The 57157-nt window shown below is 57.4% G+C and carries 54 protein-coding genes (1 of these 54 cut by a window edge); 34 read left to right on the top strand and 20 right to left on the bottom strand.

Features of this window, described 5'->3' with window-relative positions:
- Together COA55_RS01550 and COA55_RS01545 are read left to right on the top strand one after the other, a co-directional pair.
- A protein-coding gene (locus COA55_RS01550) for a TetR/AcrR family transcriptional regulator (RefSeq protein ID WP_290500289.1) crosses the window boundary here: on the top strand, positions 1-26 show its 3' portion. The gene continues 610 nt to the left of window position 1, outside the view; 26 of the gene's 636 nt are visible here — the last part of the coding sequence; its start codon lies off the left edge, out of view; its stop codon occupies positions 24-26.
- Entirely contained in the window at positions 23-577 is a 555-nt protein-coding gene (locus COA55_RS01545) for a DUF1285 domain-containing protein (protein ID WP_063521374.1), read from the top strand. The genes COA55_RS01550 and COA55_RS01545 overlap by 4 nt, the downstream gene beginning before the upstream one ends.
- Positions 578-634: 57 nt before the next feature.
- Here the strand turns inward: COA55_RS01545 and COA55_RS01540 are convergent, their stop codons facing one another.
- The gene (locus COA55_RS01540; RefSeq protein ID WP_290500288.1) at positions 635-2341 is read right to left on the bottom strand and encodes a bifunctional protein-serine/threonine kinase/phosphatase; all 1707 of its coding nucleotides are present in this window, start codon (positions 2339-2341) and stop codon (positions 635-637) included.
- An 85-nt stretch (positions 2342-2426) separates the two neighbouring features.
- Positions 2427-3896 (bottom strand): NarK family nitrate/nitrite MFS transporter, encoded by a 1470-nt coding sequence (locus COA55_RS01535; protein WP_290500287.1) that lies wholly within the window; start codon positions 3894-3896, stop codon positions 2427-2429.
- 322 nt (positions 3897-4218) lie between these two features.
- Between COA55_RS01535 and nirB the strand changes: the two genes are divergently transcribed.
- The 5 genes from nirB to COA55_RS01510 all read left to right on the top strand — a co-directional run bounded on the left by nirB (position 4219) and on the right by COA55_RS01510 (position 11999).
- A complete protein-coding gene (nirB, locus tag COA55_RS01530; protein ID WP_290500285.1) occupies positions 4219-6750 on the top strand; it encodes a nitrite reductase large subunit NirB in 2532 nt (843 codons plus the stop codon).
- Positions 6751-6753: 3 nt separating this feature from the next.
- Positions 6754-7098: a nitrite reductase small subunit NirD gene (gene nirD / locus COA55_RS01525; protein WP_063519742.1), complete on the top strand. Its 345-nt coding sequence runs from the start codon at positions 6754-6756 to the stop codon at positions 7096-7098.
- A 25-nt stretch (positions 7099-7123) separates the two neighbouring features.
- A complete protein-coding gene (locus COA55_RS01520; protein ID WP_290500284.1) occupies positions 7124-8404 on the top strand; it encodes an FAD-dependent oxidoreductase in 1281 nt (426 codons plus the stop codon).
- Positions 8401-11061 carry a nitrate reductase gene (locus COA55_RS01515; protein ID WP_290500283.1) on the top strand — a complete coding sequence of 887 codons (2661 nt, stop codon included), beginning with the start codon at positions 8401-8403 and terminating at the stop codon, positions 11059-11061. The genes COA55_RS01520 and COA55_RS01515 overlap by 4 nt, the downstream gene beginning before the upstream one ends.
- 86 nt (positions 11062-11147) lie before the next feature.
- Positions 11148-11999 (top strand): peroxiredoxin family protein, encoded by an 852-nt coding sequence (locus COA55_RS01510; protein ID WP_290500281.1) that lies wholly within the window; start codon positions 11148-11150, stop codon positions 11997-11999.
- Between the two features lie 190 nt (positions 12000-12189).
- On the opposite strand, the gene COA55_RS01505 is transcribed toward COA55_RS01510, so the two are convergent.
- The gene (locus COA55_RS01505; protein ID WP_063521278.1) at positions 12190-13020 is read right to left on the bottom strand and encodes an ion transporter; all 831 of its coding nucleotides are present in this window, start codon (positions 13018-13020) and stop codon (positions 12190-12192) included.
- Positions 13021-13135: 115 nt separating this feature from the next.
- Between COA55_RS01505 and COA55_RS01500 the strand changes: the two genes are divergently transcribed.
- Positions 13136-14137 (top strand): alpha/beta hydrolase, encoded by a 1002-nt coding sequence (locus tag COA55_RS01500; protein ID WP_063521277.1) that lies wholly within the window; start codon positions 13136-13138, stop codon positions 14135-14137.
- Between the two features lie 198 nt (positions 14138-14335).
- Positions 14336-16663 carry a hypothetical protein gene (locus tag COA55_RS01495; protein WP_290500278.1) on the top strand — a complete coding sequence of 776 codons (2328 nt, stop codon included), beginning with the start codon at positions 14336-14338 and terminating at the stop codon, positions 16661-16663.
- Between the two features lie 276 nt (positions 16664-16939).
- On the opposite strand, the gene COA55_RS01490 is transcribed toward COA55_RS01495, so the two are convergent.
- Both COA55_RS01490 and cobB read right to left on the bottom strand, forming a co-directional pair.
- Entirely contained in the window at positions 16940-18013 is a 1074-nt protein-coding gene (locus COA55_RS01490; RefSeq protein WP_290500276.1) for a 3-deoxy-7-phosphoheptulonate synthase, read from the bottom strand.
- Positions 18014-18322: 309 nt separating this feature from the next.
- Entirely contained in the window at positions 18323-19039 is a 717-nt protein-coding gene (cobB, locus tag COA55_RS01485) for a Sir2 family NAD+-dependent deacetylase (RefSeq protein WP_290500274.1), read from the bottom strand.
- A 34-nt stretch (positions 19040-19073) separates the two neighbouring features.
- On the opposite strand from cobB, the gene COA55_RS01480 reads away from it, so the two are divergent.
- From COA55_RS01480 to COA55_RS01450, 7 genes are all read left to right on the top strand, one after another.
- Positions 19074-19448 (top strand): hypothetical protein, encoded by a 375-nt coding sequence (locus tag COA55_RS01480; RefSeq protein WP_290500272.1) that lies wholly within the window; start codon positions 19074-19076, stop codon positions 19446-19448.
- Between the two features lie 160 nt (positions 19449-19608).
- The gene (locus COA55_RS01475) at positions 19609-21141 is read left to right on the top strand and encodes a bifunctional GNAT family N-acetyltransferase/carbon-nitrogen hydrolase family protein (protein WP_290500270.1); all 1533 of its coding nucleotides are present in this window, start codon (positions 19609-19611) and stop codon (positions 21139-21141) included.
- 325 nt (positions 21142-21466) lie between these two features.
- Positions 21467-21775 carry a hypothetical protein gene (locus COA55_RS01470; protein ID WP_290500269.1) on the top strand — a complete coding sequence of 103 codons (309 nt, stop codon included), beginning with the start codon at positions 21467-21469 and terminating at the stop codon, positions 21773-21775.
- Positions 21776-21869: 94 nt separating this feature from the next.
- Positions 21870-22214, top strand: a complete 345-nt coding sequence (locus COA55_RS01465; protein ID WP_290500267.1) for a hypothetical protein — start codon at positions 21870-21872, stop codon at positions 22212-22214.
- A 110-nt stretch (positions 22215-22324) separates the two neighbouring features.
- Positions 22325-22735, top strand: coding sequence for a hypothetical protein (locus tag COA55_RS01460; RefSeq protein WP_290500266.1), 411 nt, complete (start codon positions 22325-22327; stop codon positions 22733-22735).
- A gap of 80 nt (positions 22736-22815) precedes the next feature.
- Positions 22816-23157: a hypothetical protein gene (locus COA55_RS01455; protein WP_290500265.1), complete on the top strand. Its 342-nt coding sequence runs from the start codon at positions 22816-22818 to the stop codon at positions 23155-23157.
- Between the two features lie 83 nt (positions 23158-23240).
- Complete coding sequence (locus tag COA55_RS01450; protein ID WP_290500263.1) at positions 23241-24338, top strand: DUF6236 family protein; 1098 nt, start codon at positions 23241-23243, stop codon at positions 24336-24338.
- A 248-nt stretch (positions 24339-24586) separates the two neighbouring features.
- Here the strand turns inward: COA55_RS01450 and COA55_RS01445 are convergent, their stop codons facing one another.
- Positions 24587-25453, bottom strand: a complete 867-nt coding sequence (locus COA55_RS01445) for a hypothetical protein (RefSeq protein WP_290500261.1) — start codon at positions 25451-25453, stop codon at positions 24587-24589.
- Positions 25454-25754: 301 nt separating this feature from the next.
- Between COA55_RS01445 and COA55_RS01440 the strand changes: the two genes are divergently transcribed.
- The 8 genes from COA55_RS01440 (at position 25755) to COA55_RS01405 (ending at position 32694) form a co-directional block, all read left to right on the top strand.
- The gene (locus COA55_RS01440) at positions 25755-26153 is read left to right on the top strand and encodes a hypothetical protein (protein WP_290500259.1); all 399 of its coding nucleotides are present in this window, start codon (positions 25755-25757) and stop codon (positions 26151-26153) included.
- A gap of 6 nt (positions 26154-26159) precedes the next feature.
- Complete coding sequence (locus tag COA55_RS01435) at positions 26160-26762, top strand: class I SAM-dependent methyltransferase (protein WP_290500257.1); 603 nt, start codon at positions 26160-26162, stop codon at positions 26760-26762.
- A 217-nt stretch (positions 26763-26979) separates the two neighbouring features.
- Positions 26980-27831: a metal-dependent hydrolase gene (locus tag COA55_RS01430; RefSeq protein ID WP_290500256.1), complete on the top strand. Its 852-nt coding sequence runs from the start codon at positions 26980-26982 to the stop codon at positions 27829-27831.
- A 13-nt stretch (positions 27832-27844) separates the two neighbouring features.
- Positions 27845-29359 carry an NAD(P)/FAD-dependent oxidoreductase gene (locus COA55_RS01425; protein WP_290500254.1) on the top strand — a complete coding sequence of 505 codons (1515 nt, stop codon included), beginning with the start codon at positions 27845-27847 and terminating at the stop codon, positions 29357-29359.
- 128 nt (positions 29360-29487) lie between these two features.
- On the top strand, positions 29488-29955 hold the full coding sequence (locus COA55_RS01420) for a DUF3465 domain-containing protein (protein ID WP_290500252.1): 468 nt from the start codon (positions 29488-29490) through the stop codon (positions 29953-29955).
- Between the two features lie 63 nt (positions 29956-30018).
- The gene (locus tag COA55_RS01415) at positions 30019-30615 is read left to right on the top strand and encodes a DUF1287 domain-containing protein (protein WP_290500250.1); all 597 of its coding nucleotides are present in this window, start codon (positions 30019-30021) and stop codon (positions 30613-30615) included.
- 15 nt (positions 30616-30630) lie between these two features.
- Positions 30631-31041 (top strand): GFA family protein, encoded by a 411-nt coding sequence (locus tag COA55_RS01410; protein WP_290500249.1) that lies wholly within the window; start codon positions 30631-30633, stop codon positions 31039-31041.
- A 189-nt stretch (positions 31042-31230) separates the two neighbouring features.
- Positions 31231-32694: a hypothetical protein gene (locus tag COA55_RS01405; RefSeq protein WP_290500247.1), complete on the top strand. Its 1464-nt coding sequence runs from the start codon at positions 31231-31233 to the stop codon at positions 32692-32694.
- 211 nt (positions 32695-32905) lie between these two features.
- On the opposite strand, the gene COA55_RS01400 is transcribed toward COA55_RS01405, so the two are convergent.
- Both COA55_RS01400 and COA55_RS01395 read right to left on the bottom strand, forming a co-directional pair.
- Complete coding sequence (locus tag COA55_RS01400; protein ID WP_290500246.1) at positions 32906-33067, bottom strand: hypothetical protein; 162 nt, start codon at positions 33065-33067, stop codon at positions 32906-32908.
- Positions 33064-34173 carry a PepSY domain-containing protein gene (locus COA55_RS01395; RefSeq protein ID WP_290500244.1) on the bottom strand — a complete coding sequence of 370 codons (1110 nt, stop codon included), beginning with the start codon at positions 34171-34173 and terminating at the stop codon, positions 33064-33066. Before COA55_RS01395 ends, COA55_RS01400 begins: the two co-directional genes overlap by 4 nt.
- Positions 34174-34337: 164 nt before the next feature.
- On the opposite strand from COA55_RS01395, the gene COA55_RS01390 reads away from it, so the two are divergent.
- Complete coding sequence (locus tag COA55_RS01390; RefSeq protein ID WP_290500429.1) at positions 34338-35063, top strand: 16S rRNA pseudouridine(516) synthase; 726 nt, start codon at positions 34338-34340, stop codon at positions 35061-35063.
- A gap of 36 nt (positions 35064-35099) precedes the next feature.
- Here the strand turns inward: COA55_RS01390 and COA55_RS01385 are convergent, their stop codons facing one another.
- Positions 35100-35984 (bottom strand): oxygenase MpaB family protein, encoded by an 885-nt coding sequence (locus tag COA55_RS01385; RefSeq protein ID WP_290500242.1) that lies wholly within the window; start codon positions 35982-35984, stop codon positions 35100-35102.
- Positions 35985-36113: 129 nt separating this feature from the next.
- Positions 36114-36998: a LysR substrate-binding domain-containing protein gene (locus COA55_RS01380; RefSeq protein WP_063538165.1), complete on the bottom strand. Its 885-nt coding sequence runs from the start codon at positions 36996-36998 to the stop codon at positions 36114-36116.
- A 129-nt stretch (positions 36999-37127) separates the two neighbouring features.
- Here COA55_RS01380 and COA55_RS01375 point away from each other — a divergent pair, with 129 nt between their 5' ends.
- The gene (locus COA55_RS01375; RefSeq protein ID WP_063521714.1) at positions 37128-37331 is read left to right on the top strand and encodes a hypothetical protein; all 204 of its coding nucleotides are present in this window, start codon (positions 37128-37130) and stop codon (positions 37329-37331) included.
- A gap of 101 nt (positions 37332-37432) precedes the next feature.
- Here COA55_RS01375 and COA55_RS01370 read toward each other — a convergent pair whose 3' ends face one another.
- Positions 37433-39088 carry an electron transfer flavoprotein-ubiquinone oxidoreductase gene (locus COA55_RS01370; protein ID WP_063519991.1) on the bottom strand — a complete coding sequence of 552 codons (1656 nt, stop codon included), beginning with the start codon at positions 39086-39088 and terminating at the stop codon, positions 37433-37435.
- Positions 39089-39553: 465 nt separating this feature from the next.
- Between COA55_RS01370 and COA55_RS01365 the strand changes: the two genes are divergently transcribed.
- The 3 genes from COA55_RS01365 to COA55_RS01355 all read left to right on the top strand — a co-directional run bounded on the left by COA55_RS01365 (position 39554) and on the right by COA55_RS01355 (position 42227).
- Positions 39554-40303 carry an electron transfer flavoprotein subunit beta/FixA family protein gene (locus COA55_RS01365; protein ID WP_290500239.1) on the top strand — a complete coding sequence of 250 codons (750 nt, stop codon included), beginning with the start codon at positions 39554-39556 and terminating at the stop codon, positions 40301-40303.
- Complete coding sequence (locus tag COA55_RS01360; RefSeq protein WP_290500237.1) at positions 40303-41232, top strand: FAD-binding protein; 930 nt, start codon at positions 40303-40305, stop codon at positions 41230-41232. Before COA55_RS01365 ends, COA55_RS01360 begins: the two co-directional genes overlap by 1 nt.
- A 218-nt stretch (positions 41233-41450) precedes the next feature.
- Positions 41451-42227, top strand: coding sequence for an SDR family oxidoreductase (locus COA55_RS01355; RefSeq protein WP_290500235.1), 777 nt, complete (start codon positions 41451-41453; stop codon positions 42225-42227).
- Between the two features lie 425 nt (positions 42228-42652).
- Here COA55_RS01355 and COA55_RS01350 read toward each other — a convergent pair whose 3' ends face one another.
- A complete protein-coding gene (locus COA55_RS01350) occupies positions 42653-44710 on the bottom strand; it encodes an LTA synthase family protein (RefSeq protein WP_063538163.1) in 2058 nt (685 codons plus the stop codon).
- A gap of 211 nt (positions 44711-44921) precedes the next feature.
- On the opposite strand from COA55_RS01350, the gene COA55_RS01345 reads away from it, so the two are divergent.
- The gene (locus COA55_RS01345; protein WP_063519500.1) at positions 44922-45707 is read left to right on the top strand and encodes a thioesterase family protein; all 786 of its coding nucleotides are present in this window, start codon (positions 44922-44924) and stop codon (positions 45705-45707) included.
- Positions 45704-46348 carry a 1-acyl-sn-glycerol-3-phosphate acyltransferase gene (locus tag COA55_RS01340; RefSeq protein WP_063519499.1) on the top strand — a complete coding sequence of 215 codons (645 nt, stop codon included), beginning with the start codon at positions 45704-45706 and terminating at the stop codon, positions 46346-46348. Before COA55_RS01345 ends, COA55_RS01340 begins: the two co-directional genes overlap by 4 nt.
- Before the next feature lie 18 nt (positions 46349-46366).
- Here COA55_RS01340 and COA55_RS01335 read toward each other — a convergent pair whose 3' ends face one another.
- Positions 46367-47593, bottom strand: coding sequence for a GAF domain-containing protein (locus COA55_RS01335; RefSeq protein ID WP_290500233.1), 1227 nt, complete (start codon positions 47591-47593; stop codon positions 46367-46369).
- A gap of 137 nt (positions 47594-47730) precedes the next feature.
- Here COA55_RS01335 and COA55_RS01330 point away from each other — a divergent pair, with 137 nt between their 5' ends.
- Entirely contained in the window at positions 47731-47997 is a 267-nt protein-coding gene (locus tag COA55_RS01330; RefSeq protein WP_063519497.1) for an acyl-CoA-binding protein, read from the top strand.
- 51 nt (positions 47998-48048) lie between these two features.
- Here COA55_RS01330 and COA55_RS01325 read toward each other — a convergent pair whose 3' ends face one another.
- The 3 genes from COA55_RS01325 to COA55_RS01315 form a co-directional block, all read right to left on the bottom strand.
- Complete coding sequence (locus COA55_RS01325) at positions 48049-49239, bottom strand: tetratricopeptide repeat protein (protein ID WP_290500231.1); 1191 nt, start codon at positions 49237-49239, stop codon at positions 48049-48051.
- Positions 49240-49405: 166 nt separating this feature from the next.
- A complete protein-coding gene (locus tag COA55_RS01320) occupies positions 49406-50020 on the bottom strand; it encodes a hypothetical protein (RefSeq protein ID WP_063519495.1) in 615 nt (204 codons plus the stop codon).
- An 11-nt stretch (positions 50021-50031) separates the two neighbouring features.
- Complete coding sequence (locus COA55_RS01315; protein ID WP_290500428.1) at positions 50032-50997, bottom strand: DMT family transporter; 966 nt, start codon at positions 50995-50997, stop codon at positions 50032-50034.
- Positions 50998-51131: 134 nt separating this feature from the next.
- On the opposite strand from COA55_RS01315, the gene COA55_RS01310 reads away from it, so the two are divergent.
- Positions 51132-51893, top strand: a complete 762-nt coding sequence (locus COA55_RS01310; protein WP_290500229.1) for a M90 family metallopeptidase — start codon at positions 51132-51134, stop codon at positions 51891-51893.
- On the top strand, positions 51893-52207 hold the full coding sequence (locus tag COA55_RS01305) for an antibiotic biosynthesis monooxygenase (protein WP_290500228.1): 315 nt from the start codon (positions 51893-51895) through the stop codon (positions 52205-52207). The genes COA55_RS01310 and COA55_RS01305 overlap by 1 nt, the downstream gene beginning before the upstream one ends.
- A gap of 9 nt (positions 52208-52216) precedes the next feature.
- Here the strand turns inward: COA55_RS01305 and COA55_RS01300 are convergent, their stop codons facing one another.
- The 4 genes from COA55_RS01300 to minC form a co-directional block, all read right to left on the bottom strand.
- A complete protein-coding gene (locus COA55_RS01300; protein ID WP_290500227.1) occupies positions 52217-54574 on the bottom strand; it encodes a hybrid sensor histidine kinase/response regulator in 2358 nt (785 codons plus the stop codon).
- A 337-nt stretch (positions 54575-54911) separates the two neighbouring features.
- A complete protein-coding gene (gene minE, locus COA55_RS01295) occupies positions 54912-55163 on the bottom strand; it encodes a cell division topological specificity factor MinE (RefSeq protein ID WP_063519356.1) in 252 nt (83 codons plus the stop codon).
- 3 nt (positions 55164-55166) lie between these two features.
- Entirely contained in the window at positions 55167-55982 is an 816-nt protein-coding gene (minD, locus tag COA55_RS01290; protein ID WP_290500226.1) for a septum site-determining protein MinD, read from the bottom strand.
- A gap of 33 nt (positions 55983-56015) precedes the next feature.
- Entirely contained in the window at positions 56016-56747 is a 732-nt protein-coding gene (gene minC, locus COA55_RS01285; protein ID WP_063519272.1) for a septum site-determining protein MinC, read from the bottom strand.
- Between the last annotated feature and the right edge of the window lie 410 nt (positions 56748-57157).

Below are 57157 nucleotides of genomic sequence, written 5' to 3'. Positions count from 1 at the left end.
ACAAGGGCCAGCGGGGGCCACGATGAAACAGGCCGAAGAGCTGCTGGCACTACTGGAAAAAGCCGCCGGAGATGAAACCGGCCTGCCTCCGGTGCATCAGTGGAAACCGGAACGGCATGCGGATATTGATATGCGCATTGCCCGCGACGGCACCTGGTTTTATCAGGAATCGCCCATTGAACGGGAAAGAATGGTGGCGTTGTTTTCCACCATCTTGTTGCGCGAAGACGATGATTATTTCCTGGTTACCCCGGTGGAGAAACTGCGCATTCAGGTGGACGATGCGCCCTTTGTGGCCACGGAAGTGCAGCAGGTGAAAGAAGGCGAAACCACCAAACTGGTATTCACCACCAATGTGGGCAGCCATGTGGTTGCCGGCGCGTCCCATCCCCTCTGGGTCAATACTGACAGCGAAACCGGTGAGCCTTCCCCGTACCTGTGTGTGCGGGATAATCTCAATGCCCTGATTGGGCGCTCAGCCTTTTATCAGCTGGTCGACTGGGCCGAGCAGCAGGGCGATACCCTGCAAGTTCACAGCAACGGTGAAACGTTCTCTCTGGGTAGCCTGACGGACTAACCGTATAGCGCTTGTCGGGTGCTTAACCCGGCAAGCTCAGCCTTCCCTGGTCGCTTGTCAGCGTAGCGTGACGCTGATCAACAGCAACAGCGCAAGAATGACCACCGCGCCTTTCCACATTCTCAATTGCCGAATGTTACTGTCGGCCACCGGTTTGTTACTGCGTACCGGGCGGCGTAATGCGTCACGGAATTCCGCCGCGTCGGTGAAGCGCATTTTTGGTTGCCGTTGCAGCGCCAGTTGCAGCACGTTGTTGATCCACAGGGGGATAAACGCATTGTGGCCCTGCAGGGGTGGCAGCGGGCGGTGCACGGCTTTTTCATAGCGTCCCTGCCAGGGCAGGGCACCGGTGAGCATTTCATGAATAATGACGGCGGTGGAGAACAGGTCGCTCTGCTCGCTGGGCGCTTCACCTTCCACCAGCTCCGGTGCACTGTAATGCCGAGTGCCCAGAGGAATGCTGGCAGTGTGTTGCTCCATGCCCCGGCAATGGCAGCTGCCAAAATCCACGATGCGAACCAGCCCCTCGGTATCCACCATGATGTTGTCCGGTTTCAGGTCGCCGTGAATCACATCGGCACGGTGCAGGGCGCGAATGCCATTAAGTAACTGGTCGGCCAGATAAAGTTTCTCTTCAACCGGTGCGTCCGGGTGTTCCTTTAGCCACTGCTTTAAGGTCACTCCGTCGATAAATTCCAGGTGTTGATACAGGCAGCTTGGTGCGTCGGGCATGGGCAGGGCATGGAGCAAGTGCGCATTGCGCAACCGATTGCCCACCCAGCCCTCCATCACAAACCGTTCCAGGGCATCGCGATCATCTTCCAGATTGACGGAGGGGGTCTTGAGTACGGACTGTTTGCCGTGTTGGTCTTCCACCAGGTACAAGTGGCTGCGCACGCTGGCATAGAGTTCGCGTTTTACGGTAAAGCCATCGAGACGAATGCCGGGTGTGAGTGGCGGGGGTAGCGGCAGACTGCCGCGCTGTTTCAGGGTTTCGTCGGCGCTGGCATCCGGCAGGCCTTCCACACGGAGCACCTGGCAGCTCAGGTTGTCGTCACTGCCGTTGGCCAGCGCGGCCTCCACCAGCGTACGGGCGGCCAGTTCCGGCTGGCTGGCACCACGCAGAATGCCCTGCATCCGTGAGCGTGTCAGGAAGCCGTGTACGCCATCGCTGGACAAAAGATAAATATCGCCCACCTGCAAATCGCTACTGCTGTAGTCCACGTCCAGTCGGGTATCCCCGCCCATGACCCGAGTCAGCACCTGCCGATTTGCACCGATCATGCGGCTGTGATCGCGGGTCAGGCATTCCAGCTTGTTATTGCGCATGCGCCAGACGCGGGAGTCGCCGACCTGAAAAATGTGCGCTGTCCGCGAGCGAAGGATGAGCAGGGACAGCGTGCACAAGTGGCTCTCACCGGCCAGGGTCTGGCGACAAAGCCAGCGGTTCAAGGCTTCCAGTACACGTTGGGCGGAGCGGGGCACGCTCCATAGGGCCGGGGTGGCGTAATAGTCGCTGATAAAGCCCAGAACGCAGGATTCCGCCGCTTCGCGGGCGGCGCCGGCGCTGGACAGCCCGTCAGCCAGAGCGGCGACAATGCCCTTGGTACGCATCAGTGAGCCTTCCGGTATCTGCATGGCCAGGGCGTCCTGGTTATGCAGCTTGGGGCCGCTGTCACTGAATTGGCCGATACGTACCCGGGGATGCAGGTCGGGTTCCATCGGGCTGAGGTCGTCGGTTGCCGAGGCGGTGGACACGTCCATCTTGATGCTCCTGTACCGTTAACGTGGCGGGTGCTTGTGGTCAACCGGGCTTGTTGTCCCTGCGCGCCCGGCGGTCACTTGAGGCTCAGCCCACTTCGATCAGTTGTACTTCGCCCTGGTCATCAATTTCCGCGATATGGCCCTTGGGTTCATCCAGGAATTGAACGGCGGCCAGTGCAACAGCGGCGCTGGCGGCAATCACCAGGAAGAAGGTTGATGGTTCTACAAAGGTCAGCACGGTGAGGAAGATCACGGCACCGGCATTACCATAGGCGCCGACCATGCCGGCAATTTGCCCGGTGAGGCGCCGCTTGATCAGTGGCACCGTAGCGAACACGGCGCCCTCGCCAGCCTGCACAAAGAAGGAACAGCACATGGTGGCAACCACCGCCAGGGCAATGGGCCAGCTACTGCCGATCTGGCTCATCAGGCCGTAACCCACCATCAGGCCGCAGAGCAGAATAGCCAATGATTTCTTGCGCCCGAACTTGTCGGAGACCCAGCCACCACCGGGACGAGCCACCAGATTCATGAAGGCGTAGCCGGAGGCCAGCAGGCCGCCAGTGACTGCCGTCAGCGCAAAAGTATCGGTAAAGAACAGGGGCAGCATGGACACCACCGCCAGCTCGGAACCGAAGGTCACCATATAGGCCAAATCCAGAATCGCCACCTGCTTGAAGCTGTAACGGTCGTGTTCGGGGACCCCTTCTTTCAGATGCTCGCGATTTACCCGCCAGGCCTGGCTCAGCTGAATACCGGCCAGACTGATGATCAGGGCCGCCAGAAATATTTGTGTGGCCTGGCCGAACAAATTCAGATTGGTAGGCCCCAGGCGCCAGACGATCACCAGCAATGCGATGTAAAGCGGCAGGCTCATGGCCAGGTAGAAGAACAGGTCTTTCTTGGTGCTGACTTCCAGGGCACTGGCTTTCTTCGGCTTGAAGTAGGAGGCGCCCTGGGGGGTATTGCGTGCCCGCCACAGAAAGAAAATGCCGTAGAGAAAGGCCACCGCGCCAGTGGTGGCAATGGCCCAGCGCCAGCCGTCATCACCACCGTAAAGCAGCGCCAGGGAGGGCAGGGTAATCGCCGCCGCTGCGGAACCGAAGTTACCCCAGCCGCCATAGACGCCTTCGGCCAGGCCGACTTCCCGGGCCGGGAACCATTCACTGATCAGGCGGATGCCCACCACAAAGCCGGCGCCCACAAAACCCATCAACAGGCGGGTCACTGCCAGCTGTTCATAGCTAGTGGAAAGGGCAAACGCCCAGCAGGGGAGTGCGGCCATCATCAGCAACGAGCCAAACACCAGGCGCGGGCCGAAGCGATCCACCAGGGAACCGATCACCACCCGGGCAGGAATGGTTAGCGCTACGTTGAGAATCAGCAACGCCTTTATCTGTTCGGGAGTAAGGTCGAAGGCGTCCCGTAGATGCCCCATTAATGGCGCATGGGAAAACCACACAACAAAGGTAATAAAAAACGCCAGCCAGCTCAGATGTAACAGGCGGATGCGTGGCGCGGACAGATTCAACAGATTCAGCTTTTGATCGCTCATGACTTCTCCATGCATGGGCGGTTAACGACAGGCTGAACAGAGCAACTCCTGTGCCATATTTCTAAGTGTCTGTTTTAAAAAGATTAAAAGGAGATGAATCGGGAGGAGGGCAATAACTGTGCGCAAATCGGGAGCGTTTCTGGTTCATGGCGGTGCACGAAAAAATGCATTTTTCTCGTGCACGAGCGCATTAAAAGAAAGCAGGGTTTCTGCATTTATTATCCGAAAAATGAAATAAGTTCATTAAAAACATTGGCTTACCAAGTTGGCATAGGGATTGCTGAGTGGTGGGTGTCAGTTACGCACCGCGAGGGTGAGCCTTATGGCAAAGCAACAACTTCTTTTGATCGGCCACGGGATGGTCGGACAACGTTATCTGGAGTCTCTGGTGGCCCAGGGTGGCCGGGAGCACTTTGATATTACGGTACTGTGTGCCGAGCCGCTGCCGGCCTATGACCGCGTAGGGCTGACCAGTTACTTTTCCGGCAAGACCGCCGACGACCTGTCGCTGGTGCCGGAAGGTTTTTTTGAAGAGCACGAGATTACGCTGAAACTGAATACCAAGGTGGACGCGATTGATCGGGCGGCTAAAACAGTCACCACCAACACCGGTGAGACCCTGCCTTATGACAAGGTGGTTCTGGCCACCGGTTCCTATCCGTTTGTGCCGCCGATCCCCGGTAACGATCGCGATAACTGTTTTGTGTACCGCACCATCGACGACCTGGATGCCATGATTGCCGCCAGTAAAACCGGCAAGGTGGGCACGGTTGTCGGCGGCGGCCTGCTGGGCCTGGAAGCGGCCAAGGCGCTTCACGATCTGGGCCTGGAGACCCATGTGGTGGAATTCGCCCCGCGCCTGATGGCCGTGCAGGTGGATGACTTTGGCGGCGGCCTGCTGAAAGACAAGATTCAGGAACTGGGCGTCACCGTGCACACCAGCACCGGTACCCAGGATATCGTGGATGGTGAACACTGCACTCACCGCATGAATTTCGGTGACGACAAACATCTGGAAACGGATGTGATCGTTTTCTCCGCGGGCATTCGTCCCCAGGACGAACTGGGCCGGGCCTGCGAGCTGGCCATTGGCGAACGCGGCGGCATCGTGGTCAACAATCACTGCGTTACCTCCGACGAAGATATCTATGCCATTGGTGAAGTGGCGCTGTGGGAAGGTCGCATCTTTGGCCTGGTGGCGCCGGGGTACCAGATGGCGGAGGTGGCCGCTGAACACCTGATGGGCAAGGCCGAACAGCAGTTTGCCGGTGCGGACATGAGCACCAAGCTGAAACTGATGGGCGTGGATGTGGCGTCCATTGGTGATGCCCACGGCAACACCCCCGGTTGTCGCAGCACCGTGTTCATGGACCAGACCGCCGGTATCTACAAGAAGGCGGTAATCAGTGAGTGCGGCAAGAAACTGCTGGGCGCGGTGCTGGTGGGCGATGCCGCGGATTACGGCAACCTGTTGCAGCTTTGCCTCAACGAAATGGACCTGCCCGGTGATCCGTCTGCGCTGGTGGCGCCCATGTCAGATGGTGCGCCGCTGCTGGGCGCCGATGCGCTGCCTGACACGGCGCAGATCTGTTCCTGTAATAACGTCTCCAAAGGCGATTTGTGTGCCGCCATCGACGGTGGCGCCCAGACCGTGGGTGACCTGAAAGCCTGCACCAAGGCATCGGCTACCTGTGGCGGTTGTTCTGCGCTGGTGAAGCAGGTGCTGGACAGCGAGCTGGAAAAACGTGGTGTGGAAGTGAACAACCACATTTGCGAACACTTCACGTATTCCCGCCAGGAAATCTACCACCTGGTACGCGTCGGGCAGATCACCACCTTTGACGAGCTGCTGGAAAAACACGGTAGCGGTGACGGCTGTGACATCTGTAAGCCGACCGTGGCCAACGTGCTGGCGTCCTGCTGGAACGACTGGGTACTCAACAAACCCCATGCCGGGCTGCAGGACACCAACGATTATTTCCTGGGCAACATGCAGCGCGACGGCACCTATTCCATCGTGCCGCGCGTGGCGGGGGGTGAAATCACCCCGGACAAACTGATCGTGCTGGGGGAAGTGGCCAAGCAATACGATCTTTATACCAAGATCACCGGCGGCCAGCGGGTGGATTTGTTTGGTGCCCGTGTCGAGCAGTTGCCGGAAATCTGGAAAATCCTGGTGGATGCCGGTTTTGAAACCGGGCACGCCTACGGTAAATCCCTGCGTACGGTGAAATCCTGTGTGGGCTCCACCTGGTGTCGCTACGGGGTGAAAGACTCCGTGGGCACCGCCATTCAGGTAGAGGATCGCTACAAGGGCTTGCGCAGCCCACACAAGATCAAGATGGCAGTGAGTGGTTGTACCCGCGAGTGCGCGGAAGCGCAAAGCAAGGACGTGGGCGTGATCGCCACCGAGAAAGGCTGGAACCTGTATGTGTGTGGTAACGGCGGCATGCGTCCGCGCCACGCGGATCTGTTCGCTTCGGATCTCACCGATGAGCAGCTGATCAAGACCATCGACCGTTTCCTGATGTTCTACATCAAAACGGCGGACCGCTTGCAGCGCACCAGCGTCTGGCTGGAAAACCTGGAAGGCGGGCTGGATTACCTGAAAGACGTGATCCTGAACGATTCGCTGGGCATGGGCGACGAACTTGAAGCGCAGATGCAGCACGTGATCGAGACGTATCAGTGTGAGTGGAAGTCCACCATCGAGGATCCGGAAGCGGTGAAACGCTTTAACCACTTCATCAATGAGACCGCCGAAGCGGATGACAACCTGGCCTACGTGCGTGAGCGCGGCCAGCGCCGTCCCGCCTATGAGCATGAACGCATCGAACTGGTCGAGGAGGCGTAAGCCATGAACAGCGCAGTGACCGTGGAATGGAAAGCAATCTGCAGCGTTGACGACGTATTGCCGGGCACTGGAGTGGGCGTGCGTCTGCCCTCCGGGCAGGCAGCACTGTTCCGCACCCGTGATGGCAATTTCTATGCGTTGGACAACATGGACCCGTTTAGCCACGCCAACGTGCTCAGCCGGGGGCTATTGGGCTCATTGGGTGACAAGCGCGTTGTAGCCTCACCGCTCTACAAACAGCACTTCGACCTGGAAACCGGGCAATGCATCGAAGACGACAGCGTCAAGCTGACCGTGTACCCGGTGCGGGTGCAGGGTGACGTGATCGAACTGGCCACCCCGGCCTGAAACAACTCCACAGGGCGACGTGCGAATGAAGCGACTGGTTGTAGTGGGTAATGGCATGGCGGCTTGCCGCCTGCTGGAAGAGCTGACCCGCCTGGCACCGGATCTGTATCAGATCACGGTGGTGGGGGATGAGCCCTTCGCCGGTTACAACCGCGTCATGTTGTCGCCGCTGTTGGGCGGTGGCACTGATGAGAAAACCATTACCACGCACCCCCACCAGTGGTATCGCGATCGCAATATTCGCTTGATTACCGGCACCCCGGTGGTGGCCATTCATCGCCGCCGGCGGCAGGTGGAAACCGCCGCCGGGCATCGGCTGGATTACGACCGGTTGTTGCTGGCCACGGGGGCCGCGCCGCGCCAGTTGCCGGTGGAAGGCGTCACCCTGGATGGTGTTGTCAGTTTTCGGGATCTCTACGACGTGCGCCGGTTGTTGTCGCTTTCGGCCGCCCGGGTGGTGGTCGTGGGCGGCGGCTTTTTGGGGCTGGAAGCGGCGGATGCGCTGGTGAAGCAGGGGCACGATGTGACTCTGGTCCACAGCCGCGGACACTTGCTCAACCAGCAGCTGGACGAAAGCGCAGGGCATCGCCTGCAACAGGATCTGGAAGCCCGTGGGCTCAAGTTTGTGATGCAGGCGCGCACCCAGTCCATCGAAGGCACTTGCTTGGAAGAAAGCCGGGAAGAAGGCGGCCGAGGCCGTGTGGCTGCGGTGCATCTTGCCGACGGCCAGCGGTTGCCAGCGGATTATGTGGTGCAGGCGGTGGGCATTGTGCCCCGTGCCGAGCTGGCCGCCAGTGCCGGGCTGACCGTGAATCAGGGGGTGCGGGTGGACGACACCCTGCAGACCTTTGATCCGGCCATCTATGCCATTGGTGAGTGTGTGGAGCACCGCGAGCGCACCTTTGGCCTGGTGGCGCCGCTGTATGAGCAAGCGGCGGTCTGTGCCAGCCACCTGGCAGAACTGGGACACCGCCGTTATCTGTATGCGGATTCCGCCACACGGTTGAAAATTTCCGGTATCGATCTGGTGTCCTGTGGCGATTTTCTCGGTGACCGGGATAAAGGAACAGAGCAGGGGGAAACCCTGCAGCTGAATCTGCCCGGCAGCTACCGGCGTGTGCAGATTCGGGATAACCGTGTGGTCGGCATGGTGCTGTACGGCGATGTGTCTGACGCCCCGTTTTTCGAAAAACTGTGGAAGGAAAACACCGATATCAGCGCGCTGCGTGAAACCCTGTTGCTGGGCGAGGCTTTCTGCAAACGCCCCGGCGACAGTGATCAGAATTCGGAGGAAATCGCTGCGTGAATGCTGAAGCGAGAGCTCAAAAAGCGGTGGCAACGAACGCCGGTACAGCCATCTGCACAACGTGCCCGTACTGCGGCGTGGGTTGTGGTATCCGCACCGACGGCGTCACCCTGAAAGGGGACACGCAGCACCCGGCCAATGCCGGGCGGCTCTGCGTCAAAGGTTCATCGGTACTGGAAACCCTGGGTGATCAGGATCGCCTGCTGAATCCGGAAGTGGATGGCGAGGTGGTGTCCTGGGATCAGGCGCTGGATGAAGTGGCAGGGCGGTTCCGCCGCATCGTCGACGAACACGGCCCGGATGCCGTGGCGTTCTACGTTTCCGGCCAGCTGCTGACAGAAGATTATTACGTGGCCAACAAGCTGATGAAGGGCTACATCGGCAGCGCCAATATCGATACCAATTCGCGCCTGTGCATGAGCAGCGCTGTGGTTGCCCACAAGCGGGCGTTCGGGGAAGACGTGGTGCCCGGTTGCTACGAAGACCTGGAGCTGGCGGATCTGGTTATCCTCACCGGGTCCAATACCGCCTGGGCACATCCCATCGTGTACCAGCGCATCGTGGCGGCCAAACAGGCGCGCCCGGACATGAAAGTGGTGGTCATCGACCCGCGCCGTACTGCCACTTGCGATCTGGCCGACCTGCACCTGGCTATTCGCCCGGGGCAGGACGTGCCGCTGTTCAATGGCCTGCTCACCTGGCTGGATGACAACCAGGCGCTGGACCAGGCCTACATCGACGCCCACACCGAAGGCTTTCAGGCGACCCTGGAAACCGCCCGCAGCCAGGGCAACGATTGGGAGGCACTGGCCGCAAAGATGGGCGTGAGCAAGGTGGACCTGACCACGTTTTACCACTGGTTCGCCGCCTGCGAGCGCACGGTTACCGTGTTTTCCCAGGGCGTGAACCAGGCCCGCAATGGGTCTGACCAGGGCAATGCCATTATCAATGCCCACCTGGCCACCGGCCGTGTCGGCAAGCCTGGTGCCAGCCCGTTTTCCATCACCGGGCAACCCAACGCCATGGGCGGCCGGGAAGTGGGGGGGCTGGCCAATCAGCTGGCGGTGCATCTGGATATCGACAACCCGGCGCACCACGCCGCCGTGGCGGACTTCTGGCAGGCGCCGGCGTTGGCCTCGAAAAATGGTCTTACAGCGGTTGAGCTGTTCGAGGCGGTTTCCAGCGGCGAGGTGAAAGCCGTGTGGATCATGGCCACCAACCCGGTGGACTCCCTCCCGGAAGCGGACAAGGTCCGCCAGGCACTGATGGCCTGCGACACCGTGGTGGTGTCCGACTGCGTAGCCAGCGGTGACACGCTCGCCTGCGCGGATATTCGCTTGCCGGCGCTGGGCTGGGGCGAGAAATCCGGCATGGTCACCAACTCCGAGCGATGCGTATCGCGCCAGCGGCCCTTTGTGCCTGCCCCGGGGCAAGCGAAAGCAGACTGGTGGATCATTACCGAAGTGGCGCAGCGCATGGGCTTTGCCGACGCCTTTCCCTACCAGCATGAGCACGACATTTTTGCCGAGTACTCGGCGCTCACCGCGGTGGCCGGCCAATTTGGCAAGCGGCTGGATTTGACCGGGGCTGCGGAGCTGAGCGCCGACCAATATGCCCAGTGGCAGCCACAGCAGTGGCCGCTTAACGGCGACCCTCGCTGCTATGCCGACGGCCAGTTTTCTACCCCCAGTGGCCGGGCCCGTTTTGTGAGCTGCGACAATCCGCCCGTGCGCCAGATCGGCGATGCCTTCCCGATTATTCTCAATAGCGGGCGGATTCGGGACCAGTGGCACACCATGACGCGCACCGGCCGTGCCGGGCGCCTGTTTGCCCACCTCAGCGAGCCTTTTGCGGCATTGCATCCCCAGGATATAGAGCGTTACCGGCTGCAGGAGGGCGGCTTCGTGCGCCTGACCAGCCGTGTCGGTGATGCGTTGGTGCGGGTCACCCGCGATACCGGGCAGCGCCCCGGCACCGCGTTCATGCCCATGCACTGGACCGATCAGTTTTCTCGCCGCGCCCGGGTGGATGCCCTGGTGCCGGCACGTCTGGATCCGCATTCCGGCCAGCCGGCGTTCAAGCATACGCCGGTCAATGTCAGCGACTGGCAACCCCGCTGGCATGGCTGGTTGTTCACGGCGGCATCCCCACCCGCCGTGGAGTACTGGGCCCGAGTTCCCGTCGATGCATTTTTGCAGGCGGGCCAGGTACAGCGCTATCGGCTGGCCGGCGATGCGGACCTAACCGAACAACAGCTCCACGACTGGTTGCCGCAGGCGGCCCAGTGGCTGGCGCTGAACGATCCCGCCACCGGGCATTACCGGCGCGCGGCGCTGGACAAGGACGGCCACTTGCTGGCCTGGCTGGCCATTGGTGAAACCTTGCCGGTGTGCGATGTGGATTGGTTGGCAGATTGTTTTGCTGACGATGCGGATATCCAGCACCTGGCGATCCTGGCCGGGCAACCGGCGGATGCTGGGCCAGACCTGGGGCCGGTGATTTGCAGCTGCTTCCAGGTCCGTCAGAAAACCATCGAGGCTGTGGTGGAAGAGGGCGCGGATTCCGTGGAAGCCATTGGCAAAGGCTGCCAGGCGGGCACCAACTGTGGCTCCTGTATTCCTGAGCTGCGGGGTTTGCTGGAAACCTGCACCAGCTGATTATCCGTTTCTCCGCCCGCGTTATTAAGGTTGTAACGCGGGTGCCCGTTTCGCATCTTATCCACTGATTCGAAACGGGAACGACGATGAAAAGCCTTAAATCACTGTTTATCTCCACGTTTATTTCCCTGGCGGTGTTCACCACCGGCATGGCGCTCTGGCAGCTGTTTACCGGTGACGGTTGGCCGTGGGCGGTATTGCTGCTGACCTGTGTCCCCTCGGTGGGATTCTTCAGTTATCTGTTCGTATTGAAACCGGCGCGCACCAGCGAGAACCTGCCAACGGTATTTTGGCCCACCTTGCTGGGGACGCTGGCGGTCATCAGCCTGGCATTGGCCGGGCAGGCCTGTGTGGTGATGGTTAGCCTGGCGCTTCTCAACCTGATCGGGGTGCACGCTTATATCCGCTGGTATAGCCGCTACGGCACTCGCGAGGCGAATGTGGCACTGGGTGAACCGTTGCCGGCCGTCACCTTCACGAACCTGGAGGACAAGCCGGTAACCGTGGCGGATTACGCGGGCCAGCCAATGGTGATGCTGTTCTTCCGCGGCAACTGGTGCCCGTTGTGTATGGCACAGATTCGTGAAGTGGCAGCGCAATATCAGTCGTTGCAGGATCAGGGTGTACGGGTGGCGTTGATCAGCCCGCAGTCCCACAGCCAATCTGCGGATCTGGCAAAGCAATTTCAGGTGGATTTTGAATACCTGCGCGATGATGACAATCAGGCGGCGCGTGCTTTAGGTATTGTCGATGCGGGTGGTACCCCGGCCGGGCTGGAGGCGCTGGGCTACGACAGTGACACCGTTATGCCAACGGTATTTATCGTGGATGGCGAAGGCCGGCTGGTGTATCAGCACCTGACAGACAATTACCGGGTTCGCCCAGAGCCTGATCTGTTTATTCAGGTGTTGCGAGAGAAAGGATTAATAGACGGTTAATAAAGGCAGGGGTGAGCTAAGAGCTACGCTCGCTTCGATAAAGAAAGGCGGAAAAGTTACTCGGCATCTGCTTTTCTACGAAGCCGCTGTAGGAGCACCGTTTAGGGTGCGAACCGGGTGCGAACCGAGCGAAGCGAGGACATCGTCCGCAGGACGATCCAAGCCAGAAGCTAAAACTCTGCCGCTTTCTTTAATCATCCGGGCCTTTCAGCGACAGCTTCGGTAATTCCTCACCGCATTGCAGGCAAAAGCGGGCATCGGGCTCGTGGGAATGGCGGTGGCATCCCGGGCATTCACGTTCATAGCGCATGCTCACGCGGGCGGCGGAAATTTCCGCGGTGACGATACCGGTGGGCACGGCAATAATCGCGTAGCCGGTAATCATGGCCAGCGAAGCAATCAGCTTGCCGAACGGCGTCTGCGGTGAAATGTCGCCATACCCTACGGTGGTAATGGTCACGATGGCCCAGTAAATACTTTGCGGAATACTGGAAAAACCGTTCTCCGGGCCTTCCACCACATACATGAGGCTGCCGAAGATAATAATCACCACGAATACGGAGAACATGAACACCGCGATCTTGCGGCGGGTGCGCACCAGGGCGATGCCAAGCTGGTTGGCTTCGCCCATGAACTTGGCCAGCTTCATGACCCGGAACACGCGCAGTACCCGTAGCGCCCGGATGGTAAGCAGGTAATTGGAACCGGGGATGAACAGGCTCAGATAGGTCGGGATGACGGAGAGTAAATCCACCACCCCGAAAAAGCTGCGTGCATAGCGCAGCGGTCGGTCGCTGACCCAAAGGCGAATGGCGTATTCCACCGTAAAAAGCAGAGTGAAAAACCACTCCGCCGCGTACAACAGCACGCCATACTCTTCACGGATGCTGGACACACTGTCGAGCATGACCGCAATCACGCTTCCCAGGATCGCCCCGATAAGCAGCACATCGAACAGCTGCCCGGCTGGGGTATCGGTACCAAAGATAATGTGGCGCCAGCGTTGCCGCAGGGTTTCCATATTTGCGCTGAATCCTTAACCATGGATGAACAAAGACGGGCTCATTGTGTCTTGTTCAGACAATGATGACCACTTAGGCTCAAACTCTCCACATTGCAGGCGGGTGGCCTGAGCCATGGCTGTTAACAACAAGAAATATTACCCGGCGTTGAGCTGGCAGGGAAAAATGATCAACCGGGCGATCAAGGGGGCGGTGAAACCGGTGATTAGCCGTATCCGTTTTACTCGCCGTTTCATGAAATTCTCGCAACTGGGTTTTGATACGGTGACCCTGGCGTTACCGGTCCCGTCATCAGTACATATCGCCCGGGCCCACATGGGCGGAGTGCCTGGAGAGTGGTTAATAGCTGGGCGCAATGTACGCAGTAATCGGGTGGTGCTGTACTTTCATGGCGGAGCCTATTTTTTCGGCTCGCCGCGTTCCCACCGGGCCGTCACCTGGCGTTTAAGCCGTGAATGCCGGGCCAAGGTGCTGGCGCTGGATTATCGTCAGCCACCCGACTGGGCGTACCCGGCGCCACTTGAAGATGCGGTGCGTGCCTACAAGGCATTGCTGGATACCGGGTACCGCCCGGAGCACATTGTGCTGGCAGGCGATTCCGCCGGCGGCAACCTTTCCCTGGTGACCTTGTTGCGCTTGCGCGAGCTGAATCTGCCATTGCCGGCGGCGGCGGTGCTGATCAGTCCCTGGGGTGACCTGACCTGCAGTGGTGACAGTATTCACACCAACGCGAAACAGGACCCCTTGATCCCGTTGGGTGCACTGCACTTTGTCGCCAAGTCCTACAGCCGGGGCCAGGACCCGGCGGCACCGTTACTCTCTCCTGTGTTTGCCGATTACACCGGGTTGCCGCCGTTGCTGATTCAGGTGGGCAGTACCGAGCTGCTTTACAGCGATGCGGTGCGAGTCGCTGAACAAGCGGAGCGGGCAGGGGTGGAGCACACCCTGCAAGTGTGGGAGCAAATGCCCCATGTTTTCCATGCCCTGGCGGCCTGGTTGCCGGAAGCCGGCATGGCGCTGCGCGAAATAGGTGCCTTTGTGAATGCCCGGTTGAATCACTGCGACGATGCCGCGCACGTTCGGGCCCGTGCTCATATTGCTAGTGGGCGTGATTAGCAGCGGAAGGATTGCTGAAACTGTAATCGAAAAGTTGTCTTGAGCCTTGTTCAGACACTAATCGGTAACGCTGGCTACGCTTGTTAACAGTCTACCAACCTCCTTGCTCTACAGCAGATTGCACATCCCTTTCATAGTCGTTGATACCAGCTCCTGTTCTGGGGGCCATAACGACAAAGTACGATGGAGGGGTTCATCTTGGCTAATCAATTCAAACTTCTGGTAGGCAGCAGCGCCCTTGCGGCACTGCTGACGGCCTGTGGCGGTGGAGGCAGCAGCTCAGCGCCTGCCGACTCAGGCCCGGCGGCCCGTGCCCTGCCTCCGGAAATCGCAGAAATCATCGACGATCAGAACGAACTGACCGATGCTTTGTGTCCCGGTGCGTCCGGCGATGCAGGGGAGGGCGGTTCCATTGATCCCGCAACCTGTCTGGATGAAAGCGAAGACGCTGCCGAGGAAGATACCGGCTATGAGCTGTCGCTGAATCCGGTAGTACAGCAGTTCTGCCCGGAAGCGGCGCAGGTATTTGATGCCACGCTGACTTTCAACGGTGAAATGCTGGACCAGGATTTCCTTTACGATACCGACACGTCTTTTGACGGTTCTGCCACCTTCCCGGCAGCCTGTCTGCAGGAAGCGGCCGGGAATTTCCAGAACATCGGTGACATGATCGGTGGCTCCAACCCGCTGACCGAGCAACTGTGCCCGGAAGCGGCGGCGAATAGCCCGATTGATCCCGCTGCCTGCTTTACGGAAGCCGTTGGTGGCGGTGGCGATTTGCCCGGCGGCGATGGCGGCCTGCCCGGTTCTGACCAGCTGCTTGCCCAGCTTTGCCCGGAAACCGGCGAACAGGAGCTGGGCCCGGAAACCCCTGTCAACTGTCTCAACGAAGCCAGCCGTGCCTATATAGACATCTACGATATGCTCACCGCGAGTAATCCGCTGACCGAGCAGATTTGTCCTGAAGATAATGCGGATGGCCGAATTGATCCTCCCCAGTGTTTTGCTGAAGCCCTGATGGGCGGTGGCATTCCAGGTGGTGGTGATGGCGGCGACGGCGGTAGCAACCCATTCGCTCCGGCCCTTGAACAGTTCTGCCCGGAAACCGCCATGGCGGACCTTGGCCCATCCACCCCGATCGACTGCCTGGCTGAAGCTGGTGGTAACTTCCAGGACGTGCAGGACCTGCTGCTGGGTTCCAACCCGCTGACAGAACAACTGTGCCCGGAAGCGGCTGCCAACAGCCCGATTGATCCCGCAGCCTGTTTCTCTGAAGCAGCCGGTGGCTTTGCCCCGGGTGGCGGTGGCCTGCCGGGTGCCGATGGCAACCCGCTGGAGCCGGTACTGGCGCAATTCTGCCCGGAAACCTCCGAAGCGGATCTGGGTCCGACCACGCCGATCGACTGTCTGACCGAAGCCGGTGGTAACTTCGGTGACGTGCAAGACCTGCTGCTGGGCTCCAACCCGCTGACCGAGCAACTGTGCCCGGAAGCGGCTGCTAACAGCCCGATTGATCCTGCGGCCTGCTTCGAAGAAGCGGCTGGTGGTTTCGCCCCGGGTGGCGGTGGCCTGCCGGGTGCCGACGGCAATCCGCTAGAGCCTGTGTTGGCGCAGTTCTGCCCGGAAACCTCCGAGGCTGACCTGGGCCCGACCACACCCATCGACTGTCTGACTGAAGCTGGCGGTAACTTCGGCGACGTGCAGGACTTGCTGCTGGGTTCCAACCCACTGACCGAGCAACTGTGCCCGGAAGCGGCTGCTAACAGCCCGATTGATCCTGCCGCCTGCTTTGAAGAAGCGGCTGGTGGTTTCGCTCCGGGTGGCGGTGGCCTGCCGGGTGCCGATGGCAATCCACTGCAGCCGGTACTGGCGCAATTCTGCCCGGCAACCTCTGAAGCAGATCTTGGCCCGACCACCCCGATCGACTGTCTGACCGAAGCCGGTAACAGCTTCGGTAATGTGGAAGAGCTGCTGCTGGGGTCCAACCCACTGACCGAGGCGCTGTGCCCGGAAGCGGCAGCGAACAGCCCGATCGACCCGGCGGCCTGCTTCATGGAAGCGGCTGGCGGTGGTCTGCCCGGTGGTGGCGGTGGCGACAACCCGCTGGCCCCGTTGCTGGAGCAGTTTTGTCCGGAAACCGCTGCTGGTGCGATTGGTCCCACTACGCCCACTGACTGTCTGACGGAAGCCGGTGCCGGTCTTGCCGCCCTGGAAGAGCTGTTGGGTCCGCTGACCGAGCCGAATCCACTCACCGATCAGGTGTGCCCGGAAACCTCTGAAACCGGTACCGTGGATCCGACCGAATGCTTCATCGAGTCCCTGGACAACGTGGAGCTGCTCAACTCCGAGCAGATCGGCCTGCTGCCGGGCTGTCCGCTACTGAGTGCCTTTAATGACGAGGGCAACCTGTCGCTGACTCTGGGTCTGGCTTGTCTGGCGAATCAGGAAACCGGCGAGGGCATCTCTCTGGAATCCGGCAACGCCCTGACGGACCTGTTCGAAAATCTGCTGGGTGGCTTGTTCTAAGTCTGACTCAGTAACGCAACAGAAAAAGCCCGGCCTTCGCGCCGGGCTTTTTTTTATGGATCCTCCCTTGTAGGAGTGCCTCTCGAGGCGCGAACCGAGCGTAGCGAGGTAAGGACTGAAGGGCATCAATATCGAAAAGAGACTGCTGTAAAGACACAAAAAATCCGGCTTCCCGCGAGTGGAAACCGGATTTTCGGAAAGGCCCGCTCTGCCTGCAATGCTTAAGTGAACGGCATTACGGCGCGAAGGCCGGGCTTTTTCAATGCGGGGGCAGCCTTAGCCATTACGTTTTGGCAGCGCCTCGCGTAGTTTGTCGGCCATGCTGCGAATGGCTTCTTCGGTGGTGTCCCAGGCGATACAGCCGTCGGTGATGGACACGCCGTATTCCAGGTCGTCCAGATTCGGCGGGATCTTCTGGTTGCCGAATTTCAGGTGCGATTCCACCATCAGGCCGAGGATGGACTCGTTCCCTTCCAGTATCTGGTTGGCGATGTTTTCCATCACCAGCGGCTGCAGGCCCGGGTCCTTGTTGGAGTTGGCGTGGGAGCAATCCACCATGATGTTGGTGGAGACACCGGCTTTCTCCAGCGCCTGTTCAGCCAGTGCCACGGACACGGAATCGTAGTTCGGCTTGCCGCCACCGCCACGCAACACAACATGACCGTACTGGTTGCCCTTGGTGGTGGTCAGCGCCACGCGGCCTTCCGGGTCGATGCCCAGGAAACGGTGCGGGTGCTTTACGCTGAGCATGGCGTTCACGGCCACATCCAGGCTGCCATCGGTACCGTTCTTGAAGCCCACCGGGCTGGACAGGCCGGAAGACATTTCCCGGTGTGTCTGGCTCTCGGTGGTACGCGCGCCAATGGCGTTCCAGGCGATCAAGTCCTGCAGGTACTGCGGGGTGGTCGGGTCCAACGCTTCGGTGGCGGCGGGCAGGCCTAGCTCGGCCACATCCAACAGCAGCTTGCGGGCGATATGCAGGCCGTCTTCCACCTTGAAGGAATCGTTCATGTAAGGGTCGTTGATCAGCCCTTTCCAGCCCACAGTGGTACGCGGCTTCTCAAAGTAGACACGCAGCACCAGGTAGATGGTGTCGCTCACCTCGTCGGCCAGCTTCTTCAGCCGGGCGGCGTATTCCATGGCGGCGTCCGTATCGTGGATAGAGCAGGGGCCAATCACCACGAACAGGCGATGGTCCTTGCGGTCCAGAATATTACGGATGGTCTCGCGGCCGCTGATCACAGTCTGGCGGGCGTTATCGCTGAGGGGCAATTTTTCCTTCAGCGCGTTGGGCGTAATCAGTACGTCCTGCGAGGCAATGTTAAGGTCGTCTACCTGCTTGTCGGTCATGATGTGCTTTGCTACCTGTAGTTGCTGGAGGCCCCGTGCCCTGTTCTTGCGCGGCGGGCTCTGGCTGACACTCCCTTTGTAGAGGTCCAGCAGTCTAGCGGAATCAGGCGGCCAGAGAAATATCAAGGGGCCTGTCTGTGCCATAGGGTGGGGCGATGAAGGAAAAACCAGCTATTAGCTACGAGCTGCTAGCTACCAGGCGCGAGGTGGTCCTAGGGTACGAATAGTCAGTGCCCGCGTTCCGACCGAATCCGCATACCTGACAGGTTATTTAAGAAACGGGTGTTCCTCGCAGCTAGAAGCTCTTAGCTAGCAGCTTCGTCCTTCAATCAACTCCTCCACATAAGCCGGCACCAGTTCGCTGGCCAGCCCATGCTGGTGTTCGGCAAAGGCGGTGAGCCGCTGGGAGGGCTCCAGATTCAGTTCCACGGTGTGCGCACCATGGCGGTTGGCCTCTTCCACAAAGCCGGCGGCCGGGTAGACGTTGCCGCTGGTGCCGATGCTGATAAAGCGGTCACACTGGGACAAGGCGCGGTAGATGGCTTCCATTTGCAGGGGCATTTCCCCGAACCACACCACATGAGGGCGCAGGCAGCCTTTGCCGCCGCAGAGCGGGCAGGGCAGGTTGACGGTCAGGTCGTGGTCCAGCTCTACCAGGCCGCCGCTGGTCTGGCAGCGGCCCTTGAGCAGTTCGCCGTGCATGTGGATCAGGTTGCGGCTGCCGGCGCGTTCGTGGAGGTCGTCAATGTTCTGGGTCACCAGCAGTACCTTGCCCGCCGGGAAGGCTTTCTCTAACTTGGCCAGTGCCCGGTGGGCCGCATTGGGCTGAATGGCCGGTGTGAGTAGCTGTTGGCGGCGCTGGTTGTAGAAGTTCTGCACCAGCAGGGGATTGCGCAGGAAGGCCTCCGGGGTGGCCACATCTTCTACCCGGTGGTTTTCCCACAGCCCGTCCGCCGCCCGGAAGGTCTTGATACCGGATTCCGCAGAGATTCCGGCGCCGGTAAGTATTACAATGTTTTCAGCCATTTATCCGCCCGTATTACGTAAGGTTTCAGATTCTATGGACACCATTATCGACCAACAGGAAAACCTCAGCCTGCCACCACGCGGTAACGTGACCCTGCTTCACTTTCACCAGGGCATGGTACTGCTGGTCGGCGAAGACGCGGTGGGCCTGTATCGCGACCGGGTTGCCATTGATGACCCTCTGGCCAATGGTGTCATCGGTTACGAAACCATTCCACCTTCATTACAGCCGCAGTGGAGCGAGGTGTGCGGTTTTGTCCGCGAGCACCAATCCGGCTTTGTTGGCTTGAATGAAGGGGGCGTGCTTTTTATTCGCCCGGATGGTGTGGCGCTCTATCCCAGCGGGATGCATGCGTTGCAGAATCGGGACATGAGCTGGCTGATTCCCTTTCCGCCGCTTAATGCGTAGAAAGAGACGCAGCATGCAGCACGCGGCACGCACTACGGAAAAGCAAAAATCGTCGTAACCGGCAGCATTGAAGCGCGGCTGCGGCATTGAAGAGATGAATAGACCTGTATCGCGTTGTTGCGTTGAGCGTGACGCGTGCAGCGAAAAACGGAGTTTTTTTATGGCCGAAGAAACCACTCGCCTGCGTCTGCGCACCCTCACCGAGGACGATTACCCCGCGCTGGCGCTTCTCATGAACCAGGTCTACCACGACATCGGCGGTGCCTGGCCGGAAGAGACCATCAAGACCCTGATCCGCATTTTCCCGGACGGGCAACTGGTGATCGAGGACAACGGCGAGCTGGTGGCCACCGCGCTGACCATCAAGGTGAAATACGACCGTTTCTCCAACCCGCACCGCTACGAAGACCTGATCACCGACGACAAGGTCCAGTCCCACGACAAGAAGGGCGATGCGCTGTACGGGCTGGATGTGTTCGTGGATAAGGAATACCGGGGCTACCGTTTGGGGCGCCGGCTTTACGAAGCGCGTAAAGAGCTGTGCCGGGAAGAAAACCTGCGTGCGATTTTGGCGGGTGGTCGCCTGCCGGGGTATACCAACTACGCGGACCAGATGCCGGTGACCGAATATATCGAGCAGGTGGAAGCCCGCGCCATCTACGATCCTATTTTGTCATTCCAGCTTTCCAATGGCTTCGACGTGAAGCGTTTGATGAAAGCGTATTTGCCGGAAGACGAAGACTCCCACGGCTACGCCACCCTGCTGGAATGGGACAACATCCTCTACGAACCGGAAGACGACGACGCCGAATGGCCGCGCCGTACCGTAGTGCGTGTGGGGGTAGTCCAGCGCCGCATGCGCGCCGCCCGCGACGTGCAGGACCTGCTCAATCAGGTGGAATTCTTTATCGACGCGCTGTCCGATTACCGCGCGGATTTCGCCGTGCTGCCGGAATTCTTCAGCGCGCCGCTCATGGGGCTGCGCCCGGAATTGAACTCCGTGGAAGCAGTGCGCTTCCTGGCAAGCTTTACCGACGAAGTCCGCGATGCGTTGGCGGACATGGCGGTGAGCTACAACATCAACATCGTCGGCGGCTCCATGCCGGTGATTGAAGATGACAAGGTCTACAACGTGGCCTACCTGATGCGCCGCGATGGCTCGGTGGAATCCCAGTACAAGATCCACATCACCCCCCACGAACGGCGCGACTGGGTTATCCAGGGTGGTGACCGCCTGCAGGTGTTCGACACCGACGCGGGCCGGGTGGGCATCCTCATCTGCTACGACGTGGAATTCCCCGAACTGGGCCGCGTCCTCGCCGACGAAAAGATGGATATCCTCTTCGTACCGTTCTGGACCGACACCAAAAACGGCTACCTGCGCGTACGCCACTGCGCCCAGGCCCGCGCCATCGAAAACGAATGCTACGTGGCCATCGCCGGCTCCGTGGGCAACCTGCCGCGGGTGGATGCGGTGGACATCCAGTACGCCCAGTCCTCGGTATTTTCCCCCAGCGACTTCTATTTCCCCCACGATGCCATCATCAGTGAGTCGGTCCCCAATACCGAAATGCTGATGTTTGCGGATGTGGATCTGGAGAAGCTGAAACTGCTACACCGGGAAGGGTCGGTGACCAACCTGCGTGATCGACGGGATGATCTTTATAGTCTGGATTGGAAAAACAAAGACTAAACCCCACTAGAGCAGGGCCGTCCGGCCCTGCCTCTACCTTCGCCTCGACGCGTACCGTAGGAGTGCCTCTCGAGGCGCGAACACCTTTCAAAATCCCACCTTCGTCAGAAAACTTCGCTCAAACGGGTATACAAACTGCTCCCCACCGCTTGATCAGGAAACGACGCCTTCCTCATATCACAACCGCCTGGAAAAGGGCGCCGTTGTAACCCGTTGAGATTTCTGCTTTTATCGGTCGGTATATGAAATTGATAAATGTGATATGAAGCCGGCGCGTTCATTGGATATTCGAACGGGCTTCCTAATACCTGTTAATGGGGGGCGAATGTCGGAGAGTCTGCTTTCAAAATTGAAGCTTGATAACTGGTACAAGGTTGTTCTGGCAGTGGCTGCTCCAATCCTTGTTTTATCCCTAACAGTGGAGCTTATGGCGCCAAATTTGGTTGTTCAGCTTCTTTCCGCTGGAGCGATATTGGTTGGGCTTGGCGAGTGGATTAATCACGTCCCTACAACAACTATTAATGCCCGCTACAGAATTACCGTCCGAAACAGGGAAAACACTATCCTAGGAAATAGCCTAAGCATTGCTGGATTGGCGGTCATCGCAATTGGGGTTTTCTTTGCGGTGGCTTAGTTTCATTAACAAGGCCAAGCACGCGACAAGCGCGTGTTGGCAGCGTTAGAGCTGTAAGATCACAGTAACCGTATAAAATATTAAGGAAAAATTAATGGCATCATTTAACGAGCTAGCAAAAGAATACGCCCAGAGAATCAAGCAAGCCATTAAGAGAGATGGTTTCTCACATGGAAGGAAAATTACTGGCTCTAACGTTCAAGGGTCCGAGACCCTTAGAGAAGCCAAAGCTATAAAAAGGGATATTGATAATCTCGTATACACTAGCAGCAATCAGCCATTAACACCGCAAGATAGAAAGCGGATTATAGAGCAGATAGATAGAGAACTAGGTCTGCCAAAACGAATCATCGAAGAAGGCTTCGTAACTAATGCGAGTAATGATGATTTTTCCGATCTTGCTGACGAGATTGAAAATATTTTGAAAGGTGGTAGTTAATGGACGCCAGTGATTGGATCTCGCTAGGTAGTGCTATTGTTGCCCTTTTAAGCATGGTTGTGTCCATTGTATTCTCGATCAAGTCTTCAAACGCAAGCAAGAGATCGAACTTGAATGCAATTGAAGCTAATCGTATTGCTATTGGGCAAGGAGAAACTGCCCTAAGAGAACAGATTCTCAATACGCGCAGTAGGTCCGAAGAAGCTGCCCTTCGAATAAGTGATTTTTTAGCTGGACGGAAGCGAGAAAATCTTGCAGAACATGAGCTTAGCCACTTGGATCACTTAGAAAATAACTGGCGTTCGTGTATCGAAGGGTTTTTAAACGCATATGAGGATGCATGCGGAAAGTACCTTGATTCAAAAACTGACAAAGATCGGTTTAGAAAAGCTTATATAAATGAAATCAAAAATATTTGCGATCCAAAAAGAGAGTCTTATGCTCGTTTAATGCATCCTGACTCTACTTCAAACTATCAAGCAGTTTGGAAAGTTTATAGAGAATGGCATCAGTATGAATAATGCTCTAACAAATGCGTCAATTAGGACGCTCGCAAGCTCGCGCCTATTGAGCAGGCGTTATGCACTGATAGGAGCAGAAAATGGAACTTCGTGAATTCATATCGCAAACCTTGGTCGATATCCAGGGCGGAGTAAACGATGCTATCCACAAGGCCAAGGCAGGCGAGATTCCGGGTGCGATTAACCCCGTTTGGGGCGGTGCAAAAGAGGCTGGGCGTGAGGATATTCAGGTTGTTTCATTTGATATCGCCGTCGCAGTTTCCGAGTCAACTGATAGTGGTGTCAAAGGTGGTATCAAGGTAATGGGTATTGGAGTAGATGGCGACACGACCGAATTCAAAGAAAATTCCCATACATCAAGAATTCAATTTACAGTGCCGGTACTCCTGCCAGTACATTCGCTAATGCTGGGCAATGCATAACCATGAAAGCTACTGCATTGCGGCTTCGCCTCCATTCCGTAACCGCGCGTGCTTAGCGGCGTTATATCCATGAAGGAGATATTGTGCAAAAGGATGCACTATTTTATCCGCAAATAAGCCTAGATAATTCTAAGTTGATAAAATCCATGGCATTAATTCATGACAATATTTACAGAATATGTCCTGACAATGTCATCCCAGAAGATGATATAGACCTTATGCCACTTCTTGAAGAAGGAAGCGTAGGTAAAATCATTGATCCGGCAAGATACTCACGCAAAACATCTGAAGACTTCTTGGATGCTCTAGAGAATTGGGATGCGGCTGCATTAACTTTTGAAGAGCAAGATGTAAGTTTGCTTCACTCTCAAAAGACAGATCAAATCGTTAGAGATTTATTTAAGGGTTTAGGGTATAGAGAGGAAAACGAATGGCTTTATGTTCCAGCTGAAGTTGCATCGAACTTTATGCTTTTCATGGCAAAAGAAATTGCTGTGAATAACAATCTGGCCTTGTTCACAAATAGCATTGAGGCATGGACAGCAACAAATTACTTTACATTAAATGGTGCAGTAGATGATTTCTTGCAATTACCAGGGCATGACAATGAACGCCTAGAAGATCCTTATGCATTGTTCAATATGCTGGTTTCCGAATTAACACCAGTTAACATCTCTGAAATTCCAGCTGACAAAATTTTAGCATTCCGAGAGTCACGCCAAGATGAGATAAGAAACTTCAGGAATTGCATCACTGGGTTAGAGAAAGAGATTAAAGGTACAGTCGACAGGGATATTTCGATTGATAGAATCGAGAAAAAAGCTAAAGATCTAGCAAAAGCTCAAGAAGACTATAAGAAAAGTGCGGACTTCATCGGAGCAAAAAAATGGTTTGGCTCAAGTATGATGGGCATTCCAGCCTCAATTGGTTTATGTAAGCTCCTATCTATTCCTACTGCTTCAACAATAGCTATTGCAGGAACAGGCATTGTTCTGGGAGGTTTGTATAGCATTGTATCCTCAAAGCAAGAAGTCAAAAAACTCAATAAAGATAATCCTGCATCTTTCCTCATAGAGCTTGAACGAAACTTCAAGAATTGTGCGAGAGGAACACGAACCAGGCCTGGTGGCGACATTAATATGACCGCTTGGAACTGCATGGAAGAGTATGTTGCAGATTAGTAGAAACGTGAATGTAACAAGCGAATGTGATCCCAAATCAACCCTGCAGTGAGTAATGGGGTCAGGTCTCCCAATTCCCATTGCAGTGAGTAATGGGGTCAGGTCTCCCAATTCCCATTAATCCCACTGTCTGGGAAATGGGGGACCTGCCCCCAGGACCTTGATCTTGCGCCCCTGGCTTCAGGAGCGCCCAATTTAGACCTATTTCGCGTGCTCACTTTATTGAGGGCAGTCAAATAGTCTGATTCTTACACTTCTTCTCTCGATATTATTTCTATCTTCGCTAAAAACCAATATGCCGCACTTGTCAGTGTAAATACCGGCCCTTCTGAAAAATCCCCTTGATCATTGTCATGTAAAAGGCCTTTTGCCATCATTTCGTTGCAAAAAAGTGTTACCTCCGTGGCGCTTCGGTCACGAAGGAACTCTAAAATATCCGGCTTTACGGTTTCTTTGTAATGGTGACTAAGGAAATCATTGCCAGCCCTGCTTTCTGCCATGCCGATGCTCCCACTTAATACATCATCGTAGGTTTTTGCAGATGTGTTCCGCAGATGGGATTTAGGGTCATTGATGTAGAAGGAGCCTCTGCCGCCAGACTTTACATCACTGATTTGTGATGCTGCACTCAGGACTTCGATATGAACGTCTTCTAGACCGGTAAGCGTTCGTAGTGCTGTCGCTGTTTCATCCCACGAGGAACCATCAATAACATGACCGGAAATTATTTTCGCGAACCGTTCAATTTTCTCTTTACTTGTTGCTGTTTTTACGCCCTGCGCAGCAAACTCCAGGGCTTCCTCAAGGTTTTCATCAATCTGGTCAATCCGGTCGCGCGCATCCTGGAGCCTCGATTCAATCGAACCCAGCAAAAAATCCAGTTTGTATTGGCTGCGCTCAGTGTATGCAAGGTTTAATAAGCCACCAATCATGGCCGCTGGTGCAAGAGCTGGGTTAAGCGCAGTCAGGAAAGCCATCAGGGCCTCGCCTCCAAGCCCATTATAGATGCTGCCAATTTTGCTGAGTTTCGTATCTTTCGGTGCGTTTGTGGTCAAATCCATATGCGTCAAATCCCTCATTGCTCTGCCCAGATTGGAGAATGCATTTAAAATCAAATAATATCCTCGCTGCAAGCTGATTTTACAATCCAATGGCAACGCACCAACTTAAGGGGGTATCCGGATTATCCGGTTGATATCCACATCATACTTTCGCCCGGTTTCTGCTCACCTAAGGGCACGGAGCAGGTCTTTCCCGTGCGTTGTTCGAACCCGGAGAGCTTTGATAGTTTGGCTCAATCGCGCCTCAAGAGCCTCTCCAACAGTAGATTTCAAAGCTGGCGCAGAAATGAAGAGTTTATGTTCCCCAGTCAAGCCCGATGAAATCAAAATAATCCCCAAACCCTCTGGAGAGACAATGAACACCAACCTGATCAGAAACGGTTTTATCGCCGCCGCCTTGATGAACATCGGCGGCGTCCTGCTTTTCTCCCGTGCCTTCACCAATGACGCCATCAATCAGGCCGATCCGGTGGTTATGTCCAACTTCGGGTTGTTGATGATAGTGGTTTGGGGGCTGGCCTATCTGGGGGCGGCATTTATCCAGGGCAATCTCCGTTGGCTGGCGGCGGCGTTTGCTGTGGAGAAGCTGGTATATGTGGTGGCGTGGGGGCTGTGGATGGCGAACCATAGCCTTGGTGCGGTGTATGAGCAGGATCTGTTTGCCGGGGTGTTCTACAGCATCTATGGGCTCAACGATCTGGCGTTTATGTTGTTCTTTGGCTGGGTATTTTTTTCGCAACGTTCCAACGGCTGATGGCTTATGAATCCCACTGAAACCGGCAAGAAATACGACACCATTACCCACCTGTGGGAAAGTGAAAAATTCAATCGCCAGAATGGTATTGAGGCGCACAAGCGAGCGCTCCAGTTTGTCCGCCGCAAGGGCCGGGCGCTGGATGTGGGGTGTGGGTGTACGGGCCGGTTTATTGATTTGCTACGGGAAGAAGGGTTTGCGCCGCAAGGTGTGGATATTTCAGCGAAGATGCTGCGACTGGCCCGTGATCGCCACCCGGATGTGACGTTCCATCATCAGGACATTTGCCAGTGGGAAAGCCCTGCTGAGTTCGCCTTTATCACAGCGTGGGACAGCATCTGGCATGTGCCTCTGTCGGAGCAGGAAAATGTCATCACCCGGCTAGTGAACAGCCTGGAAGCGGGCGGGGTATTGATCTTCTCGTTTGGCGGCACCGATGAACCGGGAGATCACCGGGATGATTTCATGGGGCCGGAAATGTATTACTCCTCGCTGGGGGTAAACGGGTTTGTGGCATTGCTATCCGGTCTGGGGTGCCGTATCCGGCATCTGGAGTTCGATCAGTTTCCGGAGTTGCATGCTTATCTGATAGTGCAAAAAAAGCCCTAGACAGAAGGGGCGGCCCGTTCAAACAGCGGTTTCTGCCTGGTCATTGGAGCGGTAGGCGTTCCTGCGGAAAGTAAACATTGTTCCCTTCTCTGTATTTTCTGCCTCGCCCAGTTTGACCCATATCAACAAACAATAACATTGCTCAATGTAACCATTGAGCCTGTCATCCTCATGGCCCTAGCATCCGATCAATCCGATCTGTGCAAGGGGCATGACAATGACAATTCAGGTTGATCCGGTGCGCCGGAATCTCAAATTCGGGCTGCCCGCCGGCAAGGCATTGAGCTGGAATCCGGGCGGGCTGCATATCTCCCAGTTCTATAACACCCTGTCGATTTTCTTCCCGGCGGGGGAGCGCTTCTTTATCCAGAGCGTGCGCAACTATCGTCAGGAAATCACCGACCCGCATTTGAAGGAACAGGTATCGGCCTTTATCGGCCAGGAAGGCTTCCATACCCGCGAGCACGAAGAATACAACGAAGCGCTGGTGGCGGAAGGGATGCCTATCGAGGCCATGGATGCGGTGGTGGTGCGGTTGCTGGAGCTGGTGAAGAAGGCGCCGCGTTCCTTGCAACTGGCCGCCACGGTGGCACTGGAGCACCTGACCGCCGTGCTGGGCGACATGCTGCTGCGTAATACCGAATTGATGGAAGGGGTGGACCCACATTACTCGGCGATCTGGCGCTGGCATGCCATTGAGGAAACCGAGCACAAGGCAGTGTGCTTCGATGCCTTCGAGCAGGTGGTGGGCAAAGGCATCAAGGCCTATGGCCTGCGTGTAGGCGCCTTTCTGCTGGCCAATGCCTTGTTCTGGAGCCTGTACGTGCCGTTCTACACGGTGATGGTGGCGAAGTCCGGGGGGCTGCTGAACCTGAAGGGCTGGTGGAAAGTGGTCAACCTGACGGTGGGTCGACCGGGCGTATTGCGCCGGGCTCTGCCGGACTGGTTCGATTTCTTCCGCCCCGGTTTTCACCCCTGGATGCACGACAACCGGGAATTTCTGGACCAGGCCGAGGCACTGATGGACGAAGTGGCGGCCTTTGATGTGAACCGGCTGAAAGCCGCCTGAGGAGGGCAGGGACATGGCCAGTAAAGCGAAGATTTCAGCAAAGACAATTTCCGTGGATGTGGCCATCGTGGGCGCCGGTTTCGGCGGGCTGTGTATGGCGATCAAGTTGCGCGAGGCCGGCAACGAGGATTTTGTGATCCTGGAAAAGGCATCTGAGGTCGGGGGCGCCTGGTACTTCAACGGCTACCCCGGAGCGGCCTGCGATGTGCAGTCACACCTGTATTCCTTTTCGTTTGCCGGCAAGGCGGACTGGAGCAAGCGTTATGCGCCCCGGGACGAAATCGAGAACTACATTCTCGACACCGTGGAGCAGTATCAGCTGCGGCCCTTTATCCAGTTCAACCAGGAAGTGAACGAAGCCCACTTCGATGAGAGCACCGGGCGTTGGACGATACGCACCGCCGCAGGCATGACCATCGACTGCCGCCACTTTGTGCTGGCCTCCGGCCCGTTGCATGTGCCGAATGTGCCCAACATCAAGGGGCTCAAGCGCTTCAAGGGCAAGGTGATGCATTCCGCCGAGTGGGACCATGGTTACGACCTGGTGGGCAAGAAGGTGGTGTCCATCGGCACCGGTGGCAGCGCCATTCAGTACTGCCCGGAAATCGCCCCCAAGGTGAAGAAGTTGTCCGTGTTCCAGCGTAGCGCGGCCTGGGTGATTCCCAGGGATGAGCGTGGTTACTGGGGCATTCAACAGCGGCTGTTCAAACGCTTCCCGGTCCTGCGTAAATTACATCGGGCGCGGCTGTACTGGAGCAACGAATCCCGGGTGGCGCCGGCTTCCAGCCCCAAGGCAGCCCAACTGCTGGGTACCCTGTGCAAGCAGTTCATTCGTCTGCAGGTGAAAGACAAGGCGCTGGCGAAAAAGCTGACGCCGGATTACACCTTCGGCTGCAAGCGGGTGCTGATTTCCAACAAGTGGTTTCCCATGTTCAACCGCGACAATGTGGAGCTGGTTACCGCCGGTATCCGCGAGGTGAAAGCCAACAGTGTGGTCACCGATGATGGGGTAGAGCATGAAGCGGATTGCATCATTCTCGGCACCGGCTTTGTGGTGGATCCGCGTATCTATATGAAAGACTTTCCGCTCACCGGTTTGCCGGGCCATGAACTGCACAAGGATTGGGCCAAGTCTGCACAAGCGCATTACGGCGTTACCGTCAGCGGCTACCCGAACCTGTACATGCTGGTGGGGCCGAACACGGGGCTGGGTCATAATTCCATTCTGTTCATGATCGAGTGCCAGGTGAAATACATCCTGCAATGCATGGCGCTGCTGCGTGAGGAAGGCGCGGATTATCTGGATGTGAAACCGCAAGCCCAGGAAGCCTTTAACGCCAACGTGCAGCGTCGCTTGCAGGGCACCACCTGGACCTCCGGTTGCACCAGCTGGTACCAACAGGACGATGGCAAGAACTTCGCGCTGTGGCCGGGCTCCACTTGGCGCTACTGGCTGGAAACCCGCAACGTGCGCTCTACCGATTATGAATTTGTGTGTGCCAATGCAGAGGCAACGGTGGAAGCCTGACCGGGTTTTGAGCCTACGAGTAAAAGAGAGAGGCAGCCTGGGCTGCCCCTTTTTTGTGGCGGGCGGTTCTGGCATTGCGGATGGCTTGTGGTAAAAAAAGGGGGAATAACCCGGTCAGAGATACGTCGATGAAAAAAATGGTTCCGGTTATCGCGGCCGCCGTGACAGTGCTGGCACTGTACGGGCTGGATAACCTGCGCGATGACAGCACAGTCAGCCTGGCTCCCGCACAGACCCCGCAGACGGAAACGGCCTCGGTTGCTGGTGACAAGGTCATTCAGGCGGCCTATGAAAACCGGCAAAGCGATGTCCAAGTGGAAGGAACTGGCCGGGTGGTCAAGGTACTGCCTGACGACAATGAAGGCAGCCGCCATCAAAAATTCATTCTTGAGCTTGCCTCTGGCCAGACCATTCTGATCGCTCATAACATCGATCTGGCGCCACGCATTCCTGGTTTGCAAGAAGGCGACAGCGTTGCTTTTTATGGTGAGTACGAGTGGAACGATAAAGGCGGGGTGGTCCACTGGACTCACCATGATCCGCAAGGCCGCCAGGTGGGCGGCTGGCTTAAACATCAAGGCAAACTCTACCAGTAAGCATCCCCCTACATGTTTCAGGTGCCAGGGATTATGGGTATTCGGTTTTTGAAGAGAGCATTAGTGGGGTGGTGGCTTGCAGTGTCGTTGCTGGTTGCGGAGCACGGCTTGGCCGACAGCTTTCAGCAGGACCTTGTGGCGGCGGCGATGGCGCGCACGGAACACAGGGTGACTTACAACGGGGCCTATTACCGAATCGATTATCCCAACGGAGATGTGCCGGCGGAGATCGGTGTCTGCACCGATGTAATCATCCGTTCCTACCGCGCTATTGGTACTGATTTGCAGCAGCTGGTGCACGAGGATATGGCCGCTGATTTCGATGCCTATCCGTCCCGGCGGATCTGGGGGCTGTCGTCTACCGACAGCAATATCGACCATCGCCGCGTCCCCAATTTACAGGCTTTCTTTACTCGTCATGGCGAGTCGTTGCCAGTCAGTGATAACCCTGCGGATTATGCGCCGGGGGATCTGGTGACCTGGATGCTGCCGGGCAATTTGCCGCACATTGGTATCGTCACCGACACGCTGTCGCCCAGTACAGGAAATCCTGAGGTGGTGCATAACATCGGGGCCGGCCCCCGGCTTGAAGACATGTTGTTTGACTACCGAATCACCGGGCACTATCGGTATCAGCCTGCGGTCGTTAATCCTGAATAAATAAGGGAGATTGAAATGGTGACCTATCCAATAGAAGGGGCTTGCCAGTGTGGCGGGGTGACCTATCAGTTGCTGGCCGAGCCGCAAATGGTATTAGCCTGTCACTGCAAGGAGTGCCAGAAGTTGTCTACCAGTGCGTTCAGCCTTACCGCTGTGGTTCGCACCCAGGACATTGTCTTCCAGGGGGAAATGCGTGAATGGCTGCGCAAGGCGGAAAGCGGTAATACCAACGGTGCCCGGTTCTGTCCCGGGTGTGGCAATCGTATCTATCATTTCAATCCTGACCAGCCGGATACAATCAAGCTCAAGCCTGCCAATCTCTCCGATACCCGGATTATCCAACCCCAGGCCCATGTATGGGTCAGCGAGAAACAGGATTGGTTCACCATTCCGGAAGGGGTGAAGAGCTTCGATAAACAGCCCTGAGCCGGGAATACAGAAAAAGGGTTGGGCCTTCAGGCCCGAACGGGTGTTCATTTTCTTCAATAGCGTGTGGGGACTCGCCATCGTGTGATGTCTGCGGCGTGACAGTGTCCCTAAAACCGTCCACCATCCATTGAAAGCATCAGGGGATGCACGGAAGCAGTAAAAGGAAGCGGCAAAGGGAAACGGTGAATGGGGCACTCGTTGGTACCAGTCAAACTGGCATTGCTATTATCGTGGGCGACAGGTTGCCTGGTCGGCTGTGTGGGAACGCCAGTGGCGGATGTGGATGCCGTACGCGAACAAGTGGACTGGAAAACCGACCAGGCACTGGCAAGCTTTATCGCCGAGATGCCGGAGCTGCAACAAAGGCTGGATACTGCCCCTGGTTATATTGTCGGCACCACTGACATTCTGCTTCTGGGGCCTTTGGGCGGCGGCACCTCGGTGGCGGTGTTGCACGACCAGCGTAACGACACGCAGACCTATCTGGATATTCATTCCGTTCGCATGGGGCTGGGCATTGGTGCCCGGGCGGAGCGTTTTGTGGCGGTGATTACTGACCCTGCCGTGATCAACCAGATCAGGCGGGGCAAGTGGTTGTTGCAATCCAACGCGAGCTCCAATGTGGGCGGCAGTGATGAACAGATGCGTTCCGGCAGTGCGGGCATTGAGCTGTTTGTTTCCAGTGAAACGGGGGTGTCGGCGGGCGCCAGCATGGATATTAGCCAGGTGCGGGTGAATCATCGCCTGACTGACACCGGCCTGTCTCAGTATAACTTTCCGAACCGTTATTCGAGCCATGATTCCAACAGTGCCGATGCTCCCCGTTACTGGAATCACCCTCTCCCTTTTCTTGGCAAGCAGGCGGTGGCTCGTGGCTATGATTTGCCGATGCCGTTTGGCATCGGTGTGCTGCGGGCGGACGTGCGCCAGGATATGCGGATTGAAAACCTGCAGGTGGGTTTCAATGGTAATGGCACCCGCCCATACCAGTTTGTGTCTTTCGGTGCCGATAGTGATTTGATTACCGAACAGATCAAGGTCGATGCCTGGGTGCTGCCGTTTTTGAATTTGTACGGCACTTTCGGGCAGGTAAATGGCGACCTGGATCTGGATATTCAGCTAGACGGCGACACCATGCTAAATCAGATTGGCAGGGACTGTTCCGGTGCCATCAGGCCGCCGGTGTGCTATCTGTTTGAAGGCAAGCAGGTGCGCTTCCCCATTGATGTGGACCTTAGCCCGATAAATTATGGCGCTGGGGGCGTGGTGGCCTCCGGGTGGCGGGACTGGTTTTTATTGGTGCCGTTTAACGTGACCTGGACCGATTCCGACAAGACCACGCTGGAGGGGCGCGCCTTTACCGTCAGCCCGCGAGTGGGTCGCGGCTTTGCCTTGAACCGGGCAGGGCGGCTGACGGTGTTTGCCGGGGGGAACTATCTGGATGTGCGCACGGTGGCGGCTGGCAGCCTGGCGATACCGGGTACGGATCAGGTGCTGGATTACGAGGTGGACCAGAGCAATTCTGACCGCTGGAATCTGGTGACGGGAGCCAACTGGGACGTGACACCGAGGTTGTCTGTCATGCTGGAATACGATGGTTTTATCGGTACTCGCGATGCGTTTATTTCGGCGGTGACTGTTCGCTTCTAGTACCTTTTTGTCTTGTATGTAGGAGCCTCACTTGAGGGGCGAAACCCAAATCTGAAAAGACATCTGCCAATTCTCATAGAGGGAATGGAGATCACAGAGTAGAGCCATTAATTGTCTTTGTGGCTTTTGCTCTGTGGTGAGACGGGTGTTCACCCCCTGTTGCTGTTCGCCCCTCAAGTGGGGCTCCTACAGTAGCCTGTTATGGCGGATGTCAGAGCCGTTTGGCGTAGGCGTAAATCACGGCGGCCACCGGGATGCCCAGGCCCAACCAGGATACTGCGTCGTAGGCACCATCGCCGAGCAGGGCGGCCAGCAGCCCCACGATACTGGTGATGCCGATGAACAGCGGAATGGCAAACGTTCGGCCCATCATGCCCCTCCAGCGTTGTTGTTTCGCCGCCGCACCCACCACAGGTACAGGCCGGTCACCAGCACCACAATGGTAAACAGGTCCAGTACAAACCAGAGAATCTTCAGCGGTAATCCGCCGTAATCCCCAAAGTGTAGCGGGCTTGAGAGTGACAGAGCCTTGTTGTACCAGGGCATCTCTCGCATGCCGGCAAATTCCCCGGTGCGCGCATCAATCAGCACCGGTGTGATGATGTGCGAGGTGAGGGGCGTGTTGCCGTGCAGGAAAATGGCGTAGTGATAGTTGGTGGACCAGGAACCACCGGGGAAGGCGACAAATTGCAGGGTCATGTCCGGCGCTGCTTCCACTGCCTGCTTGACGGCATCATCCAGCGAGGCCATCTCAGACGGGGTGGGAACGGTGTCGCCCTGGTAGCCGGCAGTCAGATCGGCCAGTGCCTGGGTTCGCCAGGTAGTGGTGATAGGGTCAGCAAGGGTATTCACCACGCCGGTGAGGCCCACCACGGTGAGCCAGGCCACGGTCACAATGCCCAGCAAGTTGTGGTAATCCAGCCACTTGATGCGTTTGGAACGCCGGGTGCGCAAGGCGCCGAATTCCAGTTTGCGCATGAAGGGGGCATAGAGCACAACGCCGGACACAATGGCGATGATCAGCAGCAGGCCCATGGCGCCCAAAAACAGCATGCCGGGTAAGCCCAGGAACATGTCGGTGTGTAATTGCAGCAGGAATTCCATGATGTCGAAGCCCTCGTGCCCGGGTACCGCCTCGCCGCTGGTTCGATCGAAGGACGCCATGGTCATGTCGCTGCCGGGGGAATCCGGCGCGGGACCGCTGGTGACGTTAATCACCGGGCGGTCGATATCGAAGCTCATGAACAGCGGGACTTCACCAGGGCGGTGCTGCGCCGCCTGCTCGAGAATATCGTCCAGGCTCAGGAGTGCACCGCCAGGGTTGGCGGGCTGCCAGTGGTCACTGTGGAGAACGCTGTCGAGTTCATCATGAAAGATCAGCGGCAGTCCGGTGATGCAAAGCATTAACAGGAAAGCGGTGCTGATCAGGCTGGTCCAGGTGTGCAGGGAGGACCAGATTCGGAACGTGCTTTGTTGCATAAACCGGGAGCCCAAGCGTGAAAGTCTGTGCCTTGTCTTTGTCTGATGCAGTGACACTGCCAGAATTTTCAATTATACGGATTCGGGTGCGTTTGCACCTATCGGTTATGGCTATAGGGCTGGAACGGTTCGCCAGCGGTGAGCTGCGCGATTATGATTACGTCATGCCAAGCCGCAACCACCGACTCGATCGTTTTCTCAGCCAGGTTCTGCAAGTCAGCCGCAGCGGGCTGCGTCCGGTGCTGGCTGCGGGGCGCGTGCGGGTGAATGGCGTGCCGGTAAGGGATCGTCAGCAGCGAATCGGCCCGTTCGACCGGGTAGAGCTGGACGGGGAGCTGCTGCAAAGTGAGGCGCCGCGTTACCTGATGCTGAACAAGCCTGCCGGCGTGGTCAGCGCCACCAGTGACGATCAGCACACCACCGTGATGGATTTGTTGCCTGCGTCACAGCGTCAGGGTTTGCATCTGGCCGGCAGGCTGGATTTCAACAGTACAGGCCTGGTGTTGCTGACAAATGATGGCGCCTGGTCCCGGCAGCTTAGTCAGCCGCAGAGTCAGGTTCGTAAGCACTATCGGGTGACGGTGGAGCAGCCTCTGACGGAGGCGTATGTGGCCGCATTTTCCGAAGGCATGTGGTTCGCATTCGAGGGCATCCAGACACGCCCGGCGACGCTCAGAATTCGTAGTGCTTACGAGGCGGATGTCTGGCTGTGCGAAGGCCGTTATCACCAGATCAAGAGAATGTTCGGACGTTTCGATAACAAGGTGCTGACGTTGCACCGCTTGGCTATCGGTCATCTGGTTCTGGATGAAAGCCTGGCCCCGGGGGAGAGCCGTGACCTGCTGCCTGAGGAGGTGGCCGGTATCGCAAGGTTGCCGATAAAAGGATAGGGGGGCATGCCCCCTACCAGGATTGGCGAGCAGGGTTTAAATGAGAGGCTTGCCTTTTTTCAGCCGGCGACGGAAGTCCCAGAGCGGCAGCAGATAAGCGGCCTGGCGAATAGGGCGAGGAAAGAGGCGGCTGATACGGCCAGCCATCCGCACAAAGCGTTCAAACTTGCGCTGCTTGTCGTCGTTCCATTCCAGGTGCATCTGATCGCGCAGTTCCTGAGGAAGAAAGCCGGTGGTGACAAACCGGTTGAAGCGGCTGAACAGTAACTGGCTAACCGGATTGAGGAATTTCAGATCGGCGATGATCATCAGGAATTCACGCACACGGTCATCAATGCTCAGGTTCTTCAGGCCGTTTTGCCAGTACGCCTCAAAGCCATCCAGATCCCGGGGCCACATGTCCTGGCGAACCTGCAGGGTGGTGCCCAGCGGGTGAGATAACTGATAGAACTCTTCCTGCTCTGCGCGGCTCAGCGTCCGGTTAACTTTCTGATAGGTATCCACAAAGCCCCAATACAGGCAGGCGGCAACCCACATCTGCAGTTCGGGGTCGAAGGCATTGTATTTTACCGGGGAGCTGTCAGTGGAATAGACCTGCTTGTGCGCGCCGTTAACGGCTTTTCGATAGGCCAGCTTTTCTTCGCTCGTGCCCATCATGGCAACGGCCAGATAGGTAAAGGTGGTGCGGGTGCGTTTGAGCGGACGGTGCAGGACGGAGCCACTTTTTACACGGCTCTCGGCGACGCCGTAACCGACCGCGGGCAGGGCCAGCTGCATGATGATATTCGCCCCGGCGGACAGCATAACGGTGTTGTCCAGAACGCCGGGGAATTTGCGATCCAGTTCTTTGGCGCTGAGAGGTTCCGGCCATTGGTTCTCAAGCCGGGTTTTGTTATCGAAAGCAGAGGCTTGTGCTGTCATTTTGTTCATCCTCGAAAGCCGGTTCTGAACCGGTCATACGCTCGTTTCAATTTATGCTAACGAGGATGTGGTGATTACACAATGAGACAAAATAAATTATTTGTATCGTTTCTGGTGTTTTCTGACCCATTACAGCCGCAGGGCCCGGAAAACGGCCCGGACATGGCCAGCCAGCACGTGGGTGGCAGACCCTTCTTCGCCGCGGTAGAGCATGGCGATTTGATAATCGCCCAGCTCGGGGAGTGCAAATTCGTCTCCCAGCTGCTGTAGCGGGGGCTGAATGAGGCTGAGCGGAAAGGGGCCGATGGCGAGATCCGCCTGCATGGCCGCTTCCTGGCCGGCACAGTGCTCGCTGGTATAGGCAATCCGGTAGCGATGTTGGCTGTGGTCCAGCGCCTCCAGGGCCATTTTGCGCCAGGGGCAGCCCTGGCTGGCCAGCGCCAGGGGGAGGGGATTTTGGGTCACCGCGATACCGCTCTGGGCGCCTGCCCATACCAGGGGCTCGCTATGTACCACTTCCCCTCGTGCTGGCCGTGCCTGCTTGCCGGTGGTCACCATAATCAGGTCCAGCTTGCCGGCGTCCAGCTGTTTGAGCATGTCGGCGCTGCGGCCGACAATCACATTGACCTGTACCGCAGGGTGGGAGCGGGAAAACTGGGTGAGCACCTGGGGCAGGATGCGGGTGCCGATATCATCCGGGGTGCCCAGCCGCACGGTGCCTTCCAGTTCAGGGGCGGTGAAATGGCTGATGGCTTCCTGGTTCAGCTTCAGTAGCCGCCGGGCGTAACCGAGCATGGCTTCCCCTTCGGCGGTCAGGCTGACTCGCCGGGCTTCGCGCAGGAATAGCCGTTGGCCGAGCTGCTCCTCCAGGCGCTTGATCTGCATGCTCAGTGCCGAGGGGGTGCGGAACACTTCGCTGGCAGCCTGGGTAAAGCTTTCGGTTTCGGCGATGGCCACGAAACTACGCAGGATTTCCGTGTCCAGCAGGGGCTGGAGAGGGGTGTTGGGTGGCATGGCTTACCTTTCAGAAAAATTGAACGCTAGGTGCAGTTCTTTTCGATTTACTGATAATAAACCTGATTGCATCATGGAAGCCAATCAAAGCCCAGCCACTCCATATTGTCATCAGACAGGGAGGAGACCATGAAGCACAACGAAACCCAGACCCTTGAAGCCCCGGTACGGATTCAGTCCCGCAAACCGGACCTGCACATGCCGGCCATGCCTCCGCTGGCGATGATGGATGCCCTGGATTATCGCATTCGTCTGGCCTGGTACCGCCTGCGCAAGAACCGTGCGCAGCAGCGTGCCCGGGTGATCCAGCGTCTGCAGAGACCTCTGGCCTGACCCTTTTTGCCGGGCTGTCAGGGTTTGACAGTCCGGCCATAACAAAAAAGGCGCCAGAAAAGGCGCCTTTTTTGTTTGTGACACGGAAGCCGTGACGGGAATTACATGTTCGGGTAATTCGGGCCGCCGGTGCCTTCCGGGGCCACCCAGTTGATGTTCTGGGTGGGGTCCTTGATGTCACAGGTTTTGCAGTGGACACAGTTCTGGGCGTTGATCTGGAAACGCTTGTCGCCCGTATTCTCGTCTTCCACCACTTCGTACACGCCTGCGGGACAGTAACGCTGGGCCGGCTCGTCCCACTTGGGCAGGTTAACCTCAAGCGGCACGCTGGGATCTTTCAGCGTCAGGTGACAGGGCTGATCTTCTTCGTGGTTGGTGTTGGACAGGAATACGCTGTCCAGTTTGGCGAAGGTGATCTTGCCGTCCGGCTTCGGGTAGTCGATCTTCTTGCTCTGGTCAGCCGGCTTCAGGGTAGCGTGATCCGGGGTGGTATCGCGCATGGTGAAGGGCAGCTTGCCATTGAACAGGTTGATGTCCACAAAGGCGAAAGCGGAGCCGACCAGGTTGCCGAACTTGTGCTGGGCCGGGCCGAAGTTGCGCTGCGCGTGCAGTTCTTCGTAAACCCAGCTCTTGTCGAAGGCATCCTTGTACTCGGTCAACTCGTCGCTGCCACGACCGCCCTTGAGAGCTTCCGCCAGAACTTCGGCGGCAATCATGCCGGACTTCATGGCCGTGTGAGTGCCCTTGATCTTGGCAAAGTTCAGCGTGCCAGCATTACAGCCCACCAGCAGGCCGCCGGGGAAGGTCATCTTGGGCAGGGACTGCAGGCCACCCTTGGAGATGGCGCGGGCGCCATAGGAGACACGCTTGCCGCCTTCCAGATGCTTTTTAATTTCCGGGTTGGTCTTCCAGCGCTGCATCTCGTCGAACGGTGAGACGTGCGGGTTGGAGTAGGCCAGATCGGTGATCAGGCCCAGGGCAACCTGGTTGTTTTCGATGTGGTACAGGAAAGCACCACCCGGGGAGCCGGATTCAGTCAGCGGCCAGCCAGCGGTGTGAACGACCAGCCCTTCCTGGTGTTTGGCCGGGTCAATGTCCCACAACTCTTTGATGCCGATGCCGTAATGTTGCGGATCGGTGCCTTCACGCAGGTTGAATTTTTCCTGCAGCTGCTTGCCCAGATGACCACGGCAGCCTTCAGAGAAGATGGTGTACTTGGCGTGAAGCTCCATGCCCGGGGTGTAGCTGGGCTTGTGCTCGCCGTCATGGCCGATGCCGGAATCGCCGGTGGCGATGCCTTTTACAGAGCCGTCTTCGTTGTACAGCACTTCGCTGGCGGCGAAGCCGGGGAAGACTTCGATGCCCAGGCCTTCGGCCTGCTCGCCGAGCCAGCGGCACAAGTTACCCAGGGAAATAATGTAGTTCCCTTCGTTGTGCATGGTCTTGGGAACGAACAGGTTGGGCACTTTCTGTGCCTTTTCCGGGCCGGTGAGGAAGAAGATCTCGTCGCCGGTTACCTTGGTGTTCACCGGGGCGCCCAGTTCCTGCCAGTTGGGGAACAGTTCATTCAGGGCGCGCGGCTCAAGTACCGCACCGGAAAGGATATGGGCGCCCACTTCGGAGCCTTTCTCTACCACAACAACACTGATTTCCTGACCAGTTTCCTGGGCGATCTGGCCCAGACGGCAGGCAGTTGCCAGACCGGAAGGACCGGCGCCGACGATGACTACGTCGACTTCCATAGATTCGCGTTCCACAGCCTGTCTCCTCGCTATCAATTGCGTGTTTGGCCCGGAAGCCACTGAGAAAGGCGTTCTGACATTTGCAGTAACAGAAAACCTTTCTCAATGGCCGACCGAGACCAGCCTTGGGGGTGGCGCGGAGTATATAGAGATAGAAGAAACCACACCACTACTGGGGTTGGCCCTGCGGACGCGAACTTGTGTCAACATTTGAACCGGCGCAGGGCACTTTCAAACAAGTGTTTGGATTATCTCTTGCTAGATGGTTGATTTACAAGAAAATCGCCGACCGACAGGTCACAAAAAGTGGACACTTTGTGTGGTCTATTTGCAGCAAAATCATCTGCTTACAGATTTTCGGCCTATTGACCTGCTGTGGGCGAGCGTTCAAGATAGCGGCTCTTTCGCGGGGGTGGACCCGGCAACGGCGTCATGTCGCCTCCTTCTACAAGTCACCCAATGGAACATTCCGAGGATCCTATGAAGGTTCTTGTACCTATCAAGCGGGTCGTTGACTACAACGTCAAGGTTCGCGTGAAGGCTGACAACACTGGTGTTGATCTCGCCAATGTTAAAATGGCCATGAATCCCTTTTGTGAAATCGCTGTAGAAGAAGCGGTGCGTCTGAAAGAAAAGGGCGTGGTTACCGAAATCGTTGCCGTTTCCATCGGTCCCAAGACCGCTCAGGAACAGCTGCGTACGGCTATGGCTCTGGGCGCTGACCGCTCCATCCTGGTCGAAACTGACGAAGACGTTCAGCCGCTGGGCATCGCCAAGGCGCTGAAAGCCATCGTTGATGAAGAAAAGCCCGAGCTGGTTATTCTGGGCAAACAGGCCATCGACGGTGACAACAACCAGACCGGCCAGATGCTGGCTGCTCTGACCGGCATGCCGCAGGGTACCTTCGCTTCCGAAGTGAATGTGGCTGACGGCAAGGTGAAAGTGACCCGTGAAATCGACGGCGGCCTGCAGACTGTAGAGCTGAACCTGCCGGCGGTGGTCACCACTGACCTGCGTTTGAACGAGCCGCGTTACGCGTCTCTGCCGAACATCATGAAAGCCAAGAAGAAGCCGCTGGACACCAAGACCGCTGCTGATCTGGGCGTTGACCTGACTCCGCGTGTGACCACCGAGAAAGTGGAAGCGCCGGCTGAGCGTCAGGCTGGCATCATCGTTGGCTCCGTTGACGAGCTAGTCGAGAAACTGAAGAACGAAGCGAAGGTGATCTGATGAGTGTATTAGTTTACGCCGAACACGATAACGCCGCGCTCAACAAGGTCACCCTGAGTGTGGTTGCTGCTGCCAAAGAAATTGGCGGCGACATCACTGTACTGGTAGCTGGTAAAGGCTGCGGTGCTGTTGCTGAAGAAGCGGCCAAGATTGATGGCGTTTCCAAGGTACTGTGCGCAGACAACGATGCCTACGAGCATCAGCTGGCTGAAAACATTGGCGATCTGGTTGCTGAAGTGGGTGCGGATTACAGCCACATCCTGGCGGCTGCCACCACCACCGGCAAGAACTTCGCGCCTCGCGCGGCGGCTCTGCTGGACGTGGCTCAGATCTCCGAGATCTCCGACGTAATTGATGCGGACACTTTCAAGCGTCCGATCTACGCCGGTAACGCCATTGCTACCGTTAAGTGTGGCGATGCGAAGAAAGTGATCACCGTGCGTGGCACCTCTTTCGATGGCGTTGCAGCAGAAGGCGGTTCTGCTTCTGTTGAAAACATCGACGTTGCAAAAGACGCGGGCATCTCCTCCTTTGTGGGTGAAGAGCTGGCCAAGTCTGACCGTCCTGAGCTGACCTCTGCTGAGATCGTGATCTCTGGTGGTCGTGGCATGGGTAACGGTGAAAACTTCGAAATCCTGTACAAGCTGGCTGACAAGCTGGGCGCTGGCGTGGGTGCATCCCGTGCTGCCGTTGACGCAGGTTTCGTACCCAACGACATGCAGGTCGGTCAGACCGGTAAAATCGTTGCGCCGAACCTGTACGTTGCGGTTGGCATCTCCGGTGCCATCCAGCATCTGGCCGGCATGAAAGACTCCAAGGTCATCGTTGCTATCAACAAGGACGAAGAAGCCCCGATCTTCCAGGTGGCGGACTACGGCCTGGTGGCTGACCTGTTCGAAGCCGTACCGGAGCTGGACGGCAAGCTGTAAAAACCTGCTTCCTGCACCAACAAAAAACCCGGCCTTGTGCCGGGTTTTTTGTTTTTGGGGTACAAGCTACGCTCGATTTGATTCGGAAATACGAAAAGTTCCGGGTTTTGGCATTTCTACGAAGCCGCTGTAGGAGCGCCACTGGAGGCGCGAACCGTGCGCAGCACGGCATCGTCCGCAGGACGATCAACGCTGGAAGCTAGAAGCTGGAGCAAAAAATGTTTTCAGGAAAAACCGCGTTAATTACCGGCGCCTCCAGTGGCATTGGCGCAGAAATGGCACGCCAGCTGGCAGCGGCCGGCTGTAATTTGATTCTGGTGGCACGACGTACCGAACGCTTGAATGCGTTGGCAGAAGAACTGTCAACGGTGTCTGTGCAGGTGATCACGTTAGATCTGTCAGATCCGCTGGCGCCGCAAATGCTTTTTGATGAAGTGGCCCGTCGTGGCCTGCTGGTGGACATCCTGATCAATAACGCCGGCTTTGGCTTCCAGAAACCCTTGCTGGCAATGAGTCTGGAGGAGCAGCTCGGCATGGTGGATGTGAATGATCGTGCCCTGCTGGCCCTGACGCGATTGTTTGCTGCGCCCATGGCAGAGCGAGGTAGGGGCTGGATTCTCAATGTCAGTTCGGTGTCCGCCTGGTTTCCGATTCCCGGTATGGCCACCTATGCGGCCAGCAAGGCTGCGGTGCTGCACTTGAGTCGAGCACTCCACGAAGAGCTGAAACCGTTTGGTGTGGTGGTGACGGCACTGTGTCCGGGTGGCACGCGTACCGAGTTTTCTTCTCTGGCCCGTGAAAAAATGGATCCGGATCTGGAAAAGGCGATGATGCCAGCGGATCGGGTAGCTGCTGCAGGATTGCAGGGACTAATGGCGGGGAAAGCGGTGGTGGTACCCGGTGCCCTGTATAAGCTGATGGTCGCGGTAACACGATTCTTGCCCGGGGTTTGGATCACCCGGCTAGCGGGGTTGGTGATGGGCCGGCATGACTAGGGAGCCTCTGAAAACTCCTCGCATGCTCAGTTTTTCAGGCTGGTTCGCAATCTATACCCCATTCGGGGCACAGAGGGCGCGCTTTTGAAGGTGCCCCCTAACTGGGATCGAGATATGTCCATCCATCAAAAAAGCGCAACAACGAGTGCGGGCCAGCCTGGAAGACCCGAAGCACCCGTTCGGGCATAAAGGCGCGGCCTGAAGCGCCCATCTGCTGCGCCTTGCCTCTAGGAAAGGGAACCACCCTGTCCGTCCAGCCAAGACGCAGCAGCTGCACGCTTCAGGTGACGCTGAGTACGCGAGGAGTTTTCAGAGGCTCCCTAGAAAAAACAGTCTCTGACGCCACAAGCTCGACAGCAGCAGGCGCGGGGGGCACCTGTTGTTGTCGAGCTTGTGGCGTCAGACATCAAGCGTTGCTTCAATGCTTATTGCTGCGCCTTGTCGTCTTTGTTGTCCACGTTGTCGTAGAACAGGTAGCGCGCGGTTTCGTATTGTCCGCGGGCCAGCTCGTACAGTTTCTCAAACACTTCCGGGTGTTGTTCGGCGCGGTCGGTTTCCGGGTCGTCGCTGTGCAGGTCGTGGAGGGTGGCATTGCTGCCGTCGTGGTTCATGCGCACGAAGTAATCCTTGGTCAGCGCGCCATATACGGGGCGTGGACCTTCCTGCATCACCACAAAGTTAACGCGATCGCCTTCCGGCGCCGGGCTTTGAATGTCACGGCCCAGAGTTGTGTTGCGGTAGGTCAGCCCCAGCATGCCAGCGATGGTTGGCATCACATCGGTTAGCCCCACTGATTGTTCAATAACACGGTGTTTCAGGTAAGCGGGCGCATAAATCATGTGCGGCACATGATTGCTCTCCAGTCCCAACTTCTCCATGGCCGGTGGCATGTGTGGGATGGTGGTAATGCGGTTGTTGTGATCGCCGAAGAACACAAAAATGGTGTTATCGAAGTAATCACTGGCCTGTGCCATTTTCATATATTCGCCCACGTTGTAATCCAGCAGGCGTACCGCATTGTATTGCGCTGGATTACGGAATCCATGCTTTGCCAGCTCTTCTTCCGGCATATCGCGTACTTCGAAATCCCCGTTCTCTTCGGGGATGGTGAAGGGGCGGTGATTGCCGGCGGTCTGGATAAAGGCGAAGAAGGGTTGATCGTCCGGTAGATCATTGAGGATCTGGTTGGATTCGCGGAACAGTTCCAGATCGGAGATGCCCCAAACGTCAACGTTGGGGGCCTTCCAATCGCCTTCCTCGTACAGTTCTATCCCGTCAATGCTCTGCTTGATCAGTCCGTCGATGTTGGCCCAGCCGGCGTTGCCGCCGACGAAGTAGAATTTGCGGTAGCCCTTGAATTCATTCAGTACCATGCGTTGATGGCTGGTGAGAGGGTTGCGGCTGGCACTTTCCGTGGGGGCAACATCGGGGATGCCTGTGAAGGTCGCCCAGATGGTTTTGGCGGTGCCGGTAACAGGCACGTAGAAATGTTTGAAGAACCAGCCTTCGCTGGCAATTTTGTCCAGGTTGGGGGTGGGATCAAACGGTGTGCCGTAGGCGCCTACCCGGCTGGCACCGAGGGATTCCAGCATCACGAATACCACGTTGGGCGGTCGATCGTAATCGAGCTTATGGCTTTGCACATCGACGACGCGGTCGAAGTTCAGGTTCTGGCGTTGCGCTGGCGGGATATCCAGATAATCCGCCATGACAGGGTAGTACTTCTGCACTGCTTCCTTGTCGTAGGGGGAGGCCGGGATCAGGGTGGTGTCGTAGAAGTACAGCACCGGGTTTAGTCCCAATGATCCGACCGCCTTGTTGCCGGTGGCGAAGGCTTCGCTCCAGCGCAGCGGGATTGGGTTAAGAATATTGATGTCGCTAACCCGGCCCAGAATTGCAAAGAAGAACAGCGTGAAACAGACGAAAAAGCCGAATGTGGCCTGGCTTTTGGCAATGCGGGTTTGCGGACGGCCGAGCAAGGTTTTCTCAATCCACAGGGCGGCCCAGAAGGTGAGCGCGGTGGTGAGCAGCCAGCCCAGGGTAATCCAGATCACTGGATAGCTTTCCCAGACCATCTGGGTGGAAATGGCGGTGTCTTCCAGAAAACGCAACGCGGTGACATTGAGCCGGTCGGCCAGGTAGGCGTAGTGACCAAAGTCGAGAATATAGGTGAGCACCAGCAACAACAGGGCGAACAGCAGGTAGGCATGGCCGATGAAGCGGGCGATGCTGCTGCGTAACAAGTTCAGCCAGGGCAGGTAGGCCAGTGCGGCCAACGGGAGCATCAGCAGCAGGGCCAGGCGCAGGTCAAAGCGAAGGCCAATACCCCAGGCGGTGAGAATGGTGTCGGTGGCAATGTCACTATCACCGGATAAAGGGGAAAAGCCGAAATAAAACACGGCGCGCAGAACAACCATCAGCGAGAAAAAGAGAGCAGTGATGGCCAACAGGTACTGCAGGCGTCGGGATTTCAACCAGGTCATGCGTTTATCTCCGTACTGGCGAAACTGAAAAAGAGGCGCCTATGCTACCGGCAAGGGGCGCCAAGCGCATGGGGAAAACGCGTTTTCCGCTTGTTTTATGCACACGATTGTTGGTTATGGCGCCCTTGCGACGGGATAATGACTTTTACCGATCTGATGAGGATGGTAAATAAAGGGCCGCTATTTTCAGGCATGCAAAAAGTGAGAGATCATGACATTCGATGAAATTTTGGCCACGGTGGATGGCAAGGGCAGTGCCACCTTCCCTGAAGGCTGGGGGCAGGGCCGCGCGCTGTTTGGTGGATTGGTCGGCGCGGTGCTGTTTGATCATCTGCAAAAGACAGTGGCGAGCGGGCGGTTCTTGCGCAGTTTTTCTCTGTCTTTTGTGGCGCCGGCATCGCCTGGGCAGGTTGCTCTGGACGCAACGGTGCTACGGGAAGGGAAATCGGTGATGCAGGCGATGGTGTCTGCGCGCCAGGGCGAGCAGGTGGTCGCGGTGATGCTGGCCAGTTTCGGCGTGGGCCGGGAGTCCAAAGTGGTGGTGGAAGGGCCGTCAGCGCCAGGTTTGAAAGGGGCAGAACAGAGCATTGCGTTGCCGTTCATCAAGGGGCTGACGCCGGACTTTCTTTCCCATTTTGATATCCGCTACGCAGAGGGTATGCCGCCGTTTAGTGGCAGTGCAGCGCCGGATTTCGGGGGCTACATGGGCTTCACCGTACCCCCGGAAACAATGAGCACAGCGGCGCTGATTGCCCTGGTGGATACCTGGCCGCCTTCGGTGCTGCCGTTGCTCAAAGGCCCGGCACCGGCCAGTTCCCTGACCTGGACCATGGAGCTGCTGGATGATCCGGGGTCTCGCCCGGCGGATACTTTGTGGCAATATCGGGTAAACACTGACCAGTGCAGTGATGGCTATGGACAAAGCCAGGCTGTGATCTGGGACGCGGCTGGCCAAGCCGTGGCACTGAGTCGACAGACATTTACGGTATTTGCATGAAATCGGAACTGGCACCGCTGACAGCGCGAACACTGGGGGATCAGGTGCCCCGTCGCGGCCACTGGCTGCTGGCGGGTCTGGGCAGACTGATTCTGGGGGCGATGGGATGGCGAATTGTTGGCAGCTTGCCCAATACGTCCCGGGTGGTTCTGGCGGTTGCTCCTCACACTTCAAACATTGACGGGGTGATCGGCATCAGCGCCATCCAGTCCTTGCGAGTCCATGTGCGTTTCATGGGCAAACACACCCTGTTTGAAGGGCGTCTGGGGCGGCTCATGTACTGGCTGGGGGGCATCCCGGTGAACCGGGACAGCGCTGAGGATGTGGTGGACCAGACCACTGCGGTCATGCGCGAGACGCCGTTCTGGCTGGGCCTGGCACCAGAGGGCACACGTACCGGCGCCAAGCGATGGAAAACCGGGTTTTACCGTATTGCCGAGCAGATGGCGGTGCCGATTGTGGTGTTGGGCTTTTGCTATCGGCGCCGGCAGGTGCGCATTGTCGATTGCTTTCTGCCCACCGGGGATATGGATGCGGACATGGCCCGGATGGTGACATCACTGGCCGATATCGTGCCGCGCAAGCCTGCCTTGCTGTCCGCCCCACTGAAAGCGGCCAAAGCCGCCCGTGGCATTGACTGAGGCAGCGGGGAAGAGTGTTTATGCGTTGGCGCTGGCGGCCTGGTCCAGAAACTGCTGGCGGCGTTGCGCGGATTGCAGCGCGAAGGCCAGGGGGCGATGCAACTCGCTGATCAACGTTTGCTGTTCCTGATCAAACCCCTGAGTGTTGGCGATCTCAATGATGCCCAGCGGGTGGTCTCCCTGTATCAGGGGCCACAACAGTACCGCACCCGGCGGCCGTTTGCCCTGGCCGGTTTCCAGATCCAGATAATTCTCGGGTACGTGATGTTGCTGCATCAGCAGCCGCTGGTTAAGCGCAGCGCCGAGCAGCCCTTCGCCCGCGGGTAGGGTGCTTCGGGTTTGAGCTGCGTCGTTCAGAGCCCAGCCGGCTTGGCGCACCAGGGTGTTTTCTTCCAGTGTGTAGGCGGCGCCCACCTGCGCGTTCACTTGCTGAACCAGATATCCCAGCACCCGTTCCAGTAATTGTGTGGGAGTCAGGTTGCCGGCGATTTGTTCCATAAAGGTATTGAGCTGCTGTTGCCGGTGGGTATCTTTTTCTGCCTGCTCCCGCCAGTGTTTCAGTTGCTCGGATTCATGGGCCAGCAACAGGTTGTTGGCAAAATTGCGCCGGGCACTGATATCCAGAATGTAGCCGTTCAGGGTGCAAATGATCAGCGGGATACCGAATGACAGGGATACCAGCAGCAGCGGGAGTGCCAGGCCCATGAGCAGGCTGATTGCGAAGGCCACGACTGCGGCAATGGTGCAGGCGACCAATGTCTGCCGGGGCGGCAGCCGCAGAATCGAAAAGCCGATAATCAGCAGATAAATGGTTTCAAACGAGGAAATTTGCCCGGGGAAACTGCCATTGAAGCGGATGGAGCCCAAGACCGTACCGGATAGGGATAATCCCAACGCCAGATACATGATGCCAATGGCGTGGGGGCGCAGCCAGCTCAGGCGGGTACAGCACCACAGCCCGATCAGGGCAGCAGCGATGGGGTATACGCCGTAACTTCGCCAGGCGGCCATTTCCGGCGTTTTGACCAGCACAATGACCGGCAGCACGACCAGCAAATACAGCCCCATCAAAAGGTAAACGGAGCGATTGATCAGGTCCCGTGCGCGTTGATGTGCGTGTGCGCCATACCGCCGTTCCAGGTCGCGATCGAATTGCACCAGAAAGGTACTGAGGGCATTACGAAGAATGCCTTCCTGCTGTTGGTCGAGGGTCTGGCTGGCCCGGGATTGCCCTGCGTCGCTCATGGCGTAACCTGATTATTCTTCGTTTTGATTTTGTTGGTAGCGCTTATGTTGATTCATCCGCGATCACAGCGCACTATTTCCTGCAGAAATTAAGGCTTGTGCCTTATACAACAATGATCACATCGACAGGAAACATCATGACCGATACTGCCCGATTTGAACAAGCCCAGAAAGATGTCAAAACCCTCGACAGCAAACCGTCCAATGACGACCTGCTTTTCTTGTATGCGCATTTCAAGCAGGGAAGCGCCGGAGATGTGGCCGGCAAGCGTCCGGGAATGCTGGATATGGTGGGGCGCGCCAAGTATGACGCCTGGGCCAAGCTGAAGGGCCTGGGGGCAGACGAGGCCAAACAGAAATACATCGACAAGGTGGATGCCTTGTTGAAAAGCCACAAGGGTTGATTGTGCGGGGGCCTGTGATGGTTGCTATGGTGTGTTAGGCATCCTTCATCATCAGGACTTCTTCTGCAGCAACTGGGCTTTGCCCAGTTGCGCTTCTCCCGCCAGGTTCCGGTAGAACGTTTCCAGTTCCGGGAGCTGCGCTTGCAGCGCTTTGCGCACCTGACGCCGCGCGTTAGTCAGATTCGATTCCACCTGCTGTTTCTCCAGTGCCAGCTGGTCTTTGCGTTGCTGGAGCGCCGGCGGCAGTGCGGTTCCGCCAAGTTTGTTGAGCCGGGTATTCAGGCGTTTCAGCCGTTCCCTCGCGTCGGCCAGCTGTGTTTTCAGTTCGTCGGCATCCGGGGCGTTTCGCAGGATGCGCTGCAAGTCTGCAATTTCCTGTTCGGTGGCGGTTTTTTCACGCTTTGCTGCGGTGCGAAAGGCCCCGTTGGTCAGGTCTCTGGCGGTGGCATGCTGGATGGCGTTGTGCAGATCGGTTTCCCTGCGGTCCAGACATTTGTGTTGATGGTGGGCGGCCATCAACTGACGGGTGGCCGTAAGTACTTCGCTATCGTTATCACGGACCATGGCCAAAACCAGCTGGTCCATGACTGTGGTGCTGTTGCCGGCCACGGTATTGGTCAGGGTGCGGTATAACTGGTCCGGCTCGTTGGAGAGTTGATTCAGGGCTTGCAGGTTCTCCGCCGCCTTGGTCAGTGCCAGGTTGTACACCGGCAGGGCCAGCGCATCGGCGCCCTGGTTGCGCCAGTCATCGCCAGCCAGTACCAGGCCGGATACCGCCCGGGGGTTGCCCGGAAAACGCGCGGCAATACGGATAAACCAGGCTCTGGCCCGCTCCTTGTCGCCATCGCGCCGATAGCTTTCTGCCAACAACAGGGCGGCATCCACAGCCGCCGGACTGTTCTGCTCCACTTCACTGAGTTGTTGACGGGCAAACTCGGTATCGCCGTCTTTCAGCGCCAGTGCGGCCAGCCGCAGGCGCGCATAATTACCCAGAATCGGTTTGTTGATACTGCTGGCATGCTGGTTATAGGTGAGCAGGGCGCGGGCTTGTGTTGCTGTGGCCTGGTGACCGAGCAGGTCCAGGAGCTGTTCATCATCCTCGCTGATAGTCAGGGAGGATGACGAAACGGCGGAGGGAGCCGCACTCAGGCAGGCAGAGTCTGCCATGCTGCCAAGGGGCAGCAGTAGAAGTGTCAGGGGCAGGCTGGCGATAGCCGCGCGTAAAAACGGTGCCGTCATCATGTCAGTCTTTTTATTATTGGCGTTATTGGGCCCAAATGGTGCGCCAACTGGCGAATGAGAGAAGGAACTGGGTCACACGGCAGTGTACAAAGTCGTCAGGGGCTTGCCGGACAGCCAATGGGCCCCGCTTCACGAGTGTGGCGAAGCGGGGCCGTGAGGCTGGAGATCAGAAGCCTCGATAGCTGGTTGCGACGATGACAACCGCAGCAATAACCACCAGGATGCCCACGATGAACATCACCGTGGCCAGAATGCCCAGCACCTTGCCCGCCAGCGTCATGCCTTCACCGCTGTTATCCATATTGCCCTGGCGCATGGCCGCCAAATCCTTGTTGCCCAGGATCCAGGCGACAATGCCGACCGGGGCAAATAGCAGTACCCCCAACAGGCCAAGTGTCAGCACCAAGCCGCCACGGTGCGGCGCTGCGTTTGTGTTGATCGCGGTGTTTTGCGGGGCGTTTGTCACAGGTTGATGGCGACCGGTAAAGGCGGCACCCAGCATCAATGCGCTGATGATCAGATACAGCCCGTTGTAGATGCCGCTGGAAATCAGACCGAAGAGATCGCCAGATATCCTGTCGTCATACAGCATTTCGATCAACACGAATTGCTGCAGGCACATATAGGCGATATGGACCAGGCTGAGTAGCGAGGCGATCAGCACCAGAATCGCGGCAGTCCGTGCCTTTGGCATGAAAATGCCGGCCAGTACAAAGCCGGCAATGGCGACCAGAAAGGTTGGCAGCGCCATGGTGATGAGTTGTGCTATTTCTCCACCCATTGAAACTCCTTTTACTTGGGGGTTGGAACAAAAATCCGGGTCAGGAAAATTTTGAGGAGGCTGCGTACAGCACGCCAGCGATTGACCAGAAGCGATAGAAAGATCAGCGCGCAGCCTGCCAGTTGCAGCAGCGTCATTTGTTCACCGAACCAGGCGGCGGCCATCAGTGCCGTCCACATGGGTTCCAGCACCATAATGACAACGCCATGGCTGTGCAGTGACAGGCTTTGCGCATAGGTTTGTACCAGAAAACGCAGGGCAGTGCCTACCGTGGCACTGAGCACCACCCACAGTACCAGTAGTGGTGTGGCGTTGGCCGCGACACTTTGCCAGGGTTCAAAAATGGCAGACAGCACCCCGGTCAGTACGCCCACCACGGCGAGCACCATGGTGGTTAGCGCCAGGGCCGGGACGCGAGGGTGTTCAATGGATTCACCATTCGTCCCCCGGGTAGAGAGGGGGTTGGCGGCGCGGGTATTGAGATTGAAATAAAGCGCGAAAATGGTGGCAGCGGCCACAAAGAATAACTGCCCGGCCTCCAGATGCAGTTCCTGATCCAAAGACAGCAGGGCCAGCCCTGCGGCAGCCACTGGCAGTGCGAGCCAGGTACTGCCAGGCACCGGTTCGGCAAAAATCAGCCGGCCTAGCACTGGCACCAGCACCACGCCCAGGCTGGTCAGAAAGGCGCCTTCCCCCACGTGTTCGCCCATGGCCAGGCCCATTACCCAGCAGCTCATGGCAATGCCGAAAACGGTACCAACCCGGACACAGCGGAGCAGCTGCTGGCCGCTCAGACGGCGCAGTTGATGATGCGCCGCCATGGCCAGCAGGCTTGCCGCCAGCAGGAAGCGCAGCGACATGAATAACAGAGGAGGCATGGCCAGCACCGCTTCTTTGGAGAACATCCAGCTGATGGCAGCCAGAAGCGTGACCACCAGAAGCAGCAGGTCGGCTTTATGGGATGGGCGGATAGGCACTGAACAGTATTCGCAGTAGAAACCGGTTGGCGATGGTAGCACAGCCATGCTGACCGGTAACGACTGGTGAAACGCCACTTTCATGGTCAAAGTAGACGCCAGTAATCACAAACAGTAGAACGTGAGGACAGTGAATGTTTGCAGCCTGGAAAAACTGGCGGGACGCCCGTCGGGTCAGGAAGATGGGGTATACCCGGCAAGAATGGGAGGCCGCAGTGGGCGATTGGCCATTGATGGCCAGGTTTGAAGGTAAAGAGCGAACGGCGTTGTTTGATCTTTCGCTGCGCTTCCTGGCCCGCAAAAGCATCGCCTCTGGCGGCGGGTTCGCTTATACCGATGCCATGTGCCTGAAAGTGGCAACCATGGCCTGTGTGCCCATCCTGTACCTGGGGTTGGATTGGTATGACGGTTGGTACACGGTGATTTTGTACGAAGGCGCCTTCATTCCCAATCGGCCACACCTGAGCGAAGACGGCGTGGTTCATGCCCAGGGGCCTGTGCTGGCCGGTGAGGCCTGGCATCAGGGCCCGGTGATTCTCTCCTGGGACGCGATCAGTGATGCCTGTGCGCCGGATAACCGGGCCAGCAATGTGGTGATCCATGAAATGTCCCACAAACTGGACATGCGCCGTAATGGCGCCAACGGCAGGCCGCCGTTGCATACCGGGATGAACCCGAAACAATGGCATGACACCTTCACCGCGTGCTGGGAAGAGTTGCTGAGCGATTATCAGCACCACCGGCCCATGCCGGTGGATGCTTATGCGTTGACCGGTCCGGGTGAGTTTTTTGCGGTGTGCAGTGAGGCCTTTTTCGAAGGGCCGGACCAGCTCTACAAGGACTGGCCGGCCCTGTACCGCCTGTTGGCACAGTTTTATCGACAGGGAGAGCGCTGATGAAATTTATTTTTGAGGTACGGGTCAAGCCGGGCTTTAGCGTGGAGGAATATGCCCGGGGCTGGGTGGAAGCCAGTGAAATCATTCAGCAAAGCGAAGGAGCAAAAGGCACCTATTTGCACCGCAAGATTGGTTACCCGGACACCGTACTGGCCATCGCCCATTGGGAGAGCAAGGCACACCGCGATGCCAAGGACGACACCCGCAGCGCCAGGGTCAAGGCAATTCTGGAAAAGCACGCCAAAGTCGTCGAGGTTACCGTGATCGGCGAGTATGAAGAGCCGGAATGGCAGGCCCTGCCAGGCACGATGTGATGCTGTTGGTTAGCGGGGCGGAGACCACTGCAACAGCTTTTCCTTGAGCTGTGAGCGGGTCACCGGCTTGGATATATGGTCGTTCATGCCGCAGGCGAAGCAGCGTTCACGATGCTCTGTGGTGGCATGGGCGGTGAGCGCCAGAATGGGCAGCGGTTCTCGACCTAGCTGACTTTCCAGATCACGGATAAGCCGTGTGGTTTGATAGCCATCCAGTCCCGGCATTTCGCAGTCCATCAATACCATATCCGCGAAGCCCTGTTGCTGGCTTATCGCTTGCAAGGCTTCTTCACCGCTGCTGGCAAGCTTGACCTCCACGGACAGGGTGTCGAGCAGTGCCCCAATCACCATCTGGTTAACGGCGTTGTCTTCCACCACGAGGACGCGTAGCCCCTCGGTACCATGCTGCGCCGGACGTTCCGGCTGGTTCTCGTTTTTCTCGCTTCGTTGCAGAGGGACCGTAAGGGTAAATATGGAGCCCTTGGCGGGTTTACTGCGTGCCTCCAGCCGTCCTTGCATTAGTTCAGCCAGCTGCCGGGAAATGGCCAGCCCCAGGCCGGTTCCGCCGTATTTTCGTGAGGTGGAGCTGTCTGCCTGCTGAAAGGAGTGAAACAGGTTGCTCAGTTCCTCACGGCTGATACCGATGCCATGATCCGATACCTGGCAGCTGAGCAACAGGGTGTCACGTTCCAGGCTGTCTGCGGTGCGGGCTTTAAGGGCAATTTCTCCGTGATCGGTAAATTTCACCGCATTGGAAAGCAAATTGAGCAATATCTGACGTAGCCGTGTCGGATCGCCCTTGACCCATTCCGGCAGGGTTTCGTCCCAGTCGCTGACCAGGTGGATGTTCTTCTGCTCCGCGCTGGCGTGGAAGATCATCAGGCAATCCTCCAGCAATTGGTGAAGATTGAATGTGCTGACCTCCAGTTGCAGTTTTCCTGAGCTGATTTTCGAAAAGTCGAGGATGTCATTGATGACATTGAGCAGGCTGCTACCGGCACTGTAGATGGTTTCCACATAGTTGCGCTGTGTCGCGTCCATGCGGGTGCCTCGGAGCAGGTCTGCCAGCCCCAGTACTGCATTCATGGGGGTGCGTATTTCGTGGCTCATCTTGGCGAGAAAATCACTCTTGGCGTCATTTTCCGCCTGAGCACGGGCAATTTCCTGTTGCCGCTGCAGGCTTTCCTTCTTCAGGCTGCGAAAGCGCCCGGCAAGCCCGAAAGACAAAAGAACCTGTTGCATGACCAGACCGACCTGAACGCCGATTACCGTGAGAATTCCGGGCAGGGTGATGACGCCATAGGCGCCCAGCGCCAACAACGTGACGGTGAGCAGGAATGTGCTCCATGCCAACACGAAAATGCGGGCCTCGGGGCGCCCCTGAAATAGACTGTAAAGCCCCGAAAGCAGCAAGACCGCCAGCGTCAGCAGGGCAACGCCACCTTGCAGTGGAGCCAGGGTGCCGACGGGGCTAGCCAGCAGGATGGCGATAATGATGGCTTGGGTAGCGCACAGGAACAAGAGAAGCCGGTCCAGCCATTGCCATCGCCGGGTTTGTAAATAATCGCGCGCAAACAGTAACCCGGATAGCAGGCTCATGTAGCCAAAAAAGTGATTGGTGTTTTGCGGTAATACCTGGGATTCGAACCAGAATTGCTGCAAAACCCCCTGCAGGGTGGCCACATAGAGTGTGGATGAAGCCAGATGCAGAACGTAGAAGCGGCTGTTTCTTTCACGTCCGCCCAGCCATAGCACCAGGTGGTAGCACAGTAGCCCCAGGCCAATGCCGTAAAACCCTCCCATTAGCCATTCGTTGCTGCTTTGTTGTTCGATGAATGTATTTCGGCCGACGAGGCTGACCGGTACGGTCATGGCGCTGGTCAGTGAGTAGACGCGCAGATACAGGGTGCGCGGGCTATCCGGTAACAGCGTGAAGGGGAGAGTGAAAGTGCGGATATGCACGGGGCGGCTGGAAAAAGGCAAGGTGTCGCCCATATGGGTTGATTGCACGCCTCGGTCGTCGACCAGAAAAAAATCCACTTCATCCAGGATGGCATAGTCGACCTGTAGCCACAGCGGCAATTCTCCGTCGCCAGTGTTTTCGAAGCGCACGCGAAACCAGCAGGCATCGCGCCGATAGCCAAAGCTGATTTGTTGGCGCTTGAGCGGCTGGTAGTCAGCCTGGCGGGCGTCGGTCAGGGTGGCTTCGCCGGTGCCATCACACCAGCTTTGCAAGTTGGGACCGAGCGGCATGGACTGCACTGGGGGGTGCAGTGAGAGGGTTTGTATCGATGTCGAAGTGCCGGCCAGCGCGATGCCTGGCAGGTTCGCGAGCAGTAGCAATCCAATCAGCGCTCTGACCAACATGGATTTCCCTCCGTTCTCAAGCGGATTGGCTGCGTCGCTATTGGCAAATAGCCTGTCTACGCGATGCCATTATCCTGGCAGAGAACACCTGATTTTATTGTTTTATCGGGCCAAGGAGCCTCATGGCACGCCTGCCTGAAAGCTCGAGCAGCAAGGCTGCGCAGGCAATTTATCGTGACACTATGGTGGCGCAATTGTCCCAGTGAGGCCAGTGATGGAAGGCTACATGAGAACAGGCAAGGTGGTGTGAAAGGGGGGGCGAAGAGGGCGGCGTGCGGCTATCGGCGTGCCGCTGTTGCGCGAGTGGCCAACAACAGGGGCACGTCCCGATAGGGAATCAGCCTTCCGGCAGGGTGATATTCAATTCGAGAATCTCACATCCGGATTCCCGGTCAACCTGAACGTTAACCGCGTCCTGATCCACTGGCACATACTTGCGTACTACCTGAAGCAGCTCTTCCTGAAGCTGTGGCAGGTAATCCGGGCCGCCGCGGGTGGAGCGTTCGCGGGCGACAATGATCTGCAGGCGTTCTTTTGCCACAGATGCCGTGTTTTGCCTCTTGGGAAGCAGATAACTGAAGATGCTCATCCGTTAGCCTCCAAACAGACGGCCGAATAGACCTTTCTTGTTAGTGGTAAGAAAGCGGTGCGGCAGCTGGTCGCCCAGAAAGCGGGCAACGGCATCGCTGTAGGCCTGGCCGGCATCGGAGTCCGTGTCCAGAATCACCGGGCTGCCGGAGTTACTGGCGTTGAGTACCGCCTGGGATTCCGGAATCACGCCCAACAGTTCGATGGCGAGGATTTCCTGCACGTCTTCCACCGAGAGCATCTGCCCGTTTTCCACCCGTTCCGGGGAGTAACGTGTCAGCAGCAAGCGAGAGGGGATATCGCCATCGCCTTGTTCGGCATGGCGGGTCTTGCTGGCCAAAATGCCGATGATGCGGTCGGAGTCCCGTACGCTGGAGACTTCCGGGTTGGTGACGACCACGGCCTCATCGGCGAAGTAGGCGGCCATCAGGGCGCCTTTTTCGATGCCGGCGGGGCTGTCGCAGATAATGTAGTCCATCTGCATGTCATCACGCAGGGCGTTGAGCACGCCTTCCACGCCTTCAATGGTGAGGGCGTCCTTGTCGCGGGTCTGGGAGGCCGGGAGGATGAACAGGTTGTCCACCTTCTTGTCCTTGATCAGCGCTTGCTTGATGTTGGCATCGCCACTGATCACGTTGACCAGATCATAGACCACACGGCGTTCGCACCCCATGATCAGGTCCAGGTTGCGCAGGCCCACATCAAAATCAATCACAGTGGTTTTAAAACCGCGCAGGGCAAGGCCTGTGGCCAGCGCTGCACTGGTGGTGGTTTTGCCGACGCCACCCTTGCCGGATGTCACGACCACGATCTTCGTCACGCTCTTCTCCTTACCTTCCATGTTTCATGTACGCTAGTTCAGCGCGGTAAAATGCATCGCTTCGCCCTGCATGTATAGATGCACGGGCCGGTTACGGTATGACTCGGGCAGGTCTTCGGCTACCCGATAATGGCCGGCAATGGATACCAGTTCGGCATTCAGTTGCTGGCAAAAAATACGTGCGCTGGTATCGCCGCGAACCCCGGCCAGGGCGCGGCCGCGCAGGTTGCTGTACACATGAATGTTGCCGTCGGCCATGATTTCCGCGCCGGTGCTCACCGGGGCGAGCACGATCAGGTCGCCACGGCTGTAGACCTGCTGACCGGAGCGTACCGGCTGGTCGATGACCATGGTTTCAACCTGCTGAGCAGCGGGCTTGCTGTTCGCAGCACCATCGTCCGTGGCCGGTGCGGGTTCGGCGCGGCGGGGTACATCACGGCCGCCGGCCAGGCTCAACGTGCCCAGACCCAGCATGCTTGCTGTGTCCGTATCAATGTTTTCGCTACGGGCCAGGGCAACCAGATTGACCCCCAGGCTGCGCAGCGTATCCACAGCGGCCATCAGCGCCACGGGATCGCTATCCAGCTCCGGGCTCACATCGATTACCACGGGGGCTTCCTGTAACCACTGGGCGGCGTCTTCCAGGCGCTGACTCACCTGTTGGTGGAGGACATTGGCATCCAGATTTTTCAACTGGAGGACCGTCATCATCAGCATGCGGCCCTTGAATTCGATTGCGGTTTTTTCTTCGACGACTGCTGTCATTACTGACCTGTTGTCCGAGGGGCAAAGGGAGGCAAAAAGGCGCTCCGGGCCCAGTGGGGCGTAATTTGGGCAAGACTAGACGAAAGCGACCATGCGTAAAAGCGCCAAAAGGGTGATCTGAATGTTAAATCTCTGTGAGATTGGGCAGATCGGGGATTAACTGCTGGAAAAAGCAGCATTTTGCGCAAAAACGTCAGCGTTGCCTTTTTGTGAAAATGAGCACTGGTTAATGTTTGTGCAGCGGTGCAGGTTCATCGCAAGCTGGAACGTCACTTCGGAGCCGGCTGGCAGGAGGGACTGGAAAAGAAGAGAAGGGCGGAATGGTGAGCACCATCCCGCCCCGGTGGTTTACATCATTGGCCGTTCGGCGTGGACCTTCACTTCTTTCAGGTCCTTGTCGAAGGCGTCGG

Source organism: Alcanivorax sp. (assembly GCF_002733835.1).
GTDB lineage: Bacteria > Pseudomonadota > Gammaproteobacteria > Pseudomonadales > Alcanivoracaceae > Alcanivorax.
The sequence above is the reverse complement of the archived record's forward strand: the minus strand, read 5'-3'. Positions and strand labels throughout refer to the sequence as shown.

Bases quoted from the DNA above. Each gene is read 5' to 3' on its own strand.
- minC (WP_063519272.1), bottom strand. From the start codon at position 56,747: ATGACAGCAGTCGTCGAAGAAAAAACCGCAATCGAATTCAAGGGCCGC.
- COA55_RS01410 (WP_290500249.1), top strand. From the start codon at position 30,631: ATGGTGACCTATCCAATAGAAGGGGCTTGCCAGTGTGGCGGGGTGACC.
- COA55_RS01440 (WP_290500259.1), top strand. From the start codon at position 25,755: ATGAACACCAACCTGATCAGAAACGGTTTTATCGCCGCCGCCTTGATG.
- COA55_RS01520 (WP_290500284.1), top strand. From the start codon at position 7,124: ATGAAGCGACTGGTTGTAGTGGGTAATGGCATGGCGGCTTGCCGCCTG.
- COA55_RS01355 (WP_290500235.1), top strand. From the start codon at position 41,451: ATGTTTTCAGGAAAAACCGCGTTAATTACCGGCGCCTCCAGTGGCATT.
- COA55_RS01375 (WP_063521714.1), top strand. From the start codon at position 37,128: ATGAAGCACAACGAAACCCAGACCCTTGAAGCCCCGGTACGGATTCAG.
- COA55_RS01510 (WP_290500281.1), top strand. From the start codon at position 11,148: ATGAAAAGCCTTAAATCACTGTTTATCTCCACGTTTATTTCCCTGGCG.
- minE (WP_063519356.1), bottom strand. From the start codon at position 55,163: ATGAGCATCTTCAGTTATCTGCTTCCCAAGAGGCAAAACACGGCATCT.
- COA55_RS01395 (WP_290500244.1), bottom strand. From the start codon at position 34,173: ATGCAACAAAGCACGTTCCGAATCTGGTCCTCCCTGCACACCTGGACC.
- nirD (WP_063519742.1), top strand. From the start codon at position 6,754: ATGAACAGCGCAGTGACCGTGGAATGGAAAGCAATCTGCAGCGTTGAC.
- COA55_RS01455 (WP_290500265.1), top strand. From the start codon at position 22,816: ATGGAACTTCGTGAATTCATATCGCAAACCTTGGTCGATATCCAGGGC.
- COA55_RS01535 (WP_290500287.1), bottom strand. From the start codon at position 3,896: ATGAGCGATCAAAAGCTGAATCTGTTGAATCTGTCCGCGCCACGCATC.
- COA55_RS01350 (WP_063538163.1), bottom strand. From the start codon at position 44,710: ATGACCTGGTTGAAATCCCGACGCCTGCAGTACCTGTTGGCCATCACT.
- COA55_RS01305 (WP_290500228.1), top strand. From the start codon at position 51,893: ATGAAATTTATTTTTGAGGTACGGGTCAAGCCGGGCTTTAGCGTGGAG.
- COA55_RS01365 (WP_290500239.1), top strand. From the start codon at position 39,554: ATGAAGGTTCTTGTACCTATCAAGCGGGTCGTTGACTACAACGTCAAG.
- COA55_RS01420 (WP_290500252.1), top strand. From the start codon at position 29,488: ATGAAAAAAATGGTTCCGGTTATCGCGGCCGCCGTGACAGTGCTGGCA.
- COA55_RS01320 (WP_063519495.1), bottom strand. From the start codon at position 50,020: ATGGGTGGAGAAATAGCACAACTCATCACCATGGCGCTGCCAACCTTT.
- COA55_RS01540 (WP_290500288.1), bottom strand. From the start codon at position 2,341: ATGGACGTGTCCACCGCCTCGGCAACCGACGACCTCAGCCCGATGGAA.
- COA55_RS01380 (WP_063538165.1), bottom strand. From the start codon at position 36,998: ATGCCACCCAACACCCCTCTCCAGCCCCTGCTGGACACGGAAATCCTG.
- COA55_RS01330 (WP_063519497.1), top strand. From the start codon at position 47,731: ATGACCGATACTGCCCGATTTGAACAAGCCCAGAAAGATGTCAAAACC.
- COA55_RS01465 (WP_290500267.1), top strand. From the start codon at position 21,870: ATGGCATCATTTAACGAGCTAGCAAAAGAATACGCCCAGAGAATCAAG.
- COA55_RS01480 (WP_290500272.1), top strand. From the start codon at position 19,074: ATGGACACCATTATCGACCAACAGGAAAACCTCAGCCTGCCACCACGC.
- COA55_RS01545 (WP_063521374.1), top strand. From the start codon at position 23: ATGAAACAGGCCGAAGAGCTGCTGGCACTACTGGAAAAAGCCGCCGGA.
- COA55_RS01425 (WP_290500254.1), top strand. From the start codon at position 27,845: ATGGCCAGTAAAGCGAAGATTTCAGCAAAGACAATTTCCGTGGATGTG.
- COA55_RS01500 (WP_063521277.1), top strand. From the start codon at position 13,136: ATGGCTGTTAACAACAAGAAATATTACCCGGCGTTGAGCTGGCAGGGA.
- COA55_RS01400 (WP_290500246.1), bottom strand. From the start codon at position 33,067: ATGATGGGCCGAACGTTTGCCATTCCGCTGTTCATCGGCATCACCAGT.
- COA55_RS01310 (WP_290500229.1), top strand. From the start codon at position 51,132: ATGTTTGCAGCCTGGAAAAACTGGCGGGACGCCCGTCGGGTCAGGAAG.
- COA55_RS01335 (WP_290500233.1), bottom strand. From the start codon at position 47,593: ATGAGCGACGCAGGGCAATCCCGGGCCAGCCAGACCCTCGACCAACAG.
- COA55_RS01475 (WP_290500270.1), top strand. From the start codon at position 19,609: ATGGCCGAAGAAACCACTCGCCTGCGTCTGCGCACCCTCACCGAGGAC.
- COA55_RS01345 (WP_063519500.1), top strand. From the start codon at position 44,922: ATGACATTCGATGAAATTTTGGCCACGGTGGATGGCAAGGGCAGTGCC.
- COA55_RS01405 (WP_290500247.1), top strand. From the start codon at position 31,231: ATGGGGCACTCGTTGGTACCAGTCAAACTGGCATTGCTATTATCGTGG.
- COA55_RS01340 (WP_063519499.1), top strand. From the start codon at position 45,704: ATGAAATCGGAACTGGCACCGCTGACAGCGCGAACACTGGGGGATCAG.
- COA55_RS01325 (WP_290500231.1), bottom strand. From the start codon at position 49,239: ATGATGACGGCACCGTTTTTACGCGCGGCTATCGCCAGCCTGCCCCTG.
- COA55_RS01385 (WP_290500242.1), bottom strand. From the start codon at position 35,984: ATGACAGCACAAGCCTCTGCTTTCGATAACAAAACCCGGCTTGAGAAC.
- COA55_RS01300 (WP_290500227.1), bottom strand. From the start codon at position 54,574: ATGTTGGTCAGAGCGCTGATTGGATTGCTACTGCTCGCGAACCTGCCA.
- nirB (WP_290500285.1), top strand. From the start codon at position 4,219: ATGGCAAAGCAACAACTTCTTTTGATCGGCCACGGGATGGTCGGACAA.
- COA55_RS01490 (WP_290500276.1), bottom strand. From the start codon at position 18,013: ATGACCGACAAGCAGGTAGACGACCTTAACATTGCCTCGCAGGACGTA.
- COA55_RS01430 (WP_290500256.1), top strand. From the start codon at position 26,980: ATGACAATTCAGGTTGATCCGGTGCGCCGGAATCTCAAATTCGGGCTG.
- COA55_RS01360 (WP_290500237.1), top strand. From the start codon at position 40,303: ATGAGTGTATTAGTTTACGCCGAACACGATAACGCCGCGCTCAACAAG.
- cobB (WP_290500274.1), bottom strand. From the start codon at position 19,039: ATGGCTGAAAACATTGTAATACTTACCGGCGCCGGAATCTCTGCGGAA.
- COA55_RS01435 (WP_290500257.1), top strand. From the start codon at position 26,160: ATGAATCCCACTGAAACCGGCAAGAAATACGACACCATTACCCACCTG.
- COA55_RS01505 (WP_063521278.1), bottom strand. From the start codon at position 13,020: ATGGAAACCCTGCGGCAACGCTGGCGCCACATTATCTTTGGTACCGAT.
- COA55_RS01470 (WP_290500269.1), top strand. From the start codon at position 21,467: ATGTCGGAGAGTCTGCTTTCAAAATTGAAGCTTGATAACTGGTACAAG.
- COA55_RS01390 (WP_290500429.1), top strand. From the start codon at position 34,338: ATGCCAAGCCGCAACCACCGACTCGATCGTTTTCTCAGCCAGGTTCTG.